Origin of the sequence: Collinsella sp. OM06-18AC, assembly GCF_003438785.1 — a bacterium.
Taxonomy (GTDB): Bacteria; Actinomycetota; Coriobacteriia; order Coriobacteriales; family Coriobacteriaceae; genus Collinsella.
In genome coordinates, this window is record NZ_QSTX01000007.1 from 1 (window position 1) to 57,671 (window position 57,671).

The 57,671-nt window shown below is 60.3% G+C and carries 51 protein-coding genes and 1 riboswitch (1 of these 52 running past the window's edge); of the genes, 24 read left to right on the forward strand and 27 right to left on the reverse strand.

What is annotated here, in order from left to right; genetic code table 11:
* Positions 1-320: 320 nt before the first annotated feature.
* Positions 321-1,229 carry a hypothetical protein gene (locus DXB86_RS05570; RefSeq protein ID WP_117736459.1) on the reverse strand — a complete coding sequence of 303 codons (909 nt, stop codon included), beginning with the start codon at positions 1,227-1,229 and terminating at the stop codon, positions 321-323.
* 152 nt (positions 1,230-1,381) lie between these two features.
* Positions 1,382-2,797: an MFS transporter gene (locus DXB86_RS05575; protein ID WP_117736460.1), complete on the reverse strand. Its 1,416-nt coding sequence runs from the start codon at positions 2,795-2,797 to the stop codon at positions 1,382-1,384.
* Positions 2,798-3,002: 205 nt separating this feature from the next.
* On the opposite strand from DXB86_RS05575, the gene DXB86_RS05580 reads away from it, so the two are divergent.
* Positions 3,003-3,413, forward strand: coding sequence for a peptide deformylase (locus DXB86_RS05580; RefSeq protein ID WP_117736461.1), 411 nt, complete (start codon positions 3,003-3,005; stop codon positions 3,411-3,413).
* A 36-nt stretch (positions 3,414-3,449) separates the two neighbouring features.
* Positions 3,450-4,373 carry a LysR family transcriptional regulator gene (locus DXB86_RS05585; protein ID WP_117736462.1) on the forward strand — a complete coding sequence of 308 codons (924 nt, stop codon included), beginning with the start codon at positions 3,450-3,452 and terminating at the stop codon, positions 4,371-4,373.
* Positions 4,374-4,496: 123 nt separating this feature from the next.
* Here DXB86_RS05585 and DXB86_RS05590 read toward each other — a convergent pair whose 3' ends face one another.
* The 6 genes from DXB86_RS05590 to DXB86_RS05615 all read right to left on the reverse strand — a co-directional run bounded on the left by DXB86_RS05590 (position 4,497) and on the right by DXB86_RS05615 (position 12,346).
* Positions 4,497-5,939, reverse strand: coding sequence for a PTS transporter subunit EIIC (locus DXB86_RS05590; RefSeq protein WP_117736463.1), 1,443 nt, complete (start codon positions 5,937-5,939; stop codon positions 4,497-4,499).
* A 193-nt stretch (positions 5,940-6,132) separates the two neighbouring features.
* Complete coding sequence (locus tag DXB86_RS05595; protein ID WP_117647440.1) at positions 6,133-7,251, reverse strand: neutral/alkaline non-lysosomal ceramidase N-terminal domain-containing protein; 1,119 nt, start codon at positions 7,249-7,251, stop codon at positions 6,133-6,135.
* A gap of 18 nt (positions 7,252-7,269) precedes the next feature.
* The gene (locus tag DXB86_RS05600) at positions 7,270-8,517 is read right to left on the reverse strand and encodes a hypothetical protein (RefSeq protein WP_128620467.1); all 1,248 of its coding nucleotides are present in this window, start codon (positions 8,515-8,517) and stop codon (positions 7,270-7,272) included.
* 25 nt (positions 8,518-8,542) lie between these two features.
* Entirely contained in the window at positions 8,543-9,577 is a 1,035-nt protein-coding gene (locus DXB86_RS05605; protein WP_117736464.1) for an amidohydrolase family protein, read from the reverse strand.
* Between the two features lie 227 nt (positions 9,578-9,804).
* The gene (locus DXB86_RS05610) at positions 9,805-11,286 is read right to left on the reverse strand and encodes an aminotransferase class I/II-fold pyridoxal phosphate-dependent enzyme (RefSeq protein WP_117736526.1); all 1,482 of its coding nucleotides are present in this window, start codon (positions 11,284-11,286) and stop codon (positions 9,805-9,807) included.
* 202 nt (positions 11,287-11,488) lie between these two features.
* Entirely contained in the window at positions 11,489-12,346 is an 858-nt protein-coding gene (locus tag DXB86_RS05615) for a LysR family transcriptional regulator (protein WP_233504161.1), read from the reverse strand.
* A 118-nt stretch (positions 12,347-12,464) separates the two neighbouring features.
* Here DXB86_RS05615 and DXB86_RS05620 point away from each other — a divergent pair, with 118 nt between their 5' ends.
* On the forward strand, positions 12,465-13,376 hold the full coding sequence (locus tag DXB86_RS05620) for a DMT family transporter (RefSeq protein WP_117736466.1): 912 nt from the start codon (positions 12,465-12,467) through the stop codon (positions 13,374-13,376).
* 210 nt (positions 13,377-13,586) lie between these two features.
* Here DXB86_RS05620 and bsh read toward each other — a convergent pair whose 3' ends face one another.
* Together bsh and DXB86_RS05630 are read right to left on the reverse strand one after the other, a co-directional pair.
* Positions 13,587-14,552: a choloylglycine hydrolase gene (gene bsh / locus DXB86_RS05625; protein WP_117736467.1), complete on the reverse strand. Its 966-nt coding sequence runs from the start codon at positions 14,550-14,552 to the stop codon at positions 13,587-13,589.
* 131 nt (positions 14,553-14,683) lie between these two features.
* The gene (locus tag DXB86_RS05630) at positions 14,684-15,103 is read right to left on the reverse strand and encodes a peptide deformylase (RefSeq protein WP_055250721.1); all 420 of its coding nucleotides are present in this window, start codon (positions 15,101-15,103) and stop codon (positions 14,684-14,686) included.
* A gap of 193 nt (positions 15,104-15,296) precedes the next feature.
* On the opposite strand from DXB86_RS05630, the gene DXB86_RS05635 reads away from it, so the two are divergent.
* From DXB86_RS05635 to DXB86_RS05650, 4 genes are all read left to right on the forward strand, one after another.
* Entirely contained in the window at positions 15,297-16,610 is a 1,314-nt protein-coding gene (locus tag DXB86_RS05635; RefSeq protein WP_089573357.1) for an NCS2 family permease, read from the forward strand.
* A 207-nt stretch (positions 16,611-16,817) separates the two neighbouring features.
* On the forward strand, positions 16,818-18,590 hold the full coding sequence (locus DXB86_RS05640) for a carbohydrate-binding domain-containing protein (RefSeq protein ID WP_158555290.1): 1,773 nt from the start codon (positions 16,818-16,820) through the stop codon (positions 18,588-18,590).
* A 271-nt stretch (positions 18,591-18,861) separates the two neighbouring features.
* The gene (locus DXB86_RS05645) at positions 18,862-20,616 is read left to right on the forward strand and encodes a hypothetical protein (RefSeq protein WP_158555291.1); all 1,755 of its coding nucleotides are present in this window, start codon (positions 18,862-18,864) and stop codon (positions 20,614-20,616) included.
* Between the two features lie 207 nt (positions 20,617-20,823).
* Positions 20,824-21,489, forward strand: coding sequence for an alpha/beta hydrolase (locus tag DXB86_RS05650; RefSeq protein WP_117736470.1), 666 nt, complete (start codon positions 20,824-20,826; stop codon positions 21,487-21,489).
* 61 nt (positions 21,490-21,550) lie between these two features.
* On the opposite strand, the gene DXB86_RS05655 is transcribed toward DXB86_RS05650, so the two are convergent.
* The 4 genes from DXB86_RS05655 to DXB86_RS05670 form a co-directional block, all read right to left on the reverse strand.
* On the reverse strand, positions 21,551-22,885 hold the full coding sequence (locus DXB86_RS05655) for a uracil-xanthine permease family protein (protein WP_117736471.1): 1,335 nt from the start codon (positions 22,883-22,885) through the stop codon (positions 21,551-21,553).
* 122 nt (positions 22,886-23,007) lie between these two features.
* The gene (locus DXB86_RS05660; RefSeq protein ID WP_233504162.1) at positions 23,008-24,141 is read right to left on the reverse strand and encodes a 5-methyltetrahydropteroyltriglutamate--homocysteine S-methyltransferase; all 1,134 of its coding nucleotides are present in this window, start codon (positions 24,139-24,141) and stop codon (positions 23,008-23,010) included.
* 155 nt (positions 24,142-24,296) lie between these two features.
* Entirely contained in the window at positions 24,297-25,193 is an 897-nt protein-coding gene (locus tag DXB86_RS05665; RefSeq protein ID WP_117736473.1) for a LysR family transcriptional regulator, read from the reverse strand.
* A gap of 10 nt (positions 25,194-25,203) precedes the next feature.
* Positions 25,204-26,112, reverse strand: coding sequence for an HAD-IIB family hydrolase (locus tag DXB86_RS05670; protein WP_117736474.1), 909 nt, complete (start codon positions 26,110-26,112; stop codon positions 25,204-25,206).
* Between the two features lie 163 nt (positions 26,113-26,275).
* Positions 26,276-26,386, forward strand: a riboswitch (TPP riboswitch).
* A gap of 51 nt (positions 26,387-26,437) precedes the next feature.
* Between DXB86_RS05670 and thiM the strand changes: the two genes are divergently transcribed.
* The 3 genes from thiM to DXB86_RS05685 are packed head-to-tail and all read left to right on the forward strand — an operon-like array spanning position 26,438 to position 28,314.
* Positions 26,438-27,277 (forward strand): hydroxyethylthiazole kinase, encoded by an 840-nt coding sequence (gene thiM, locus DXB86_RS05675; protein ID WP_117736475.1) that lies wholly within the window; start codon positions 26,438-26,440, stop codon positions 27,275-27,277.
* A gap of 3 nt (positions 27,278-27,280) precedes the next feature.
* Entirely contained in the window at positions 27,281-27,622 is a 342-nt protein-coding gene (locus tag DXB86_RS05680) for a thiamine-binding protein (RefSeq protein ID WP_225093307.1), read from the forward strand.
* Positions 27,619-28,314, forward strand: a complete 696-nt coding sequence (locus DXB86_RS05685; RefSeq protein ID WP_117736476.1) for a thiamine phosphate synthase — start codon at positions 27,619-27,621, stop codon at positions 28,312-28,314. The genes DXB86_RS05680 and DXB86_RS05685 overlap by 4 nt, the downstream gene beginning before the upstream one ends.
* Positions 28,315-28,537: 223 nt before the next feature.
* Here DXB86_RS05685 and DXB86_RS05690 read toward each other — a convergent pair whose 3' ends face one another.
* Entirely contained in the window at positions 28,538-29,407 is an 870-nt protein-coding gene (locus DXB86_RS05690; RefSeq protein ID WP_117736477.1) for a patatin family protein, read from the reverse strand.
* A gap of 319 nt (positions 29,408-29,726) precedes the next feature.
* On the opposite strand from DXB86_RS05690, the gene DXB86_RS05695 reads away from it, so the two are divergent.
* From DXB86_RS05695 to DXB86_RS05720, 6 genes are all read left to right on the forward strand, one after another.
* Positions 29,727-32,444: an EAL domain-containing protein gene (locus tag DXB86_RS05695; RefSeq protein ID WP_117736478.1), complete on the forward strand. Its 2,718-nt coding sequence runs from the start codon at positions 29,727-29,729 to the stop codon at positions 32,442-32,444.
* 124 nt (positions 32,445-32,568) lie between these two features.
* On the forward strand, positions 32,569-34,101 hold the full coding sequence (locus DXB86_RS05700; protein ID WP_117736479.1) for a diguanylate cyclase domain-containing protein: 1,533 nt from the start codon (positions 32,569-32,571) through the stop codon (positions 34,099-34,101).
* Between the two features lie 111 nt (positions 34,102-34,212).
* Entirely contained in the window at positions 34,213-34,836 is a 624-nt protein-coding gene (locus DXB86_RS05705; protein ID WP_117736480.1) for a flavodoxin family protein, read from the forward strand.
* A 12-nt stretch (positions 34,837-34,848) separates the two neighbouring features.
* The gene (locus tag DXB86_RS05710) at positions 34,849-35,190 is read left to right on the forward strand and encodes an arsenate reductase family protein (protein WP_117736481.1); all 342 of its coding nucleotides are present in this window, start codon (positions 34,849-34,851) and stop codon (positions 35,188-35,190) included.
* An 86-nt stretch (positions 35,191-35,276) separates the two neighbouring features.
* A complete protein-coding gene (locus DXB86_RS05715) occupies positions 35,277-36,407 on the forward strand; it encodes a GTP-binding protein (RefSeq protein ID WP_055252195.1) in 1,131 nt (376 codons plus the stop codon).
* Positions 36,408-36,502: 95 nt separating this feature from the next.
* Complete coding sequence (locus DXB86_RS05720; protein ID WP_117736482.1) at positions 36,503-37,102, forward strand: tRNA (cytidine(34)-2'-O)-methyltransferase; 600 nt, start codon at positions 36,503-36,505, stop codon at positions 37,100-37,102.
* 29 nt (positions 37,103-37,131) lie between these two features.
* On the opposite strand, the gene DXB86_RS05725 is transcribed toward DXB86_RS05720, so the two are convergent.
* From DXB86_RS05725 to DXB86_RS05740, 4 genes are all read right to left on the reverse strand, one after another.
* Positions 37,132-39,627: an excinuclease ABC subunit UvrA gene (locus DXB86_RS05725; protein WP_233504163.1), complete on the reverse strand. Its 2,496-nt coding sequence runs from the start codon at positions 39,625-39,627 to the stop codon at positions 37,132-37,134.
* 10 nt (positions 39,628-39,637) lie between these two features.
* Entirely contained in the window at positions 39,638-40,756 is a 1,119-nt protein-coding gene (locus DXB86_RS05730) for an AAA family ATPase (RefSeq protein ID WP_117736484.1), read from the reverse strand.
* Positions 40,757-40,811: 55 nt separating this feature from the next.
* Positions 40,812-42,854, reverse strand: a complete 2,043-nt coding sequence (locus tag DXB86_RS05735; RefSeq protein ID WP_233504164.1) for a translation factor GTPase family protein — start codon at positions 42,852-42,854, stop codon at positions 40,812-40,814.
* A gap of 304 nt (positions 42,855-43,158) precedes the next feature.
* Positions 43,159-43,647: a GNAT family N-acetyltransferase gene (locus DXB86_RS05740; RefSeq protein ID WP_117736485.1), complete on the reverse strand. Its 489-nt coding sequence runs from the start codon at positions 43,645-43,647 to the stop codon at positions 43,159-43,161.
* A 76-nt stretch (positions 43,648-43,723) separates the two neighbouring features.
* Here DXB86_RS05740 and DXB86_RS05745 point away from each other — a divergent pair, with 76 nt between their 5' ends.
* Complete coding sequence (locus DXB86_RS05745) at positions 43,724-44,020, forward strand: hypothetical protein (RefSeq protein ID WP_055310006.1); 297 nt, start codon at positions 43,724-43,726, stop codon at positions 44,018-44,020.
* A gap of 67 nt (positions 44,021-44,087) precedes the next feature.
* On the opposite strand, the gene DXB86_RS05750 is transcribed toward DXB86_RS05745, so the two are convergent.
* Positions 44,088-44,792, reverse strand: coding sequence for a class I SAM-dependent methyltransferase (locus tag DXB86_RS05750; RefSeq protein ID WP_117736486.1), 705 nt, complete (start codon positions 44,790-44,792; stop codon positions 44,088-44,090).
* A gap of 63 nt (positions 44,793-44,855) precedes the next feature.
* Positions 44,856-44,999, reverse strand: coding sequence for a hypothetical protein (locus tag DXB86_RS09985; protein ID WP_158555292.1), 144 nt, complete (start codon positions 44,997-44,999; stop codon positions 44,856-44,858).
* Positions 45,000-45,226: 227 nt separating this feature from the next.
* On the opposite strand from DXB86_RS09985, the gene DXB86_RS05755 reads away from it, so the two are divergent.
* Entirely contained in the window at positions 45,227-45,628 is a 402-nt protein-coding gene (locus tag DXB86_RS05755) for a hypothetical protein (protein ID WP_117635536.1), read from the forward strand.
* 125 nt (positions 45,629-45,753) lie between these two features.
* Here DXB86_RS05755 and DXB86_RS05760 read toward each other — a convergent pair whose 3' ends face one another.
* Complete coding sequence (locus DXB86_RS05760) at positions 45,754-46,566, reverse strand: putative RNA methyltransferase (protein ID WP_117736487.1); 813 nt, start codon at positions 46,564-46,566, stop codon at positions 45,754-45,756.
* 191 nt (positions 46,567-46,757) lie between these two features.
* On the opposite strand from DXB86_RS05760, the gene DXB86_RS05765 reads away from it, so the two are divergent.
* Positions 46,758-48,140, forward strand: coding sequence for an MATE family efflux transporter (locus DXB86_RS05765; protein ID WP_117736488.1), 1,383 nt, complete (start codon positions 46,758-46,760; stop codon positions 48,138-48,140).
* Between the two features lie 27 nt (positions 48,141-48,167).
* Here DXB86_RS05765 and DXB86_RS05770 read toward each other — a convergent pair whose 3' ends face one another.
* Positions 48,168-49,034, reverse strand: coding sequence for a LysR family transcriptional regulator (locus DXB86_RS05770; protein ID WP_117736489.1), 867 nt, complete (start codon positions 49,032-49,034; stop codon positions 48,168-48,170).
* Between the two features lie 158 nt (positions 49,035-49,192).
* Here DXB86_RS05770 and DXB86_RS05775 point away from each other — a divergent pair, with 158 nt between their 5' ends.
* Complete coding sequence (locus DXB86_RS05775; RefSeq protein WP_117636901.1) at positions 49,193-50,095, forward strand: DMT family transporter; 903 nt, start codon at positions 49,193-49,195, stop codon at positions 50,093-50,095.
* A gap of 88 nt (positions 50,096-50,183) precedes the next feature.
* Positions 50,184-50,909, forward strand: a complete 726-nt coding sequence (locus tag DXB86_RS05780) for a uracil-DNA glycosylase (RefSeq protein WP_117736490.1) — start codon at positions 50,184-50,186, stop codon at positions 50,907-50,909.
* 50 nt (positions 50,910-50,959) lie between these two features.
* On the opposite strand, the gene DXB86_RS05785 is transcribed toward DXB86_RS05780, so the two are convergent.
* From DXB86_RS05785 to DXB86_RS05795, 3 genes are all read right to left on the reverse strand, one after another.
* Complete coding sequence (locus tag DXB86_RS05785; RefSeq protein ID WP_117736491.1) at positions 50,960-51,640, reverse strand: SDR family NAD(P)-dependent oxidoreductase; 681 nt, start codon at positions 51,638-51,640, stop codon at positions 50,960-50,962.
* A gap of 9 nt (positions 51,641-51,649) precedes the next feature.
* Complete coding sequence (locus DXB86_RS05790) at positions 51,650-52,372, reverse strand: VUT family protein (protein ID WP_233504165.1); 723 nt, start codon at positions 52,370-52,372, stop codon at positions 51,650-51,652.
* Between the two features lie 156 nt (positions 52,373-52,528).
* A complete protein-coding gene (locus DXB86_RS05795; protein WP_117736492.1) occupies positions 52,529-54,142 on the reverse strand; it encodes a peptide chain release factor 3 in 1,614 nt (537 codons plus the stop codon).
* Positions 54,143-54,357: 215 nt separating this feature from the next.
* Here DXB86_RS05795 and DXB86_RS05800 point away from each other — a divergent pair, with 215 nt between their 5' ends.
* From DXB86_RS05800 to DXB86_RS05810, 3 genes are read left to right on the forward strand one after another with little or no spacing between them, the layout of a single operon-like run.
* Positions 54,358-54,738 (forward strand): GntR family transcriptional regulator, encoded by a 381-nt coding sequence (locus DXB86_RS05800; protein ID WP_055252216.1) that lies wholly within the window; start codon positions 54,358-54,360, stop codon positions 54,736-54,738.
* Positions 54,739-54,761: 23 nt separating this feature from the next.
* On the forward strand, positions 54,762-55,643 hold the full coding sequence (locus DXB86_RS05805; RefSeq protein ID WP_117736493.1) for an ABC transporter ATP-binding protein: 882 nt from the start codon (positions 54,762-54,764) through the stop codon (positions 55,641-55,643).
* The gene (locus DXB86_RS05810) at positions 55,640-56,338 is read left to right on the forward strand and encodes an ABC-2 transporter permease (RefSeq protein WP_117736494.1); all 699 of its coding nucleotides are present in this window, start codon (positions 55,640-55,642) and stop codon (positions 56,336-56,338) included. The genes DXB86_RS05805 and DXB86_RS05810 overlap by 4 nt, the downstream gene beginning before the upstream one ends.
* Before the next feature lie 88 nt (positions 56,339-56,426).
* Here DXB86_RS05810 and DXB86_RS05815 read toward each other — a convergent pair whose 3' ends face one another.
* A protein-coding gene (locus DXB86_RS05815) for a chloride channel protein (protein ID WP_117736495.1) crosses the window boundary here: on the reverse strand, positions 56,427-57,671 show its 3' portion. The gene runs 57 nt beyond the window's last position; only the last 1,245 of its 1,302 coding nucleotides appear in the window; the start codon falls outside the window, past its right edge; it ends in the stop codon at positions 56,427-56,429.

Consider the following 57,671-nt stretch of genomic DNA (forward strand, 5'->3'; position numbering starts at 1 on the left):
CCGGGCTGACAATTTCGACTGTAATGGACGTTCTTAAACGACTAGTCAAACAAGAACGTCCCCAACGACCATATTGCGATAGACGACCACGTTTGTCCAGATAAAACCGACCAAATAAACCTGTCCCCTTTTGGTAGGTTTAGATCAAGGCAACGCCGATGCCTTGGTACCGACAGCGAAAACCCGCCAGAGCGAGCAAGGTGCCTTGAAACGAGGCGGCATTGATCTTTTGATCATGCCGCCGAAGTTGAAAGGCAGATTGCCGTTCTGGCGGGTTTGCAGCGTCAACTAGTTACGCGGTTCGTAGAACCGCGTAACCCCTAGAAACGGTTGCCGCGGAAGCCGCCGCCGTTACGGCCGCCACGGTCGCCACCGCGACCGCCGCGGTCGTTACCACGGTTGCCGCCAAAGCCGCCACGGTTGCCACCGCGATCGCCATAGCCACCACGGTTGCCACCAAAGCCGCCGCGACCGCCACGGTCGCCGCCACGGTCACCAAAGCCGCCACGGCCACCGCGATCGCCACCGCGACCGCCGCGGTCACCGCCACGGCCACCGCGATCGCCAAAGCCGCCGCGACCGCCACGGTCGCCGCCACGGCCACCGCGCTCGTCACGGCCGCCGCGAGGACCGCGGTCCTCGTCCAGGCCCATGGCGACGAGCGGAGCGATGACCTTATCGAGAGCGGCCATCAGCTCGGTGGCCTCCTCGTAAGAAAGCTCGGGCAGGAGCTTCTCCTTCTTGTTGGCAAGCTCGACCAGGCCCTCAGCGGCATCCTCGGCAGCAAAGACGACGATCTTGCGCATATCGCCCTCGGCGTCGTCGATGCGGCCGACCAGATCGGCAGCCTCGGCCTCGGCCATCAGGCCATCGAGCTCACGAAGGCGCATGCCCAGCAGGTCGGACATTTCCTTCTGCTCCATCTTGGGCTTGAGGTCAAGAAGCTTGATGGCGCGCTCGATGTTCGCCATGCGCTCGGCCTTGGCCTCCTCCTCCTTGGAAATAGCAAAGCGACGGCTGCGCAGCAGGCGGGCGGCCTTCTGCATCTTGTCCATCAGCTCTTCGTCATCGTAATCAGCGGCGGCCTCGACAACCTCGGCCTCCTCGGCGGAAACCTCGTCAGCAGCCTCAACCTCAGCAGCTTCGGTCTCCACGGTCTCGACTGCCTCGACCTCGGCAGCCATGGTCTCGTTCTCGGTCTCGTTCATGATCTCTTCGTTCTCAGACATGAGACTCCTTCTTGGCCCTCTCGGGCATCATCGCCCCATTCGCGGGGCCCGTCGCGCACTCTTTGCGCTTTATACATTCATGCCTCTCGGCAAAACGTCCATTAGTTTATGGTGTCGCCATCCAATCTAGCTGCAGAATCTATGTGCACACATTAATGCGACATGTGCGACTCGCGGCGAGCGTACACCAGCGACACCGCGAACCCGACAACGGCAATCACGGCCGCCACGCGCACGGCGGCTGCAAATCCTATCGCCTGGGCAACGTCCGACGCAACGCCTGCGGCTCCAGCAGCCACCGCAGAACTCGAAAGCAGGCCGATAAACAGCGACGGACCAAACGACGCGGCAATCATGTTCCACGTGTTAAGCAATGCCGTTCCGTGAGGATGCTCAGCGGCGGGAAGCGTCTCCAAACCGGCGGTCTGCGAGGGGCTCAGTACCAAACCGACGCCGGCATACACCACAACGGTCAGCAGCACGACAACGCCGATGTTCATGCTTGCCGCGGTCATCGAGATTGCCGTCTGCCCCACAGCGATCAGGGCAAAGCCGACCGGCAGCAGCGGCCACGCACCACGGGCATCCATCACGCGTCCGCCCACAATCGAGGTCACGGCGTTGCAGGCGATCGCCGGCAAAATGAGCAAACCCGCGACAAGTGCGGTCATCCCGTATGCGCCCTCAAAATAGAGCGGCAACAAAACGCTCATCGAGAACGTCGTCATCATCGACACCACCACAAGCAGGCATGCAGGCCAAAAACGAACGCTCGCCATGGGACGCACGTTAAGCACCGGATGCTTGAGCTTGAGCTGACGAACCGCAAACAGGCCGAGCACCACAACAGCGGCGAAAAGCGTCGCGATACCGGCCATCACATTGGTCGAGAACTCGCCTACGGAATACACGAACGCCGTAATGCCGGCAGTGAGCAAAACAACCGACAGAATATCAAGCGTGGTGTTCGAGCGCTCTCCGACATTCCGAACGAGCTTTGCTGCCGCCGCGGCGACCACGACACCGCCCACCAGCGGCACTACGAACACCGCTCTCCAGCCAAACAACGTGCACATAAGACCACTAATCACAGGCCCAAACGCCGGCCCTAGCGTAATGCAGGCACCGCCCAGGCTCAGATACAGACCGAGCTTCTCGCGCGGAGCGCAAGATAGCACTACATTCATCATGAGCGGAAACAAGATGCCCGATCCCGCAGCCTGCAAAATACGACTTGGCAGCAAAACAGTAAACGACGGGGCGACCAGGCACAGGACTTCTCCGGCGACCGTGCATCCGCATGCGAAAAACAGCAGCTTGCGCGTCGAGAAACGACCAGAAAGAAAGGCCATGATGGCCGTAAAGATCGACGTCACGATCATGTAGCCCGAAACAAGCCACTGCGCCGTGGTGGCACTCACCGAAAAGGCCGCCATGATGTCGTGCAACGCCACGTTAATGATGTTCTCGTTAAAGGCGGCAACAAAGGCTGCGATATACATTACGGCGAGAAACGCCGAAGTGGCCGATGGCGTTGTCTGAACTTGTTGCTGAGATTTGCTCCCCATGCATTTCCTTCCTCTTGGAACGACAGTCGCATCGCCCCAGAGGAACAGTCCAGGGCGAAAAATGAGCCCTAGACTTACGCCAGACGCCGTACGCGACGAATCTGGCAACATGGTCCAACGTCGAAAGATTGTAACGCAGACGCGCAGCTTTCCTTCCGCGCTATTATTAAAAGTCCACGAAAGCATGAGACATGAGGAGCCCGCCATGATTAAGCCCATCATGAAATCCGAGTTCTTTTTGCGTCTGCCTTCCGAAGACGCAGGACCCGATGATGCCGCAACCGGGCAGGACCTCCTGGATACGCTCCACGAGCATGAGCACGATTGCGTGGGCCTCGCCGCCAACATGATCGGCGTGCGCAAACGCATCATCTGCGTAAAGGACGGAAACAGGGCGCTCCTGATGTACAACCCTCAAATTCTTGAGCAGGTCAATGCCTATCAGACGAGCGAAGGATGCCTCTCGCTTTCCGGCGAGCGCCCCTGTACTCGCTATCGCCGCATTAAGGTTGAGTATTTGGACGAGAATTTCGTCCACCGCATCAAAAACTTCTCGGGCTACACCGCCGAGATCATCCAACACGAAATCGACCACTGCCAAGGAATCGTGATCTAGGTTACTTGCCGACATGAGGGAACCGGAGGCTACCCTATGGATATCAGCCGTTTTGGTGAGTTCGCCATCTTGGCGCAGTCGCGTACGTTTCTCGATGCGGCGGAGCTGCTCTTCATGTCGCAGTCGACTCTCTCCAAGCACATTATGGCAATGGAGCGCGAGCTCGGCTGTAATCTCATCGATCGGAGTCAACACCACGTTACGCTCACCGCGCAAGGCGAAGCGCTCCTCCCCTATGCACAAAAGATAGCGACGCTCCAGCATCGCTATCTCGCTGCCATCCAGATAGCCGCAGATGAACCACTCGAACGCATCACCGTGGGCTCCATCCCCATCATGGCTCCCTATGGAATCACGGACGCCGTCATCGATTTCCAGCAGGCGAACCCCTCGTATTCCGTTGAGCTCATCGAGGGCGAAGGCAGCGCACTCAAGCAGATGCTCTTGCGCGAGGACATCGACCTCGCCTTCATCCGCGACGGCGGCGTCATCGAGCCGGAGTTTAAAAAAATCCCCTTTACAACCGACCGGCTCGTGGCCGTTATCCCGCTCGACCATCCACTCGCCAAGCGCAACGCCATCGAGATCGACGACCTTATCGATGAGAATTTCCTTATGCTTCCCCAAGGCTCGTTCGTGAGCGAACTCACCCTCTCCCTTTGCCGCAAGGCAGGATTCAGCCCACGTGTCACGTTTACCGGCAAACGGGCAGAAAACATCATCTCGCTTGTCGCGCGCGATGCCGGCGTCTCGCTGCTCATGCGCAAGCCTGCCGAATCACTCGCCGGCGGCAAGGTGGCCCTCGTGCCGCTCGAGCCTGCAACGACCTCCGAGGTCAGGCTCTACCTCAAACGGAGCGCTGCGTACTCGCAAGCCGTCGTCTCGTTTATCGGCTTTCTCCCCTATCGCCAGCTTCTACAGGGCGGCCGCATGACCTCCGAAGCGCCGCAGTCGTCGTAATCCCAGCACACACCGCCACTTTTGAGATGCCCCACAAACCAACCGACAACGGTACAAAACGCAAAAGGCCCCGGACAGCACAGCTGCCGTCCGAGGCCTTTTAAATCAAAGCGGGTAGATGGACTAGTCCACCGAGATGTTGAGGGTCTGACCGCCCTCGTCCTTCTTGGTGCCGATCACCATAGCGGCGATAAGCGCCAAAATAAAGGCGACCAGACCGGAGATGACAAGACCGATAAAGCCCGAATCGATGCCAGCGGGGTTGATAAAGCTCGGGAAGCCGAGCGGACCGGAGGCACCGAAGGCATAGAGCTTGGCACCCATAAGGCCGGCAATGGCGCCGCCGACACCGGCGGAAATGAAGGTCGCCCACATGAGACGCTTACGCGGCAGCAGGATGGCGTAAAGCGCGGGCTCGTTGACGCCGAAGATCGACGAGACGAGAGCAGGGATGTTGATGACAGCGTTTTCCTCGGAATCCTTGGTTCGAATGATCATGCCGAGCACGGCACCGGCGATGGCGCACCCACCTGCGTATACGAGAGGGTTGATGAGGTCATAGCCGTAGGTTGCGACATCGATGAACCACAGCGGAATGACGCCCCAGTGCAGACCGAACATGACGAGCAGGCTCCAGAACGTGCCGATGACAAAACCGGCGATGGCGGGCTGGAAGTTGATGAGCGCCAGGATGATTTGGGCAACGATGTTGGAGAGGACCGTCATGACCGGACCGACCACAAGCAGGCCCAGGATGCCGCAAATGAGAAGCGTCAAAATGTTGGAGAAGAACGAGCTCACAAGCGCGGGCAGTGCGCCAGAAAGGAATTTGTGCACCTTCGAGGCGATCCAGACGATGAAAATCGCAGGCAGAATCGTCGATGAATAGTTCTGCATAATCAACGGGATGCCAAAGATATCACCGTAGACATTGGACTCAAGGACCGTACCGGTGCCGAGCGTGTAAAGCGGGTCTCCACCCATAAGGGCAACGAGCGTCGGGTAGACGAGGATGCCGCCGAGGGCCATACCCATAACGGGCTTAAGTCCGAACTTCTTGGCAGCCGTCCAGCCGATGATAAGCGGGAAGTAATAGAAGACCGAATCTCCGATTGCCGAGAGCGTCACATAGGTATTGCTGTCCTTGGCGAGCCAACCGGCAACCGTGCAGAGGGCGAGCATCGACTTGATGAAGCCACCGGCCATAAGCACGCCAAGAACCGGTTGCAGGATCTCGGAAATGATGGCGAGTAGGCGCGAGAACGGATCGCCCTTCTTGACATTGTCGCCCTCATCGATATCAAGCGCGGGCTTGGCGTCGAACCCGCCGATCTGAACGAGTTCATTGTAGACGGACTCGACGGTGGCACCGATTACGACCTGATACTGTCCACCGGCCTGGATGACGTCAACGACACCCTTCATGGCCTTGAGCTCATCGGTCTGGGCGAGCGATTCGTCCTTGAGGTGAAAGCGGAGACGCGTAATGCAGTGACTCACGTCCAGCACATTGTCTCGGCCACCGACCTTTGCGATGATTCCATCGCAAAGCTGCTGGTATTTCATGGTATTCCTCCTTTTTCTGAGCGGGGTATGGCATTGATTCCAGACCCCCGTAGTCGACGTGGGGAGCCACAGAACCCGCCTCCCCTTTAAAATCCGCGGGCGCATATACGTCCGGGATGGGAGATAACAAGGGAAATAAGAACGCCGATCACACGGCCGCGACCCTCATGGGTCCCATGCCGTGGCGGCAAAACTACAGGCGCGAATCTGGCGCGCCGAGAAGGCGCGCGGTTTGACAGAACTTATCGCATAGGCGCTCCGGTTCGCCTTGGGGAATCTGGGTACGTTCGGTCTCAAAGGAGAGGCCGTATTCACGCGCCGGAAGGAAGTACTCGTAATAGCCGTTGGTATAACCGCAGACAATCCCCTCAACCGGACATTCGCGCTTCATGCGAACGCCAAGGTCGCTGCCGAGCTCGCTCGGAAACACAAAGAGGTGCATACCACCCAAGCTGATAACGGCGCACTTGAGCGTGAGCGAAAAATCGTCATGGGCGACGGTGTGATAGAACGTCTGGGGCTCGATACGGTCGAGTTTAACCTCGCGATCGAGCTTGATTTGGGAAATCGCCTCGGCAAGACCGGTCGACACGCGCTCGACCTCGGGGATGCCACGACCTTGGCGAAAATTGCGATCGCTGCAGTCGCCAGCAGCGCCCACGACCATGGCAGGATAGTACCCGAGGCTCGGGGCGAGCTTTTTACCGGTAAGGCCGGCAAGCTCACTCGTGAGCTCCGTACAATCGGGCCCGACGCAAGCGGAATGCACCGCCCAGTTCACAAAGCCCGCAAATGGCTTGCCTTCGGTATCGAAGAACGAAACGACAATGACCTCATTGTCGGCGAGTTCGCCTGGGATGATGCGGTTGTCATAGAAACCGGTGACGACCTGCTTGCCCAGGCGGCAAATCGCGGGCTGCGCATTGGCGCGGCACTCCTCAAAGCATTGGCAAATGGTATCGAGGAGCCAGCGATAGTAGTTCTCGTCGAATTTTCCCGTCCACCAGCTGCGGTGGTAAGCGACGATTGAAGTATGGTCGTGCGTCGCCGAGAGCAGGACGCAATCACGGTCAATGCCGTAGCGCTCGGCGAGCATTGTCTTGACTTCCTCGGCCATGCTTTCCTCGAACTCGAGGACATCGGCATTAAAGAGAAACACCTCGCGTTCGCCTTGCTGGAAGAGAATGGCGTTGGCGTAGACGTCGTCATGGATGCCCGTCGCAGGCTCCAGGCGGTTGGGAAGATTGCGATAGCCAATCAGGTAGATGTCGCCCTGTGGGGTGATTTTGCGGCGCGCGTGTCCAATGTTCATGCACGTTCTCCTTCTGTGTTACGCCGCATTCAAGGCGGCAATGATGATATCGACGAGGCGCTCATGGGAGCCGGCGGCAAAACCGGAGTTCATGGCCTCATAGGTGATCTTTTCGTACGCGTCGGGGGCCGGTAGGTATTTCTGTCCGCCGTTGACGAGCGTGGCAAAGAGCACAGAGCCGGACCGGGCGACGCGCACGGTGGCGCCGAATGTACTCGAGACCTCGGGCTGCACGCCGACAAGCTCGACGTTTCCCAGCCGAAGCAGATAGACCCTCGTGTGCTGCTCACCGGCAGCATGAAACTCATACGTTCGATGCGGAGCCAAAGAGTAAAAATCGGCGCGTGTCTGAGCGGGCAGGAGGACGTCGACCGTGCGAGCATCGATGCCGGCAGCGCTATCCTCACGTGCCATGCGAGCGGCCTCAATCAAAGCATCGCCCAAGACCTGCCCCTGCTGGTGCAGCATGCGGTATCCGTCCTCATGGGCATCGACCGTCCGCTTCACGCCGGCGGCATCGAACGTGACGTTCATGGCGCGCTCCGCCGGACCTTGGTCGCCCGCGGCGCCCGGCAGCAACAGGGCAACGCCGCCCAGCTCACGCTCGAGTGACATGGCGGCAAAACCAAAGAGATCTCCGCTCGCCACGCGTCTCCCCTCGGAGTCGCGCGACCCGTCGAGCACGGAGGACTGGACGTCCGCCGCCGCAAGTACGGCAACGTACTCGCCCCCGGCATCCCTCATGGCGAGCACGGGCATCGCGTGGTCGGCAAACCCCTCGGGATTCGAGCCCAACCACCAGCCGGCCGGCGTCTCGATGTCGCGATTAACGTTCACGGGGCAGTCGCCCTCCGCCGTGGCGAGTGTGACGGAGCGAATGCCCGCAACAGCCCGCTCGACAGCCGTGCGGGCGGCGGCGATGAGCGCTGCGCGATAGCGCTCGTTGCGATCGCGGGCAGCAGCATCGGCAAGATGCCCGGGAGTGCGAACGTGAGGCATGGAAAACGTGTGGGTAGGAACCACCCAAGAGTAAGCGCCACTGCAGCCGGCGGCATCCTCGACGACCTCACGCAGATCGGCGAGCAGAGCCGGAGCAATCGATGTGACCTCAAGCGAAAGAATGCAGGAGCGTCGCCCCGCCCCCTCGATGACAAGAGCACGGGCAAAGACCTCATGGCGGAGTTCGTCGAAACCGTCAAACGGCAATACGCCCCCAAGATCGATGGCCGCACGGGCGGCCCCAGCCCTCATCTCTCCTTTGTCCATGGCAGACACCCCCTCTGATTGCCGCTCACTCGACACCGTACAGTCGCTGCGCCGTGCCGCCAAGCACAAGATCTGTGTCTGCATTGCTCAGACTCGCGGCACGAACGCAGGCGACACCCTCGGTGAGCCACTCGCGTTTAACCGGATAGCTCGTGCCAAAAACAATATGGTCTGCACCCAACACGTTAACCGCGCAGGCGAGGAGTGTCTTGCCCCAAGGCTGGGCATGGGACATGTCGAAATAGATGTTGTTCTCGAGGCGCTTGGAAACGGTCTCGGTATCGACCTGAAAACGTCCAGAGGCATCAGGGCGCTTGGGGCCGTGAGGCAGCAGCATCTCCTTGAACGCAAAGTATGCGCCACCGAGCATGGAGTGGACCATCTTGATATTAGGATAGCGCTCGAAGAAATCACCAAAGATCTCGCGGCCGATCGCCGTAGTTTGGTCGACGCAGCGACCATAAGAGCGGCGAAGGTTGTCGTACGCGAGAAGCGACTCGTTCTCGACCGGTACGGGAACATGGTGGACGTAAACGGTGACGTTGCGCTCGTTCAGGTGCTCGAAGAAGCTCGAGAAAACCCGGTCGTCGAGATAGCGCTTGCCGTAGTGAGCGCAGAGCTGCACACCCGCAAAACCATCGTCGAGCCTGCGGCCGAGCTCCTCTAAATTTGCCTTGGTGCCAAAGGGTGGCACAGCGACAAGCGGAATCAGGCGGCCATTTGACGCCTTCGCGTCAGCGGCCATACCGTCGTTGAAGCGCCGACACATCTCGAGCGACATCCACTCGTGGCAGCCGGGGAGCTTGAGGATCGCCTTGTCGACCCCCGCCTCATCCATATCGGCCAAGCGCTTCTCGAGGGTGTAGTCGCCCTCGATGTAATTAAGGCCCGGAGAACCGGCGGGCATCTCGATCACGATCTGTCGCTTGCCGACGGAATTCACGGTCAGATAGCCTTCGGTGTCGTAGGCGCGGGGCACCTCGGCCAAAAACTGTTCGCAGAGCGTCTCGTCATGAAAGATGCGCTCGTCGAACCAGTAGGAATTTGCATCGATAATCATTGGTTGGAACCGCCTTTCATCTTGTTGAGAACATTCTAGAAAAGCGGGTACCCGGGCATCAATTCCAGCTTAAGCCTACTGTATTCCATTTTGGAATAGAACTTACCGCTCACACGCGAACCTTGCTCGCTCAAAGAGACAAAGCGTTAGCAGCACGGGCTTAGACAGAAAACGGCCGGCCCGCATCCGTTGCGGGCCGGCCGTTTTAGTACAGGCTACCTTTGTCGTTACGACTGGCGGTAATGATCGAAGAAGTCGGCGAGATCTTCGAGGGACTCTTTGAGCACTTCCATGCGCGGCAGGTACACGATGCGGAAGTGATCAGGCTCATCCCAGTTAAAGCCGCCGCCGCGGGTGATCAGGATCTTCTTCTCGTGTAGCAGGTCAAGGGCAAACTGCTCGTCATCGGTGATGTTGAACTTCTTAACATCCATCTTGGGGAAGATGTAGAACGCCGCACGCGGCTTGACCACCGAGATGCCGTCAATCTTGTTGAGCGCCTCATACACAAAGTTGCGCTGCTCGTAGACACGGCCGCCGGGACGGATGTAGTCGTTGACGGACTGGTGTCCACCGAGTGCCGTCTGAACGATCGATTGAGCCGGCACGTTGGAGCACAGGCGCATGTTGGAGAGCATGTTGATGCCCATAATAAAGTCGCTCATGCAGCGCTGGTTGCCCGAAAGCACCATCCAGCCAATACGATAGCCCGCAATCATGTGCGACTTGGAAAGGCCGCTAAAGGTGACGCAGGGCAGGTCGGGAGCGAGCGAGGCAATCGAGACGTGCTCGTAGCCGTCCATGCACAGGCGGTCGTAGATCTCATCCGCAAAGATCATCAGCTGATGCCTGCGTGCAACCTCGACGATGCCCTCGAGCACCTCGCGCGGATAGACGGAACCCGTGGGGTTGTTGGGGTTGATGATGACGAGGGCTTTGGTCGCGCTCGTGATCTTAGACTCCATATCCTCCAGATCGGGATACCAATCCGCCTGCTCATCACACAAATAATGTACGGGATGACCACCGGCAAGGGTTGCGCACGCCGTCCAGAGCGGATAGTCGGGGCTGGGGATCAGAATCTCGTCACCGTTATCGAGCAGCGCGTTCATCGAAAGCTGGATGAGCTCGGACACGCCGTTGCCCGTGTAGATGTGCTCCATCTGAACATTGGGCAGGCCCTTGATCTGCGAGTACTGCATGATCGCCTTGCGCGCGGAGAACAGGCCGCGCGAGTTGGAATAGCCTTCGCAGCCGGGCAGCTGCTGGCGCATGTCCTTAATGACCTCATCGGGCGTGCGGAAACCAAAGGGCGCCGGATTACCGATGTTGAGCTTGAGGATGCGCTCGCCCTCGTCCTCCATACGGGCAGCCTCGTCGACGACGGGACCGCGCACGTCATACAGGACGTTATCGAGCTTGGTGGATTTAGAAAAAGTACGCATGGTGGTGCTCCTTGGAATTTGAGCTGAAGGACTAGGTTCGAATTTGGCAACGTTATGGGACGAGGACGTCTCGCCTTGATCGGCGTCACCGGCGAGCAGCCAGGTAACATCGACCTCCAAAATACGGGCGAGCAGCTCTGCCACATCACGCCGCGGAATCGTCTTGCCGCTCACATATTGGCTCATCTGACTCTTGCCGAGTTTTTTGCCGAGCATCTCCGATGCGCGGATCACGTCCGACTGGCGAACGTCGCGATCGGACATAGTCTGTCGCAGGCGATCGCTAAACGTCTCTTGGGCCACAGGAACCTCCTTGCTGGCAAAGTTCAATTTATAGGACACGAATTGAACCGTAGTTCAATTTAGCAAGCAGTATAGCGCGGTGCTATTCCGAAAAGTTCAATTCCAAAAATAAAGTGAGCCAAACCCCGAGATTTATCCCAAGTCGACAACGACGTACGCCCATTTAGAGGTATTCAAGGAATCGAGCAGCAGCAAGCGAAACGTCGGCCGTTCGATATATGGCGTTAATCTGCCGATGGGGACGTCCCTCGAGCGGACGAATGGCGACATTGAACTGGCAGCGCCGCAAGATGAGCGCCGGAAGGATGCTCACGCCCAAGCCGTCCTCGACCATGGCCATAATCGCATAGTCATCCCAGGTCGACAGTTTTGAGCGCACCGTCAGCCCCGCCCGACGGAACAGCGGCGTAATCTCGTCATCGGTGCCGCGTTCCAGCAGAATAAACTGCTCGTTGGCCAAGTCGGCAAGCGAGACGGCCCCCTCACTAGCAAGCAAGGAGTCTACCGGCACTACCGCCATCAACTCGTCGCGCACCAAAGATCGCGATGTCATCCCATTTCCTCGGGGCTCATGCGGGATAAAGCCCAGATCACAACGGCCCTCCGCCACCCATTGTTCAATCTCTGAATAGTCGCCCATCAGTAACTCGTAATCAACGTCCGGATAATCGGCGCGAAAGCGCGCAATCACCGGCGGCAGCACGTGGGTCGCCACACTCGAAAACGTACCGATGCAGATTTTGCCGCGCATGAGCCCACGCATCTCATCCACCCGTCGCTGCAAACGAACAAATTCCTCGCATAACGCCTCGACCGCCGGCATAACTTGCCGCCCATCGGCAGAAAGCGTCACGCCCTCGCGGCTGCGATCGAGCACCTTAAAGCCCCAGTCGGCCTCGAGATCGGCCACCATACGGCTCACGCCCGACTGCGAATAGTTCAGCCGCTCGGCGGCGCGCGTAAAACTGCCGGCGCGCACGGTCTCGAGCAGCACCTGCATCTTTTGAATATTCGTTTCCACGGCACGCCTCCATCTTTGCATGAGTTTTTATCATGTTAACCATGCATTATATTCGCTTTTCTTCTAAAGCCAGTTCACCCATAGTGAACATGCTCGGATATAGAGGGGATGTCAGCGCATGAACAACGGACTGTTTACATACTTAGCAGCATTGCTATTGTTTGGCTCCAACGGCATCATTGCCGCGGCCATCGCGCTGCCGAGCTCCGATATCGTGCTGCTGCGCACCTTTCTGGGAGCCTTCTCGCTTGTCACCATCCTCGCCATCACCCAACGCCATAAACTGCAGGCGCCATCCCGCCCTCGCGAAGCTGCGGCCCTGATCCTCTCGGGAGCTGCGTTGGGCGCCAGCTGGATTTTTCTGTTTCGAGCCTATCAGACGATCGGCGTCGGCGTATCCTCGCTGCTGTACTACTGCGGCCCCATCATCGTCATGGCCCTCTCGCCGTTTATCTTTGGCGAAAAACTGACCGGCGGCAAAATCGCCGGCTTTATCGCCGTCGCCTGCGGCGCTTTTCTCATTGCAGCGCAAGGTCTCGGCGGCAACATGCCCATTGCGGGCATCGTCTGCGGCATCGCCTCGGCATTTTGCTATGCGCTGATGGTCATCGCTAGCAAGGGTGCGCCACGCATCGAGGGTCTCGAGAACTCTGCGCTCCAGTTAAGCGCCGCCTTTGTGACCGCGCTGGTCCTCACACTCGTCACCCAAGGCACCCCCTCGTTTTTCTCCCCCGGCATCGCCACAAGCATCGATTGGCGTGCCGTCGCTATGCTCGGCGTCGTCAACACCGGCATCGGTTGCCTGCTTTACTTTAGCGCCGTCGCCAAGCTGCCTGTGCAGACCGTCGCGGTTGTCGGCTACCTCGAGCCGCTTTCGGCGGTCGTGTTCTCGACCGTCCTTTTGGGTGAAGTCATAACGCCGGTCCGCCTGATGGGCGCCGCGCTTATCATCGGCGGCGCGCTCTTTTGCGAACTCGCCGGCAAGCGCGCAAGTACAAAGGCTGGCACTGCCCAGGCAGCGCGCGCCTAAAAGCCCCTCTTCAGTTTCCACCGACGAGCCCTATCGATCCCACCGAGCTGCTCGAGAGCGTCGCCGATACGCCCGAACAGCAACAGCTCGACGGCCTCGAGAGTGCCCAGCTCAACGACGTCAACTTCTAGCGACGTCACACATCGATGACAGTGGCCCTGCACCTCACGGGAGATGCAGGGCCATTTTGCATTGCAGTAAAGCTATGAGCTACGAACGGCGCGGCTCGGGAACCACGAGCCTATCGGGGCTCGCGCCCTCGGCATCCATCAGGCTCACGTAGCGAATCGACGGATCCCCATACATCGCGTAGTAATAATTGCCCGTGCGCGCGCTAAAGCATCCGGTGTAGATAGTCTTCTCGAACTTGCCATCGCCCATCCTGGACGCTCCCTCGATCATCACCACGCCCTCGAGCGAGCGGAACATGCGAACGACGTTTTCGGTCTCGCTCTCCTTTTGCGGGTAATTGGCATTGAGGTACGCCGCCTTTACGAAACGGCTCGGCGAATAGCAATCGCCCGGAATGCCGCGCATGCCGGCACCGGCTCCATAGGGCTTAAGCTCGGCGCCACGCCATGTCGCCGTCTGCGGAAAATCGCTTGTGGCGGTGATATAGGTGCGCAGGTTTTCCATGTGCCACGGGAAGGTCGGCTGGTTGGCAAGGGTGTCGACCGGATCGTCGTATACATGCAGGCCGTCAGCCATCATCTCGACCACGATGCTGCGCCGGCTGTCGCCGATAATCCAATGGAGCAGCGACACGCCCAGCCCCTCTCCGGCAGATTTGGCGACAATCACCGTGTCGCGCAGCGCGGCCTCGACCTCGTCGACCGTCGAGAACGTCGCTGCCACCCACAGGGGAAACTCATAGGCCGCGATATTGTTCTTGCCGTCGACAGGGCCCTCGGCATACTCGGCATAGCCGGGAAAGTTGAGCCCCGCCACAGCCAGACCCGCATCGTTACCACAGTCGAAAAACATGGGATAGTTCTTGTAATCGATGCACATGCCGATTACCGCGTGTGCCGCCGACGCATCGTCGATAAACGAATACGGAATGTGGAACCCGCGCGGCATCACGCGAACCTGTTGGCCGTAGTCAAAGCTCCAGTCGAGGTTGCGGCCCAGATACATGTGGCCAGAATTATCGGTAAATCGAATGCTCGTGCACATAGCGCCTCCTAGCTTTACGGTCCTGCTAAGGTTATTGTCACCAAACAAAAAGGCGCTAAACACAAAAGCCCGGACATGACAACAATGTCACGCCCGGACCAAAAACGACGAAGTGCGGTGCTGTGGTCGCCCTAGACAAGCTTGCCAAGACAGTGATCGATCATATGCTGAATCATCTGCGCCTCGAAGCCGACAAAGTCCTGCTTGCGCTCGCGCATCTTGCCATCGACGATCTGGTCAAAGGCAACCTTGCACTTGATATAGCGCGTGGACTTGGTGACCTCCTCGTGCGTCAGGCAGCTCTCCTCCATCTTGCTGGCGCCCAGGCCAAACACCAGACGGGGGTTGTAGAGCACGTGGGGCTCGCCGGCGTCGTCCAGGTAGACGCAGACCTTCTTGGTAACGCCAATCTGGTTAGCGGCAAGGCAGCCGGCATCGTCGAGCGACTTGATGGTATCGATCAGGTCCTGAGCAACCGACTCGTCCTCGACGGTCGCAACCTCGCAACGCTGGGACAGGATAGCCTCGTCGTGGCAAAGCTCTTTAATCATACGTTCCTCCATAGGGGTCGTTGTAACCGCTTAAGTATACGGTACCCACACATTTTCATGCGATAAATACCGTCCGTCTGTTACAAAGCGCCGAACATCAACATGCGAGGAACAGCAAGGTTGTAAAGACGATATAGTAAGTGAGTTCGTGTCAATCGGCCTAAACTCGGGGCCGAACAAGGAAAGGGTATGCATGGACGAACTTTTTCACGTCAGTGAGCGCAAGTCCACAATCGGGACCGAACTTCGCGCTGGACTGACAACATTCCTGGCGATGGCCTACATCATCGCCGTCAACCCCGCAGTGCTCTCGGGCGCTGGCATCGATGCGGGAGCGCTCGCCTGCGCCACCTGCCTGGGCGCCGGCATCATGACCATCTGCATGGGCATCTTCGCCAACCGCCCGCTCGCCTGTGCGTCGGGTCTGGGCATCAACGCCATGATTGCGGGCATCGCCACCACCATGTGCGGCGGCGACTGGCACGTGGCCATGAGCGTTATCTTCCTCGAGGGCGTCGTCATCTTGCTGCTCGTCCTTTGCGGCCTGCGCGAGGCCATCATGGACGCCATCCCCGTGGTCCTGCGCCACGCCATCTCGGTGGGTCTGGGCCTGTTTATCGCCATGATCGGCCTGTGCGACGCCGGCATCATCACCGCTGGCGCCGGTACGCTCGTCGGCCTGGGCGACATCGCCTCCCCCACCTTTATCGTCGGCATCATCTCCATCGTCGTGACGGTTGCCCTAGCTTCCCGCAACGTGCCGGGCTCGCTGCTCATCGGCATCATCGTCGCCGTTATCGCCGGAATCCCGCTGGGCGTCACCCATGCGCCCGAGGGCCTCATCGCACCGCTCGACTTCTCGACCTTCGGCGCCCCGTTTGCCAGCACTGCCGACGGCAACCTTGCCATCGTGAAGGTCCTGACCGACCCGATGCTGCTCGTCGTTGCCTTCTCGCTGCTCATGAGCGACTTCTTCGACACCATGGGCACCGCGATGGCCGTCGCCAAGCAGGGCGAGTTCTTGACCGAGGACGGCAATGTCGAGGACATCCGTCCCATCCTGGTCGTCGACTCCGTGGCCGCTGCTGCCGGTGGCTTTATGGGCGTCTCCTCCATCACTACCTTCGTCGAGTCCACCTCTGGCGCTGCCGACGGTGGTCGCACGGGCCTCACCTCCGTCACCACCGGCGTGCTGTTCATTCTCGCCGCGTTCTTCTCCCCCATCGTCACCATCGTTTCCAGTGCCGCCACCTGCGGTGCTCTGGTCTACGTCGGCTACCTCATGATGAGCGAGGCCTCCGAGATCGACTGGTCCGACGTGTCGCAGGGCTTCCCGGCGTTCATGATTGTCGCCGGCGTGCCCTTCACCTACTCCATCTCCGCCGGCATTGGCCTGGGCTTTATCGCCTACGTGATCGTCGCGCTCTTTAAGGGCGAGGCCTCCAAGATCAAGCCGCTCATGTGGATCGCAGCCCTTGCCTTCCTCGTCTACTTCTTCGTAGCGTAACGGCAAAGCTGCCAAAGCAGAACACCAAAGCGCGGAGTCGCATCGAGCGGCTCCGCGCTTTTCTTTTAAGCCCAGGCAACGCACGGATGCGCGATGTATTGCTTCCCAAGTTTTGGACATTTTGCCCTCCAAACGGCACTACCGCCGGCTACATCCTGCAGATATGCTGGGCGTAATCGCATAGGCCCTATGAGGATGGGAGTAACCATGGCCGCCTTGTTCACGACCCCCAAGCGCAATGACAAAACCTCTGGAGCCCATTTTATCGAGCCCGACGTGCGCCGTCGCACGTTGCTCGCACACGGCAGCTGGCGCCGCGTGACGCGCCGCATCGTTGTAGGCGCCGTATGCGCGCTTACGGTAAGCTCGCTGCTCATGCCGAGCGTCTCGCTCGCGGCGGAGTGGGTCAACGTCGGCGGCGCCCAGTACAACGCCGGCACTGCGGCGGGCGACGCCGCCGGCACCTGGTCATGGGACGGTGCCGACGACATGAAGCTCAACGGCTATAACGGCGGCGCGATCGAGGCAGCGGGCAAGCTCAACGTGAGCTACGAGGGCAACAACACCGTCACTAACGACAACGGCCGCGGCATCAAGGTTAAGGATGGCGCGAACGAGAACGCCGAGCTTAATATTCAGGGCGACGCGTCCAGCACGCTCAACGTGACCTCTTCTCGTGACGCCATCACTTCCGTCGGCAACATCAACATCGACGGCGCTGGCACTGTCAACGCCACGAGCACCGAGCACGATGCCATCGATGCCGGGGGCGATGTCACCATCAAGGGCTCGGGAAACGTTAACGCCACGGGCGATTCTGATGGCGTCAGGGCCGACGGCAACATCACGATCGACAACAGCGGAACCGTCACCGCCAAGGCCACCGACGATCAGAGTATCGATGCTAACGAGAACCTCATCATAAAGGGCGGCGGCAAGGTAGAGGCAAGCTCTATCAAAGACAATGCGATTTGGGCCGACGGCAACATCGAGATCTCGGGTGGCAGCCAGGTCAAGGCAAGCTCCGAGGAAGACGCCGCCATCGACGGTAAAAACAGCCTCACGGTCACGAACGCTTCCCTCAACGCAAGTGGCGTTGGGTATGGCATCTATGTCTACAAGGGCATCACGCTCGATGGCGCGACCGTGACGGTCCGCGCAAGCTCAGATGGCGGGGAAGCCAGCGCACTCTTCACCGATGAGGACGACATCGTCATCAAGAACGGCTCGACTGTGGATGCGCTCGCAGAAGGCAGGTTCTCGGTTGCAATCTCCACCAGTAATTTCTACTCCGACGAAGCGGGTGGCCATATCTACATCAGCGACTCCGTTGTCAAGGCCATAGCCCGCTATGCCGAGACCGGCGGCGACGGCCCCGACCACTACAGTGGAGACCAAAACGACGAAATCATCCCTGAGTCCGAGGGCCTGAACATCGGCATCTTCGCGCAGACCGAGAAGGGCATCACGCCCGCGACCATCTCGATCGTCCGCAGCAAGGTCACGGCCGAGGGAGACACGGCGGCTATCTTCGCCCTTGCCATGAGCGCGGACGGCAAGGCGATCGGCACCATCGAAATCAAGGACGCCATCATCCAGACGCCTGCAGGCGGCAAAGTCATTGACTATCGCAACAAGGAAGAGCTCAGCGACGGCATCGTCTACGAGGCGGGGCAGACCATCGGCACGGGCGATGCCACGATTGACTCCCCCTACGATGCAGCTGTCGCCAAGAGCACGGTCATCGTGCCTCCCGAGGAGATCAAACCCGAGGAGAAGCCAGGCGAGACCAAGCCCGAGGGTTCCAAGTCCGAGGGCACGAAGACGACCAAGACCGTTGCGGCTGCAACCGCGGGAGCCAAAACCACCGGCATCCTCGCCGCAACCGGCGACACCTCGAGCGCGGCCATCATAGCGACCGCCCTTGTAGGAACGGCCGCTATCGTCACAGGCGCCCTGGCGAGTCGCAAACGCTCGTAAACACTTTTTCGCACAGGACGGGTGGATCACGGCCCTTGCCTTCCTCGTCTACTTCTTCGTAGCGTGAGGGCAAGGCTGCAAAAGCTGAACAATAAAGCGCGGAGTCGCCATGCGGCCCCGCGCTTTTCTTTTAGCGCCGATCCCTGCGCCGGCGTGCGGCCTATTTCTCCCCCATTTTGGCCATTTTGCCCTCCAAACGGCACTACCGCCGGCAACATCCAGCAGATACGCTGAATCTAGTCGTATAGGCCCTATGAGAACGGGAGCAACCATGGCAGCCTTGTTCACGACCCCCAAACGCAATGACACTACCGCCGGAACCCATGTTGCCGAACCCGACGTTCGCCGTCGCATAAGACTCGCGCACGGCAGCTGGCGCCGCGTGACGCGCCGCATCGTCGTGGGAGCCGTATGCGCGCTCACGGTGAGCTCGCTGCTCATGCCGAGCGTCTCGCTCGCAGCGGAATGGGTCAAGGTCGGCGGCAACAAGTACAACACCGCGGCGAGCGACGAAGCCGGTACCTGGTCGTGGGACGGCGCCGACGACTTGAAGCTCAACAACTATAACGGCGGCGAGATCCAGGCCGCAGGCAAGCTCAACGTGAATTACTCAGGAACCAACATCGTCACTGCCGAATGGATCGAAAGCATCAACGTTTCTCATGGCACTAACGAGAATGCCGAGCTCAATATCCAAGGCGACGCGGGCAGCACGCTCAGCGTGACATCTACTGAGGACGCTATCCTCTCCACGGGTAATATCAACATCGACGGAGCCGGATCCGTCAACGCCACGAGCACTGGGTTTGATGCCATCAATGCCGGGGGTGATCTCGCTATCAAAGGTTCGGGCAACGTCAACGCCACGGGTGCATCGGATGGCATCAGGGCAAACGGCAATATCACGATTGACGACAGCGGAGCCGTCACCGCCAGGGCTACCGAGGACAAGGGTATTGGAACCGACAAGAACCTCACCATCAAGGGTGGCGGGACGGTCGAGGCAAGCTCAGCTGATGGTGAGGCCCTTTGGAGCGGCGGCAATATCAACATCTCGGACGGCAGCCAGGTCAAGGCAAGCTCCGAGAAAGACGCTGCCGTCGAGGCCAAGGGCAGCCTCGCGGCCACAAACGCCTCCCTCAACGTAAACGGTGTTGAATATGGCGTCTATGCCCACAAGGGCATCACCCTCGATCATGCAAACGTGACGGTCCGTGCAGGTAAAGGCAGATACGGTGGCGCCATCGCCCTCTTCACCTACCAGGACGACATCGTCGTCAAGAACGGCTCCACCGTGGACGCGTCTGCGGAAGGCGAGGTTTCGGCTGCATTCTCCACCAGAAACGATCGACCCAACGAGAAGGGTGGCCACATCTACATCAGCGACTCCGTTGTCAAGGCCATAGCCCGCTATGTCGAGAACGGCGACGGCCCCATCCCCTACAGCGAAAACCAAGATGGCGAGACGAGGCGCGAACCCCAAGGCGAGAACATCGGCATCATCGCCCAGACCAGCGAGGGCGTCACACCCGCAGTCATCTCGATCACCCGCAGCAAGGTAACGGCCGAAGGATATACAGCGGCAATCTTTGCCCGTGCCATGAGCGCTGACGGCAAGACAATCGGCACCATCAAGATTGAGAACGCCGCCATCCAGACGCCCGAAGGCGGCAAGGTCATTGACTATCACAAGCTCCGTGACGGCATCTACGAGGCAGGCCAAGCCATCGGCACGGGCGACGCCACGGTCGACTCCCTCTATATCAAAGCAGTCGCCAAAAGCACGACCATCGCACCTCCCGAGGTAGCCAAGCCGGAAGACCCCAAGCCCGACGAGACCAAGCAAAACCCCAAGCCTGAGGGCTCAAAGCCGACCAAGGCCGTTGCGGCTTCAACCACGAAAGCCAAGACTACCGGCGTGCTCGCGGCAACCGGCGACACCTCGGGTGCGGCCATCGTGGCAACCGTCCTTGCGGGAACAGCCGCTATCGCCGCAGGCACCATGGCGAGCCGTAAGCGCTCTTAGACGCCTCTGCGCACATGGCAGCTCCCGCGAAGGCCCCGAGCCCCAGCACCGTTTAACAACGCCACCGCCGAGCTCCCCTCCGGCGGTGGCGTTTTCCATATGTGTCCGCAGGGTATGCACGAGATTGTCTTTGGTCTAGCCCAACCTGCATGAGCCGGCGTGCGACAATGGGGGCCGTCGATATCACAACGCCGAGAGAAGCCCGTCATGGAAGCGCATCAAAAGCAGATAACCGTTCATGCACAGCATGCCGAAAGCGCACCAGTCATCTATCTTCCCGTGGTCATGGGCGACGGCACGGAGGTTTATGAACGCTGCCGAGAGCTCGACTGTCCGCCATTCGCCCTCGTCACCATTGGCGGGCTCGATTGGAATCGCGAGCTGAGCCCCTGGGCATGCGACGGGACCGTACGCGATGCCGAGCCTTTCGGCGGCCAAGCTGCCGATTTTCTTGATGAGCTGCTGAATCAGATAATCCCCCAGGTCGAGTCGTCGCTTCCTCAGCCGCCCACCTGGCGCGGCATTGCCGGTTACTCGCTCGCGGGCCTCTTCGCACTCTGGTCCCTCTGGCAAACCGACGCCTTTGACCGCGCCGCGAGCGCATCGGGGTCGCTATGGTTTCCCGACTTTGTCGACCGTGCCAGCACGGCCCCTTTTGCCGGCAGCCCGCAAGCCGTCTATCTGTCGCTCGGCAAAAAAGAGACCAAGACGCCCAACCGCATGATGCGGCATGTGCTCGACGACACGCGCGCAATGGAAAAGCTGCTCGGCGAACGTGGTATTCCCACGACGCTGGAGCTCAACCCCGGCAATCACTTTTCCCAGACCGACTTGCGCATGGCCCGCGGCATCCACTGGATACTGACGCATTAAAAATGGTGCCCACGCGCATATACGCATGGGCACCATATCTTGTTTTAGCTGAACACAGCTGCTACTCAGCAGCCTCCTCAAGCTCGGAGACATCAAACTCAAAGTCGTTACCCGGCAGGATGGCGTTGAGCACAATGCCCACCAGCGAGCCCACGGCAAGACCGGAAAGCGAAATCGTCACGCCGCCCAATTCCAGCACGATGGCGCCGGCGGTGCTGTACGCAATGCCGAGCGAAAGCACGAGCACCAGGGCGGCCACCAGCACGTTGCGGTTATTTTGGAAATCGACCTGGTTCTCGATGAGGTTGCGAACGCCCACGGCGCTGATCATGCCATAGAGCACGAGCGACACACCGCCGATTACACACGCCGGCATGGCCGCAATGACAGCCGCGAACTTGGGGCAGAACGAGAGCACAATGGCACAACATGCGGCAATGCGAATCACGCGCGGGTCAAACACACGCGTTAGGGCAAGCACACCGGTGTTCTCGCCATAGGTGGTGTTAGCCGGAGCGCCAAAGAGCGATGCGAGAATGGTCGCCAGGCCGTCGCCAAGCAGCGTGCGATGCAGGCCAGGATCGGCGATGTAGTTACGCTCGCAGGTGGAGCCGATAGCCGAGATATCACCGACATGCTCGATCATGGTCGCAAATGCCAGCGGCATAATGGTGATGATGGCCGTCATGGCAAGACCGCTATCGAACTGCGGCCCAAAGAGTGCAAACACGGTGTTGTCCCACACGATGGGCAGACCGACCCACGGAGCGGCGGCAACGCCCGAGAAATCAACCTCGCCGAGCGCAGTCGCAACGGCATAGCTCACCACAACGCCCAGCAGAATCGGCACGATCTTGACCATGCCACGGCCCCAGATGTTGCAGATGACGATCACCGCCACAGCGACAACGGCAACAAGCCAATTGGTCTGGCAGTTGGCGATGGCAGAGCTTGCCAAGATCAGGCCGATGGAAATGACGATGGGGCCAGTCACTACCGGCGGGAAGAAGCGCATAACGCGCTTGGCACCAAACGCGCGAAACAGGGCCGCCAGCACCGGATAGAGCAGGCCGGCACAGGCTACACCTAGGCAGGCGTAGGGCAAAAGCTCGGCCTCGCCGTTGGGCGCGATGGCGGCATAGCCCGCGATAAAGGCAAACGAAGATCCCAAAAACGCTGGCACCTTGCCGCGCGATAGGAAGTGGAAGAGCAGCGTGCCCAGGCCGGCAAACAAAAGGGTCGCCGACACCGAGAGACCGGTGAGCACGGGTACGAGCACCGTGGCACCGAACATCGCGAATAGATGCTGCAGACCGAGTAGGAACATGCGCGGGCGACCGAGCGACGACGCATCGTAGATGGCATCGGCGACGGCGGGCGTCGAGGATTGGGACATGGATGTCCTTTCATAATGGAAGGGCGCCCGGGCATATCGGATTACCTGCCCGAACGATACGATCCGAACCATTGTACGCGATGCATGCCGCTCCGACCACGACGCCCCTGCGAACGGCAGCACTACTTCCAGATGCGCTCGGCGATGCGTTTGACCAGGGCGATCTTTGCCCACTGCTCGTCCTCGGTCAGCTTGTTGCCAATCTCGCAGCTGGCAAAGCCGCACTGGGGAGACAGATACAGGTTCTCGAGCGGCACGTACTTTGCGGCTTCGCGGATGCGCTCAACGATAACGTCCTCGTCCTCGAGCTCTGCGGCCTTGGTGGTCACCAAGCCCAGCACGACCTTCTTGCCCGGGGCAACGTAGCTGAGCGGCTCAAAACCGCCGGCGCGCGGCGTATCGAACTCCAGGTAGAATGCGTCGACATCCTCATGTGCAAACAGGTACGGCGCGATGGGGTCATAGCCGCCCTCGAAAGCATAGGTAGAGTGGTAGTTGCCGCGGCACACGTGCGTGTTAATGACGAGGTCGTCGGGCTTGCCCTCGATGGCGGCGTTGTTGAGCGCCACGCCCAGCTCGCTCACCTTTTGCAGGTCAACCGGGCTCATGCCAGTCTTGGACACAAAGTCGGTATCGCAATAGATGCCCCAGGTGCAGTCATCAAACTGGATGTTGCGGCAACCCGCTGCGTACAGGTCGGCGATCACCGTGCGATAAGCGGCTGCAATTGCGTCGGCAAGTTCCTCATCGGTCTTATAGACAGCGCGCAGGCTCTCCTGCTGGCCATCGCAGCGGTCGAGCGTAACCTCCGAGAACGTCTGGATCGGCGCCGGAATGGTCTGGCGTGCAACGTGGCCATCCCCCTCGAGCGCCTTGACAAACTTAAAGTGCTCGACGAAGGGGTGGTTCTCGCCGCTGATGGGGCCGGTCACCACGGCGGTGTCAGCCGTGGTCTCCTCGTCGTGGAACATATAGCCCGTACGCGAGGTGCGGCGTTCAATGCCGTTGAGCCCCCACATAAAGTCGAGGTGCCAGTAACTGCGACGAAACTCGCCATCGGTAATCACCTGCAGGCCAGCGGCCTTTTGCTTGTCCACCAGGTCGCGAATAGCCTCATCCTCGACGGCCTTAAGCCCCTCGGCATCAAGCGCGCCTGCCGCATAGGCAGCGCGGGCATCCTTTACGGCCTGCGGACGAAGAAAGCTGCCGACGATATCAGCGCGAAACGGCGCGTTCGGTTGAATTGAAGTGCTCATAGATATCTCCCTTTGCATTGGTTGCTTTACTGGGACAGAGTATGAGCGCTCATATAGCCATCGTAAAATATACGTTTATAACAGTTTGATATAGATGCTTCCTATATCAGTTGGGACTGCCATGAAGAGATTTGACCTGTGCAGGACGCAGCAGTCTAGATATGCTGACGGATCGCGTCGATATAGGCTTGACCGTAGCGCGTAAGCGTCGTGTTCTTGCGCGTGATGATGCCGATCTCCATGTACTCATCCACATCGAGCGGAATCGAGATAATGCCGGGGCCGTTGAGCTCGTGGCTGATCACGCCCGAGCATACCGTGTAGCCGTTGAGGCCCATGGCCAAATTGAACAGCGTCGCACGGTCGCGCACGCGGATATTCTTGCGACGCTCAAACGTCGAGGTCAGCTCCTCGGAATAGTAAAACGAGTTGTAACTGCCCTGCTCGTAGGACAGGAACGGGTAGTCTTCCAAGTCCTCGAGCGTCACGCTGGAGCGGGCCGCCAGCGGATGGTCGGCACAGACGAAGACATGCGGCGTGGCGCAGAAAAGCCCCTCGAATACGAGCTCGTTGGCCGCCAGCATGCGCTCGATAACCTCGCGGTTATGCTCGGATAAGTACAGGATGCCCAGTTCGCTTTTCATATGCGCGACGTCCTCGATAATCTCGTGAGTCTGCTCCTCGCGCAGGGTGAAGTCGTAACGTGCGGCATCGAACTCGCGGATCACGTCAACAAACGCGTTAACGGCAAAGGAATAATGCTGGCAGCTCACACTAAAGTGCGGCACCTGCTCGGACTCGCCCTTGTACTTGCCTTCGAGCAGATCCGCCTGGTCGAGCACCTGGCGCGCGTAGCCTAAGAAGGTCTCGCCTTCCTCGGACACAATGACGCCCTTGTTGGTGCGCTCAAAGATGTGCACACCCATCTCGTTTTCGAGATCGCGAATCGACGCGGTAATCGAAGGCTGCGACACAAAGAGCCGGCGCGAGGCCTCGGTGATGCTGCCGCATTCGGCAACTTTGACGACATACCTGAGCTGCTGAAGCTTCATGGCTTTCTCCCTAGACGTTCGTGACGTCGAAACCCGTCGTGCTCATCTGACGCATAAACGACGGCATCTCCCCCGTCGCGGCGCAGGCGGCAATCTGATGCAGAGCCCCGGCAACCGCATCGTCTGCCGCAGCGCCGATATGCCAGCGCGCGGCAGCCGTGACGGCCTCGTTGGCATTGGCGACTGCAACGGAGTTGGGGACGGCACCGATCATGGGCAGGTCGTTATCGGAATCGCCAAATACGGCCACCTCGTCGGACGTCAGGTCCAAAGCGCGCGCCAGCTCCAGCGCAGCGCAACCCTTGTCCCAACCTGCTGGAAGAATGTCGAACAGGCGCACACGATTGTTGGGAAACACAAGCGAGAGTTCCGGCACCTCAGCGGCAACGCGCTCGCGTAGCTCCGCGAGCTCCTCACGCGAACGAGCACTCCAGATATTCGCCTTGAACACCGACGCGTCATCGACGACAGGACGGCACGGGGCCTCTTCGCCCTTGAGCCATGCGTTGCCGCCCGACTCCATGGCGCGGCGCACGCGCTCGGGGTCGCTCGTCACACAATAGGCATCGTTGCCCCAAAAGTCATCACCCAGGCCGTAGACCTTCAGATACGTATCGTCGGTCTCTTGCTCCAAGTAGTCAGCCAAGCGCATCAGGGCGGCGTTGTCGGTCGCATGCGAGGCTACCACCTCGCCGTCCACAAACATGACCTGGCCGTTGCAGAACGCGCCGGTCGAGAAGCACTCGGCGCGATTGCGGAACATCCAGCCCATCGCGGAGGGCTGGCGACCCGAAACCGGGCCAAAGTGCAGACCCGCCGCCTGCATGGCATGAATGCCCTCGATGGCGTAGTCGCTGGCGCCGTCATGCCCGGCTGGAATCAGCGTATCGTCCATATCGGTCAGCACAAGTTTAATCATAAGGCCCCCTCGGTCATTCTTAATCCCGTCTATTGTACCGACCTGCCAAAAAGAGACAGGTTTATATTGGCAGGTTTTATCTGGGAAAACGCAAAGCCCCAGTTGTTACCTGCCAAAATAAACCTGTCCCTTATTGGCAGGTGCGCTAGTATAGGGAACAACAGATTCGATGCGGGAGTGCCGGCGGTGCAAACCACAAGGCTGAGAGGGCATAGGGCCCAATCCTTTGAACCTGTCAGTTAATGCTGGCGTAGGGAGCATGCCGCCTTTTTAGGGGCGCTGTCTATGCACAGCGCCCCTTTTCTATGCCAAGGAGGCATGTGCAGTGATCGATTCGGAACAGCTTAAGCAAAATGTGGTCAAGGCCGTGGAGAAGATTCGCGCCACCAATCCCATGGCCGGCTCCATCACCAACACGGTGACGATTGACTTTGTCGCCAACGCGCAGCTCGCCGTGGGCGGTTCGGCCGCCATGGTCTATCTGCCCGACGAGGGCGAGGCGCTCGTTGCCGGCGGCGGCGCCATCTATCTGAACATGGGAACGCTCTTCCCCATCTACGAGCAGACGATTCCCCGCGCGGCCAAGGCGGCACACGACGCCGGCAAGCCCTGGGTGCTCGATCCGGTGGGCCTGGGCATCGGCAGCCTGCGCACCCAGCTGGTAGGCGAACTCAAGCAGTACAAGCCCGCCATCGTGCGCGGCAACGCCTCCGAGATCATTGCGCTCGCCGGCCTATGGGGACTTGAGGGCGAAGCGGCCGATCTGAGCCGCGTGCGCGGCGTCGACACCACCGATACGGTTGACGCCGCCCGCGATGCCGCCGCGGCGCTCGCCCGCTACACCGGCGGCGCCGTAGTGGTCTCGGGCGAAGTCGACCTGATTACCGACGGCACGACCGTGGCCAAGTCCCACGGCGGCAGCCCGCTCATGTCCAAGATCACCGGCTGCGGTTGCTCGCAGGGCGGCGTGTTGGCCGTGTACGCCTGCGCCACCGACCCGTTTACGGCGGCCATCTGCGGCACCGCCGTATACAACGTTGCCGGTACGCGTGCCGCCGCCGTTGCCGATGCCCCGGCAAGCTTTAAGGTCGCCTTTATCGACGAGCTCTACCGCGCAACCGCCCGGGACATTGCCGACAACCAACTCGAGCTCGAGGAGGCATAAGGCATGTCCGAGCCCGCAACCAATGCCGGCATGAACACCCTGGTCGCCGTGGCCATCGCCCCGTGCGGCACCGGTGACGAGCTATCCGCCGAGGTCGCCGAGGTCGTGCGCGTCATTCGCGAGAGTGGCCTTCCTAACCGCACCACCTCGATGTTCACCGAGATCGAGGGCGACTGGGACGAGGTCATGCAGGTCGTGCGCGACGCAACCTTTGTGTTGGCGAGCAAAGGTATCCGTACCGAAGTCGTGCTCAAAGCCGATATTCGCCCCGGTTTTACCGATACCATGACCGGCAAACTCGAGCGCATGGAAGCTCAGATCAAAAAGCAGGAGGAAGCACGATGAGCATCCGCGACAACCTTGATATCTCTGCCTATCTGGTACTCGGCCCCGAAAACACCCTCGGGCGACCCGTGGGCGATGTGGTGGCTCAGGCGCTCGACGCCGGCTTTACCTGCATCCAAGTGCGTTCCAAGGTGGCAAGCGCCCGCGAGATCATCGCACTGACGGGCGATGCCGCGCAGGCCATCGCCCAGGCCGGCAAAACCGGGCAGGTCGCGCTGCTGATCGACGACCGCCTTGACTGCGTACTTGCCGCACGCGAGCAGGGCATCGCCGTCGACGGCGTGCACGTGGGCCAGAGCGATATCCCCGTCGAGGTCTGCCGCAAGCTGCTGGGTCCCGATGCCATCGTGGGCCTTTCCGCCCGCTGCGAGGAGATGCTCGAGTACGTCAAGACCGCCGACATGAGCCTGGTCGATTACCTGGGCGTAGGCCCGCTCCACGAGACCGAAACCAAGCGCGACTGCGGACGTGCGGCCGACGGCTCCATCATCACCAAGAGCTTTGAGGACCTGGCTGCCCTCCATGCAGCAAGCCCCGTGCCCATCGTGGTGGGCGGCGGCGTCAAAACGGCCGATCTGCCGCAGCTCAAGACTACCGGCGTCGACGGCTTCTTTGTGGTGAGCGCCGTCTGCAGTGCCGACGACCCCTACGCCGCAGCCAAGGAGCTCGTCGATACCTGGCAGCAGGCATAGACTCATGCCGAGCAGCTGCTCCGCAGCCCTATATCTTCAACAGCGGAAAGCGCATCCCAGTTTGGACGTCCATTCTGGGATGCGCTTTCCATATAGAGGGCCAGCGGAAAACGCATCCCATTCCAAGCGCAAATTTTGGGATGCGGTTTCCGCGACCGCCCCCTCGCGGAAACCGCATCCCAGTCTGAGCGCATATTCCGGGATGCGCTTTCCGTAGCAGCCCTTACCCCGCCAGATACGCTTCCAGCGCTGGCAGCGTCGCCTCCGCATCGCGACGGCCGATCTGATAGATGCGTTCGAGTTCCTCGGGCTCGCGGCACAGCGACGGCACCTTCACCGATTCGCTCGGCCGCACCACAAAGATCTCGCCAGCGGCCTCGCGACGCGCCAGGTCGTCGAGCGTGGCGTTATATACCTCGTGCCGGTGCTCAAGCGCCGCAACAAACTCCGGATAGTGACGATACACGCGACGCAGCATAGGCATCACGCTATTGGGCTGCTTTACAAAGCCCGCCGGCTGCGTCAGCACCACCACGTTGCGGTCATAGCCCTGCGCAAACAGCCATGCGCTGGGAATGGAATCGGCAACGCCGCCATCCAGGTACTTGTGCCCCTCAATGGCAACGGGTCGTGTTGCCACGGGAATCGCCGACGACGCCCGGATCCACTCGATATCATGCTCATCACCGTAAGGCAGGTCATGGTAGACGGCCCGCCCCGTCTTAAGATCGGTGCACACGCAGGTAAACCGCATGGGGCAGGCACGATAAGCCTCCAGGTCGATGGGATCGCGCTCGATGGGAACCTCGTGATAGGCAAACTCGGCATTGAACATGTCGCCGGTTCGCAGCCAGCTCGTCACGCTCGCATAGCGCTTGTCGGCGCAATAGGCCTTGTTGTAGCGAATGGCACGGCCGATCTGGCGCGATTTAAAGTTGTAGCCAAACGCCGCGCCCGCCGAGACGCCCACCATATGGTCGCAGGTCAAGCCGTGCTCCATCCATACGTCGAGCACGCCCGCCGTATACATACCGCGGTAGCCGCCTCCCTCGAGCGCGAGCCCCACCGTGCGCGTCGTATCTGGCTGTGCCATGCGACCATCTCCGTTCCTGCGTTTTAAAACGAAACAAGTATACCCGTCAACATATATCGCCTCAGTCGCATTTTCATCGAACATCGTCGCGTTACCGTTTGGCGAATAATGGCCGCCCGCAACATGGGCACCCCTACATAATTCCATACACTTGTTTATACTACTCAGTAGTTATCAGCAACGAACGTCAGCCGACAAATAAACCCAACGACGCAGCAAGGCGGGGGCTTGGAAACACGCGAGGCGTTGAGCAACAACGCGTGTGCACAACGAGCTCGCCCGACGCAATCCGCCCCGACCCCAGAAAGCCGCCTACAGCATGGATACCCCCAGCAATTACACTGAAACGCTCGAAAAGACCGTCCGCGACCTTCTCAAGCGTCAGGAGGATCTGGTCAGGACCGCCTTTACCGACCAGCTTACCGGGCTTGGCAACCGCGGCGGCTTTGCCCGTTCCCTCGAGGAGCTCTGGGAGCAGGACACCCCCGTTACCATGGCGTACATCGATATCGACAATCTCAAGCACTGCAACGACGTCTTTGGCCATGACGAGGGCAACCGCTATATTTTGCAGGTAAGCCTCTATCTCAAGCTGTATATGGAGGTGGACGAAGCGGCGTTTCGTCTGGGAGGCGACGAGTTTGCCATCCTGTCTACGATTGCAACCGAGGACGACCTCGCCGAACGTCTGGAACGCTGCCGAACGGTCCTGCTCAAAAACAACGATGCCGAGATGCCTCACTCGTTTAGCTACGGAGTGGCACACGCCGACCCCGCCCTGGGCGAAGCCCCCAATCGCTTGACGAACGATGCCGACCATCGCATGTACGACTACAAGCTACGTCATGCCGTGCACCTTGATCGACGCAATATCGCACAAGCCCACACCGACGACTTCGAAATAAGCGATCGAGTTTTCGACGCCCTTTCGATGCTCAACGAAGGCCGCTATTTCTTTATCGAGAACTTAGACAAACATCGAACCCTTTGGTCACAAGGCGCCTTGCGCGATCTTGGTCTTCCTTCGGAGCATATAGACAACTGTCACGATTATTGGAAAACGCGTGTCCATCCCGATGACCTTGAGGCCTATACCAACGACATCGACCAAATCTATGACGGCTCCAAACATCGTCACGTCATGCAGTACCGCGTGCGCAATGCCGCCGGCGATTACATCCTCGGCCGTGCTCGCGGGTTTCGTATCGACGGCGACGGAAATGTCCCCTCGCTCTATGTCGGCGAGCTCGTCAACCACTCGCTTGCCGAGACCGTCGACGCCGCCACGGGTCTCGGAACGCAGCGCACGCTGATCAACGCTATCGATGCCTGCCGTCGCGACCGTTGCGAGACGGGGCTTATAGCAGTGCGCGTTCGCGGCACGGCAAAGCTCAACGAGCTCTACGGGGCCGAGGCCGTCGACAACATGCTCGCCGAATACGCAGGCCGCATGCTGTCGATTACTCGCGGCAGGAGTCGCGTCTTCCGTTCACGCAACGCCCAGTTCGTCGTGCTTAGCAACAATTTGGATCACGAAGCATTCGAGCAACTGATCCAACATCTCAAAGAGGCCGTTTTCGCTCCCGTTCGAATCGCGGGCGACACTATTACCCCCGTCTGTCTTGTCGTTCCGGCCTTTTACGAGCACCTGACCAATCAAACGGCCGCCGTTTTAGGCGAACTCGACCGTCGCATTCGCACGGCCGGCGGGCTTGTTCCCAACGACAGCCTCCCCATACCCGAGGTGGAGCGCAAAAGCGCCATCGCCGAACGCATCGATCCGCTCACGGGTCTCTATCGACCCAGCGAGTTTATGCGCCGCGCCAACGAATTTCTCGAGACAAGGCGCAACGGCGCCTGGTGTATCGCCACCGTCGATATGGGGCACATGCGACTGTTCAACGAATGGCACGGACAGGCCGAGGGCGACCGCGTACTCGCCGATGTGGGCACGGTTCTCAAGGACATCGAGAATGCCGCCATGGGCGTCGCAGGGTACTGGGGCCAAGACGACTTTTGCATACTCATCCCCTTTGAGCACGACACCGTCCATCAAATCTATAACAGCGTTCGCGAGGCCGTGGCCAAGCATGATGACGGCGTGGGTTTCTGGCCGTCCATGGGCGTCTACCTCATCGACTCCAACGAGGAAATCACTATCGATGCGCAGGCCAAGGCCATGTTTACCAATCGGCGTGCAAAAAACGACTTTAAGGAGCGCATTGCCATTTTCCGCCCCGAGGAGTACGAGCGCGAAATCTCGTTCCACCGCACGCTGACCGAATTCCAGTATGCGCTCTCAAACGGCCGCATTACCTACTACCTGCAGCCCCAGGTCGACATGGAAACCGGCGAGATCACTGGCGCCGAAGCGCTCACGCGCTGGATTGACAAGGATGGCTCCCTCATTTCACCCGTCACCTTTATCCCCGCTCTCGAGGAAAGCGGTTTTGTGGTGACGCTCGACAAATACGTTTGGCAGGGCGTTGCCTCGTGGCTGCGCGGGCGCATCGATCGAGGGCTTCGCGTGGTTCCGATCTCGCTCAACGTGTCGCGCGTGGATATCCTTGCCTGCGACGTTGCCGAGCATATGGGGGCACTCGCCGACCAATACAATCTGCCGCCCGAGCTCATGCGCATCGAGATCACCGAGACGGCTTATACGGGAGAGTCCGAAGCTGTGGATAAGCTGACGGCCGACCTGCACAACCGCGGCTTCTCGACCTACATGGACGATTTTGGCACCGGCCAGTCCACGCTCGCGATGCTCAAGAACGTCAACGTCGACGTCATCAAGCTCGACCGCACGTTTGTGCCCGTCGACGGCGATCAAGGCCGCAGCGTGCAAATCATTTCATCAATGCTCGAGATGGCGCAGTCGCTCCATCTGCCCGTTGTGGTCGAAGGCATCGAGACAAATGAGCAGGCAAACATGCTACGCCAAATGGGCGCCCGCTACGCTCAGGGCTTCCTCTACTACCGTCCCATGCAGGCGGAGGATTTTGAGGCACTGCTCGATGGTGGCGACAGCAACTAATGCGCTCGTGCGCAAACGCCACCGTCGAGGGAGCGTTTGTTCCCATGAGCTAACTAATACCCCAATCTAAACCGAATTGGGAGTAAGATACAAACCATTGTTCCATCCAAGGAGGTCATCCATCATGAACGAGTCGTATCGCCTGGGCGAGCAATCAATCATCGCTCATCTTCAGCGACTTGCGAACGGGGCCTCAACCACCGAGCTCGATGTTGCCGCGCTGCCCCCGGAGTTGCGTGCCATTGGTGAGCAACTGCAGAAAACGCTCGCCATCCTGCAACAAGAACGCGAGCTGCTTGAGCACGGCGCCTATATCGACTCGCTCACCAATCTTGGCAACCGTGGCGGACTCGACCGCCATGTCGATCAGCTCTGGCGCAAAGGCACCCCCTTCACCTGCGCCTATATCGATATCGACCGTCTTAAGCATTGCAACGATAAGTTTGGCCACGCCGAGGGCAATCGCTACATTCTGAGCATCTGCCGCGCACTCACCGAGACAATGGAGCACGATGAGCTGCTGTTCCGTATCGGTGGAGACGAATTTGTACTTATATCCCCCACGACAGACGAAGCCGAGCTCGAGCAGCGCCTGGAGCGGACGCGTGCCAATCTTATCGAGGCAACATCGGACGGCAAGGCGCCCATGATCGCCAGCTTTAGCTTTGGCTGCTCGCGTGTCGACCCACTTGCAGGCGATACGCGTCGCCAGATGACAAAGGACGCCGACCGCAAAATGTATCGCTACAAGCTCATGTACCGTGTGCAACAACCGGAAGAAGGCGATGCGCTGCAACGCCCGATCACCGAACAACCCCCCCCCTGCAACGACCGAGTGTTCCAAGCGATCTCCATGAGCTCCGAGACACGCTATCCGTTCATCATTAACCTCGACACCGGCGAATCGCAATGGTCGGTTAATGCCGTGCGCGATTTTGACCTACCCTCCCAGCATCCCTACAACTCGCTCGATATATGGCTTGCCCGTGTTCACCCCGAGGACCGCGACAACGTACGTGCCGAGCTCGATATGGTGGTAAACGGCACGTGGCACTTCCACTGCATGCAGTATCGCGTCATGAATACCGCCGGAAAATACGCGCTTTGCGACTGCACAGGTTACCGCCTGGACGGCACCGATACCGAGCCCAACATGTATGTGGGCATTGTCACCAACCGAAGCTTGGCAGATACGACCGATTCCGTGACCGGCCTGGGCGATATCCACGCCCTGGTCAACGCCATTGGCGAGATGCGTCGCGTGGCACGAAACGCGGGCTTGATCGCCATTAAAATCGACGAAATCGCACAGGTCAATGCCCGCTTTGGCTTTGATGCAGGCGACCGCGTTTTGGCAGAAAGCGCCGCCTGCCTCATGGATTGCTCGCGCGGCAAGGGTCGTCTGTTCCGCTCGACCGGACCGATGTTCGTGGCGCTCTTTGACGAGCTTGATCCCGAAGAGACCGACGCGGTTGCAGACGAAATCGAACGGTTCTTGGGATCGCCCGTGCTCTTGGGCTCATTTGAATATCAGCCGCCCCTTCGCGTGGCCACGCTTCATCTGGACACCGTCGACCGACAGCCCGTTTCCATTCTGAACGAGCTCAATGCGTTGCTTAAAGAAGCGCCGCAGATACCGGGCACCAAGCTGGACTAGCGACGTAGGGCGCGATGTGAAACACAAGCCGTTTCGCATCGCGCCCCGCGCCATCTGCCCTCTCGTGCGATAATCCTCCGCAGAAGTCACCGACAGCAGAGGGAGTTTGTGATGAAGGTTCTTTTGGTCAATGGCAGCCCCAAGGCAAACGGCAACACCGCCCGCGCACTCGCCGAGGTCGCCGAGCAACTTAGGGCCGAGGGCATCGATACCGAGACGTTTCAACTGGGCGCCAAGCCCATCCGCGATTGCATCGGTTGCGGCCAGTGCGGAAAGCTCGATTGCCGCTGCACCTTTGACGACGATGTGGTCAACGAGCTGATTGCCGCCGCCGAGCAGGCAGACGGCTTTGTCTTTGGCTCCCCCGTCTACTACGCGCACCCCAGCGGACGCATCCTCTCGGCACTCGACCGCGCATTCTATGCAGGCAGCAAGGCCTTTGCGCACAAGCCGGGTGCCGCTGTGGCCGTTGCCCGCCGCGGCGGCACGTCGACCACCTTCGACGTGCTCAACAAGTACTTCACCATCAACCAGATGCCCGTGGTGGCCTCCACATACTGGAACAACGTCTTTGGCGCCATGCCGGGCGAGGCCACCCAGGACGCCGAAGGCCTTGCCACCATGCGAAACATCGGCAAAAACATGGCCTGGCTTCTGCATTGTATCGAAGCAGGCCAGGCCGCCGGCATCGAAGCCCCCGAAGCCGATCGCGAGCGCACCAACTTCATTCGTTAGAACGGCGGGGCCATGAATACTCAAATCTTCGGGACTAAGAAGTCCTTCGACACCAAGAAAGCACAGCGCTATTTTAAGGAGCGCCGCATTAAGGTGCAATTTATCGACCTGAAGGAAAAGGAGATGAGCAAAGGCGAGCTCACGAGCGTGATGCAGGCGGTCGGCGGCATCGACAAGCTGCTCAACCCCAAGGCCAAGGACGAGGAGACGCTCGCGCTCATCCAGCACCTCACCCCTAGCCAGCGCTTCGACAAGTTGCTCGAGAACCAGCAGGTTCTAGCCGAGCCCATCGTGCGCAACGGCAAAAAGGCCACCGTCGGTTATTGCCCCGATGTATGGGGAGCCTGGGAGTAGCCTGTGTTATTTGCCGGCGCGTGGGTATAAGAGCAGGCGTTTGGCATAAGATTCAACTGTAAGCCATGTCTAACAAAGGAGGGCACATGCCCAACAAACCCGTGAAGATCATCATGCTTACCGGATACCTCGGTGCCGGCAAGACCACACTGCTCAACCACATCCTCGCTAACGACGGCGGCATCCGCGCCGCCGTGATCGTCAACGATATCGGCGAGATCAACGTCGACGCCAGCCTCATCGCCGACGGCGGCCTTTCCGAGACCGACGACCTCATCCCGCTCACCAACGGCTGCATCTGCTGCACGCTTTCGGACGACCTTGCCAACCAGCTGCAGGGCATCGCCGATTCGGGCAAGTTCGACTACATCATCATCGAGGCCTCGGGTATCTGCGAGCCTATCCCCATCGCCTACACCATCTCAAGCTTCTGCGACGAGGCCAAGGTGGGCGGCCAGCCCAAGCTTGCACTCGACAACATCGTGGCCGTGGTCGATTGCGCCCGCATGTACGACGAGTTCAACGGCGGTCGCGACCTGCTGGCCGAGGATATCGACGAGGACGACATCGAGAGCCTGCTCATCCAGCAGATCGAGTTCTGCTCCACGCTGATCCTCAACAAGACCGATACCGTGAGCCCTGAGCAGATCGCCGAGCTCAAGGCTATCGTGCGCAGCCTGCAGAAGGACGCCGTGATTGTCGAGGCCCAAAACGGCGAGGTCCCCATGGAGGAGCTGCTCGACACCGACCGCTTCGACTTTATGCGCGCCTACAACTCCGCCGCCTGGATCGAGGCCATGGAGCATCCCGAGGAGCACGACGACCCCGAGGTGCTCGAGTACGACATCGAGACCTTTGTGTACTCGCGCCGCAAGCCGTTTGACCTGCAGAAGTTCACCGATTTTGTTGAGCAGGAGTGGCCCGACGAGGTCATCCGCGTCAAGGGTCCGCTGTGGCAGACCGGCGATCCGGACATGTGCTACATGTTCGAGCAGGCCGGCCACCAAATGCGCCTGATGGAGAACGGTCTGTTCGTTGACTCCGCGCCCGAGGGCGAGAAGCAGAAGATCATCGACGAGAACCCCGAGATCATGCAGATTTGGGACGACGAGACGGGCGACCGCATGACGAGCCTGTGCATCATCGGCCGTCACATGGACAAGGATGCGCTCATCGCCTCCCTCGATGCCTGCCTGACCGACTGGCACCGCGCCTAGATTTATCCAAGCGGGCATTTTTCCGCCTACGTAACCGCCAAACCACCACGAAGGTGCCCTTCGTGGTGGTTTTTCGTTCTGAGCCAAGGAGATTCATGTTCAACATTGTGCTGTATGCGCCCGAGATTCCGGCCAATACGGGCAATATCGGCCGCACCTGCGTGGTTACCGGCGCCCGCCTGCATCTGGTGGAGCCGCTGGGGTTTTCGCTCGACGACAAGACGGTGCGTCGCGCCGGCCTGGGCTACTGGCAAAATTTGGACGTGACGACCTATGCCGGCTGGGAGGATTTCCTTGCGCGCAACGGCCTCTCCCCCGCCGACGAACGCCTGCATCTGCTGACCAAAAAGGCGCGCCGCACCTATGCGCAAAGTACCTACCGCGACGGTGACTTTTTGGTCTTTGGCAGCGAGAGCTCGGGGATTCCCGAGCCACTGCTTGCCGCGGCGCCCGAGCGCTGCGAGCGCATCCCCATGTTGCGCGATTGCGACTCGCTCGAAAACGCCGACGCCTGGGAGGCCCACGAGGAGTCGCTCGGGCATACCGAGGACAGCCACGAAGCCATCCTTCGACAGGATATCTGCGGCAACTTCGTCAATCCGGACGACTACCGCATCAGCGCACTCAACCTCTCCAACAGCGCCGCCATCGTCCTCTACGAGGCTCTGCGCCAAACAGGCTTTCTGGGAATGTGACAAAGGGACGGTCCCTTTGTCACATTCGGTTATAGGTAGCGGCCGGTGATGCTTGCGGGGCATGCCACGATGTCGCCCGGCGTGCCGACGCAGACGATTTGCCCGCCTGCGTCGCCACCACCTGGGCCCATATCGATTGCGTAATCGGCGTTACGGATAAGGTCGAGGTCGTGCTCGATTACGACGACTGTGGCGCCCTTGGCAACGAGGCCGTCGAACACACTCAGCAGCACCTGAACATCGAGCGGGTGCAGGCCAATTGTGGGTTCGTCGAACACGAATACGGCATCATCCTGCACGCGGCCCATCTCGCTCGCGAGCTTAAGGCGCTGCGCCTCGCCGCCCGAAAGCGCCGGCGTGGGCTCGCCGAGCGTGAGATAACCCAAGCCCAGGTCGTGCAGGGTCTGTAAGCGCGCCTGAACTTTCTTGAGCCCCACCGTAGCGTCGAGGGCCTCGTCCACACTTATGTCCATGAGCTGCGGCAACGTAAGCAGGCTCCCGTCCTTGCCCTCGCGATGGATATGCGAGGCCGCGTCTGCATAGCGTGAGCCGCGACATGACGGGCAGACGATCTCGACATCGGGCAAAAATTGCACGTCGAGCGATATCGAACCCGTGCCATCGCACGTAGGGCAGCGCAAGGCGCCGGTGTTGTAGCTAAATGCGCCCGCCTTGTAGCCAGCTGCCTTGGCCTCGGGCGTACGGGCGAAGGCGCGACGCAGCTCGTCATGGATGTCGGCATAAGTCGCCACCGTCGAGCGCACGTTGGCGCCGATGGGCGTAGCGTCAATCAGGTTGGCGCGTGCGATGCCCTCGGCATCGATCCAGCGCACATGGCTTGGCAGGCGCTCGCCAGTTGCCTGAGCCTTGAGCGCCGGGATGAGCGTCTCGAGCACCAACGTCGTCTTACCCGAACCCGAAACGCCCGTCACCGCGACGAGACGACCGCGCGGTATATCGACTTCGAGCGGTTTGACGGTATGGATGGCATCGGTCGCCATGCGGATATGGCCCTGGTCGAACATTTCGTCGTCAGCCACCTGCGGCCGCAAGCGCTTGGGCTCCGAGCGCAAAAACGGGGCGATGCGGCTGTCCTGCGATTGCTCGACCTCATCCACCGTACCGGCGGCGATCACATTACCGCCGCCCGCTCCGGCAACGGGGCCCATCTCGACCAGATAATCGGCTTCCGCCAATACGCGCGTGTCGTGGTCGACAACGACCACGGTGTTGCCGTCATCCACCAGATCGCGCATTACGCCTACCAAGCCGTCAACATTGGCAGGATGCAAGCCGATCGAGGGCTCGTCGAGCACATACAGCACGCCCGTCGAGCGGTTGCGCACCACGCGGGCAAGCTGCACGCGCTGGCGCTCACCCGTGGAGAGCGTAGCACCGGCGCGGTCGAGCGAGAGGTAATCGAGCCCCAGGTCGACCAGGCGACGAGCCGCGCTCAAAAACGAATCGCAGATATCCGTCGCCATGGGCTGCATCTCGGCCGGCAAGGATGCGGGCACCCCGCGCGCCCACTCAATCGCCTCACCCAGCGTCATGGCCGCGGCCTGCGCCAGATTGATACCACGCACCTGGGGCTGGCGCGCAGCCTCGGAGAGACGCGTGCCGCCGCAGTCACGGCACGGGCCCTCGCGCAAAAAGCGAGCCACGCGCTTAAGTCCCTTATCGTCCTTAACCTTGGCGAGCGCATTCTCGACCGTATAGACGGCATTGTAATAGGTGAAGTCGAGCGGCGTGGCGCCCTCGCCTTTTTTGGGAACGTAGAGAATGTGCTTCTTAACCGCCGGACCGTGGAACACAATGTCGCGCTCGGCGGGCGTGAGCTGGTTAAACGGCACGTCGGTGCGCACGCCCATCTCGCCGGCTACCTGCTTCATCAGATCCCACATGAGCGTACCCCAGGGAAGCACCGCGCCTTCGTTGATGGTCTTTGACTCGTCGGGCACCAGGCTCGCTTCGTCCACCTCGCGCATGACACCGGTGCCGCCGCAGGTAGGGCACGCACCGCCGCTGTTAAAGGCAAGGTCCTCGGCACTCGGCGCGTAGAACTCGCGGCCGCATGCGGGGCACGTGAGCGACAGGCCCGCAGCCACGTTAAGGCTCGGCTCCACACGCGCCCCGCAATGTGGGCACACGTGATGGGCACAGCGGCTAAAGAGCAAACGCAGACTGTTGTTGAGCTCGGTCATGGTACCAAAGGTCGAGCGCACGCCTGGCACACTGGGACGCTGATGCAACGCGAGTGCCGCCGGTACGTGCAATACCTCGTCCACCTGGGCGTGCTCGGCCTGCGTCAGGCGACGTCGAGTATAGGTGCTGAGCGCCTCCAGGTAACGGCGCGAGCCCTCGGCATAAAGAACTCCCAGCGCCAGCGAGCTCTTGCCCGAGCCCGACACGCCGGCAATGCCCACGAGCCTCCCCAGCGGAATATCGATATCGATGTCCTTGAGATTGTGGACACGTGCACCGCGCACCTCGATAGCCTGCGGGCTCATCTTCTGTTCCGTCACCTTTATCACCCTACTCATGCCATAAAACGCGGTCGCGGATATACTCGCCCAGCATGGGCACGGTAAACCGCACAAGGCCGTATCCGGCGGCCTCGATGACGCGCTCGCGAATCAGGCTTGCGCGATATTTACTCGCCCAGCTCTGGGTACGGTCGCAGCGCTCAATGATATCCGCCGTGCGCGTCGGCTTGTCCTCGTCAACCGCCATAGCCTCGATAAAGAGGCGCTGAGGGCTGCGCAGACCGTAATACAGAGGTGCGTCAACCGCTTCGTAGAACTCGGAGACGGCATCCGCATGGCCATTCTCGACATCGCGCCTTTCGATGACCTGCGAGCCACGCCGGACAGCAGACCGCCACATGTAATAGCCCACCAGCTGAACCATATAGGGATGCCCCATGCTCTTGCGCGCCGCAAGGTCCGCCGTCTCCGCGTCAACGTAAAGACCAGCGTCTTTGACCGTCTGGATATACGAATCGCGCACTTTGGGCAAAGATATTGCCCCCAACGTACGCTGCTGGGCACGCCGCAAAAACGTCACGCTCGGCTCTTCGAGCAGATCGTCAACCATACTGGGCAAGCCGGCGAACGCCAGCGCAAGACCGCGCTGGTCGCTATCGGGCAAGCCCGTGGCATCCTGGTCTCCGAGCACCTGCTGATAGAGGACGGCAAGAGCCGCCAGTTCCTCGATAGACACCGATTGTGCCTCGTCAATCGCAAACAAGACGCCCTTGCCCGGACCGAGCTTCTTGAGACGCTCGTTGACCAGCCCTCGCAATGTCTCGCCTTTTGCCCGCGCCGCCTCGACCGACATCCGGCCAAACGACGGCCCAAACTCCATTGACGTCACAACGGGTTTATTCGAGCGAAGCGCGTCGGCCAAGCGGTCGCACAAACCAAGCGAAGCGGAATCGGAGACAACCGCCCATCCGCGCTCGCTGGCTAGACGTTGCAGCTCCCGCAGGAGAACCGTTTTGCCATAGCCGCGGTTTCCCGTAATGAGCATGAGCCTGCCCGGCGCTCCGGCGCCGTTGTCGAGCCCTTCCTCAAAATCTTCGATGACCGACTCGCGACCGATGAGTATCGGAGGCCGCTTACCAGCTGTGGGCTTAAAGGGATTTGGATTCATATCGGCCTCCTCGGATTGGCAAACCCTGGTAACAGTTATACCAACTTATACCGAGTTATACCAATAGCATGTGACAAAGGAACTGCCCCTTTGTCACATGTGGCCGAAAAACTCGGCGTCTGCTGCTCGCCAGGGGCGGAAGGTGGCGGGATCGACCTTTACGTGCGCCGCAAGCGGGTGCGTCGTACCATTTGACCGTGTAGCCGGCGCCGTGGGCGCAAAAGACCGAGTCGGGCGTGTTGGGCAGATCGGCCTCGGGCTCGTAGGCGGCAGCCTCGATTACGCGCTCGCCATCATGGCAAGCCGCATAACCGGCGAACTCCAGGTACAGATGCCCGCGACCGCTCGTGTAGGCAGCCACCTCCAGCGCATAATCTTGCACCTCGGATGCCGGAACGCGACCCACAAGCTTCGCCCGGTCTCCCGCCATCGTCGGCGGCTCGTACTCGGCACTCATGCGCGTGGCATCCGAGAGCGCCCGGCCCACGCACTCCCCCGGCACCTCGAGCTCAAAGCGATACCACGGCTCCAACAACACCGCCGCGCCGGCCTCGCGCGCCTGCATCAAACCCTGGCGAATCGCGCGGTACGTGGCCTGGCGAAAATCGCCGCCCTCGGTGTGTTTGGCATGCGCGCGGCCGCCCGCGAGCGTAATGCGCACATCGGTGATGGGCGAGCCCGTCAGCACGCCCAGGTGGTCGCGCTCCATAGCGTTGGTGAGTGCCAAACGCTGCCAGTTAAGATCGAGCTCGTCGGCCGAGGTCACGGTGCCAAACTGCACACCCGAACCCGCCGGCAACGGCTCCAGGCGCAGATGCACCTCGGCATAGTGGCGCAGCGGCTCAAAGTGGCCCACGCCCTCGACCGGCCGCGAAATAGTCTCCTTATAGAGAATGCCGCCGGGCTCAAACTCAATCGAAAGGTCAAAGCGATCGGCCAACACCCGCTGCACGACCTCGAGTTGCACGGCGCCCATCAACTGCAAGTGAATCTGCTCAAGATGCGTATTCCAGCTTACGCCGAGCATGGGGTCTTCGTCCGTCAGCTCAGCCAGCGCTTTAAACACCGCATGGACATCATGTTCGCCCGGGAGCACCGTATAGGTGAGGACCGGCGCAATGACGGGCGCATCGCACCCGGGCTCCGCACCCAAGGCATCCCCCGGGCGAACGTGCGCAAGACCCGTCACGGCACAAATACCGCCAGCGGCAACTTCCTGGGCAAGCTCGTACTTCTCTCCGTTATAGATGCGCACCTGATCGACCTTTTGCTCCCATGCCTCGGCGCCGGAACGCCCGTCAATCATCTGTTTGGCATGCAGTGTGCCGCCGGTCACTTTAACCCAAGCCAAGCGCTCGCCACGAACACCGCGGCTGACACGATAGACACGCGCGGCGAACTCCGGCGGCCACGCCTGCTCACGCATCAGCGTGCACATACCATCCAGCAGCTCGCCCACGCCCTGATCCTTGAGCGCCGAGCCGGCAAAGCAGGGAAAGAGCCTGCGCTCGGCAACCATGCGCGAAAGCGTTGCGACGGAAAGCTCACCCGTCTCAAGAAACTCCTCGAGGGCTGCCTCGTCCAACGCGGCAGCGTCCTCCCAAGCGGCGCCGCCCGCCAGCAGTTCGTTCGCATCGAGGCAGCCCTCGGAAAGACGCTGCCCAAGTTGTGCCAGCAAAACATCGCGGCCGGGATTCTCCAAATCGATTTTGTTGATATAGATGAACGTCGGAATGTCATAGCGCGCAAGCAGGCGCCACAGGGTTTCGGTGTGCCCCTGCACGCCGTCGTTGGCACCTACCACCAAAATCGCGTAGTCGAGCGCACGCAACGTGCGCTCTGCCTCGGCCGAAAAATCCACGTGTCCGGGAGCGTCCACGAGCATGACGCGGGTATCACCGTGGTCGAACACGGCCTGCGACGAGAAAATCGTGATGCCGCGCTCGCGCTCGATGGCGTTGGTATCCAGGTGCGAGTCGCCATCGTCCACGCGGCCGCGCTTGCGAATGCGACCCGCGCAGAACAGCATGGCCTCGGCCAGTGTGGTCTTGCCGGCATCGACATGCGCCAAGATTCCAACGACCGCTTGCTTCGACATGGCTCTCCTCTTATTGCAAGCCCGTCGCACTCGGCAACGGGCATCCTCGTTCCACACTGGATGATACAATTTACGGGCCGGCGGGCGAAGCGGGCCCTATCCCCCGACCAAGCTCATCGCCCTGCGTTGCCGCGCGGCGATTTTCGTAGGTTCGCGCCTTACGAAAGCCGGCACCTCCCCTTTTGTCTGCCCGGTCTCATCTGAGGCGGTAACAATGCGAGTCCCACAACGACGCGTTTTACCAAAAATGGCCCCACGCGGGGCCATTTTCATTTCGATGAAACGCTGGTATGTGACTCGGCCCTTATGCCTCGCGCAGCCAGTCGAACGCAACGCGCGGCGTGCCGTCGGACACATACACGACGCCGGCGCGCTCGAACCCTGCCTTGAGGCTCGCACCCTGCATGGGCAGGTTGTCCGCGTGCGTATCGATACGCAGATGGTCGGCACGCTCCTTGGCAAAGGCAAACATCGCGGCCGCGATACCGTGCACGGTGCCGTCGGACGCCACGCGGTGCAGCACGGCGTACGGAGTGTCGCTGCGCCACTGACCGTCCTCGATGACGTCATAGCACTCGTCCGGGCCCGGCAAAAAGGCAAACGTCGCCACCACGCGACCGTCGACTTCGCACACATAGCTGCCACCGGCGGCGATATCGGCAGCCAGCTGCTCGGCCGAAGGCGTGCCCTCGGGCCACTGCGTGGCGTTGCCATGCGCGCGCATAAAGGCGCGGGCGGCATCATAGATAGCCATGACGGCGGGAATGTCGGTCTCGAGGGTTTTTCTGATCATCACGCGGCGACCTCACGTTTATTGGTATCACTTTGATTGAGCAATGATACCAGCGTTTGGAAAGGGCAAGGAGCGGATGGGAAGCAAAAAGCGAGCCGCCTGGTCAAAGGCCAAAAGCGAGTTTTTGGGCGCTGCCACCGGCGGCGATATGAGCGACCTGTTTGCGCGCGAGGACGAGCGCCGCGATGCCCTGGACGCCGAGCGCGATGAGGCTTGGCGCTACAAATCGTGCGAGCGCAAAAACCGCTACGACACACGCGCCGAGGCCGAGGCCGTTATGGCCGACTGCGAAAACCGTGGACGGCGTGGTTTGGCCTGCTACAAATGCGAATACTGCGGCGGGTGGCATCTGACGTCGCATCCTTGGAAATAGGCTCCGCAACGGAGCGGCGCTCACGCAGCGGCACGGCACCGACACATCGCCGGCCATCACGCGCAGGCTACGGGCGCGGCGGCACCAAAACATCGTAGCGGACGGCCTTGCCCGCAAGCTGATAGCTCGGCTTAACGCCGGCAAGCAATGGGCCCTTCACCGGCCGTTTGATAACGACCTTGCGCGGCCGCACTGCAAGCGCAGTTTTAACCAGCGTCTCCTCATCGGCACACGGCTGTTCCAGATGGTGCAAGAGCTGGAACTTCTTTTTGACCGCCGCGCTCTTGGTGCGCTCAGGAAACATGGGGTCCAGATACACCACGTCGGGAGCCGCGAGCTCATCGCGCTCGACCAGCTCAGCCGTATGGCGAAGGCCGGCAATGCTGTCCTCGCCCGCATGTAAGTGCATGCGCGCCACGGCGGCCGCAAGCGCCGAATCATCTGACGCGCGATCCAGGGCATCCTGGAGCAGCGCCGCGATCACGCAATCCTGCTCATACAGATCGACGGTAAAGCCCGCTGCCGCCAGCAGCAGCGAATCCTCGCCAAAGCCTGCCGTGGCGTCAATCGCCCATGGTTGTTCGATGCCTTTTGTGCGCACAGCCTTTACCAACAGCTCTTGCTGCAGACGACCCTGCTTGAGCCGTGGAAGCATGCGGCCAAAATCGGCACGCAACTCCATCGTGCCGTCGGTGAGCGTAAGGCCCTCGGACGTCCGCACGAGCTCGAGCCCAGCAGCCCGAGCAACAGAAAAGGGATCGACGACGCCCATGGACACTCCTTAGCAAACAAAACGAATACATGGGCGCCATTCATGTCGGCACCCAACCGTCCGTTATTGTCCCACATGCGACATGGTCCACAGCATCCCAATACAAAGCACCGCCATCAATACCGTGCACACGGCAGCGATCACAGAATCACTCATGCGCCTTCCCAGCGACCGCGGCTCATCCACTTGCTTGACTCCGTACATCATGGCTCCTCCTTCGGTCCAGCTCTTACCATGGCCTCATCATCGCAGCGCCGCGCATGCGCTGCCATCGATTTGACTTACGTCCAGCTTTCCTTTTTGAAAGGTTGAACCGTGCAGGCAAGAGACGCTTTCAGGCGCATGCATCGCCGCGTTGAACTACAATGTGCTTCACCATATGTGCAGCACATAGGGTGCGCCAGGTTGGCGTACTCGTATCGAAAGGACCAGCCATGAGCTTCACTCGCAAGACACTCAAAATCCTTGCCCTGATTTATTTTGTTCTGGGCATCGCCAGTCTCGTCATAGGAATCGCCGGCATCGCGACCGGCAAGTTCGAGTCCACCTACGGATCGAACGCCATGCTCGCCGCGGCCGTGATTATCGCCAAGGGCCTCATCGATCTTGCCGCGGGCGTTGCGGGCATCAAGGGTGCCAACAAGCCTTCGCAGGTTGACGGCGCGTTTAAGCTCGGTATCGTTGCTGCAGTCGCCACGCTTGCCCAGGCGGTGCTCACGCTTCCCGCGTTTGGCGGCGACGCCATCAACTTTGGCGCCTTTGTCATCGTGGTGTACGACCTGTTCTTTGTTCAGCAGGCGCACGCCGTCAAGGCCGAGAACAAGGACCGCCTGTAAGCGCTCGCTTCTCATAGCCTCTGCAGCCAAGCAACTAAAAAGGGCCGATCGCACATCTCCGCGGTCGGCCCTTTGCATTTGCCCAGATAAAACCTGCCAAAATAAACCTGTCCCTTTTTGGTAGATTAGTGGCGGTACTCGGCGATGATGAAGTCGATATCGGTTTGAAGGGTGTCCAGGTTTGCCAGGCGCTCTTTGTCGGCGGGGCGCGTACGGTAGTAGTACGGCGTCATCTGGAACACCGCCTCGATGTCAGCCTGGGTCTGGAGCGTAATGTTCGCAGACACCCGCTGCGTTCCCACCAACTCGAGCTCGGTCGTCTTCGGCAGCTTCTCGTCGTTAAGGTACGGCGTGTCGTAGAGCACCTCCTTGAGCCCAAACAGATGACGGGCACCCGGCACCACGGTGTAGAGCGAGCCCTCGGGCGCCAGCACGCGGGCAAACACGCGCTCGTTAAAGGGAGCGAAGAGCTCGGTCACCATATCGAAGGCGCCATCGGCCACGGGGATGTCCTTCATATTGGCCACAAAGTAGGTCGCATCGCCGCGCTTGGCGGCCAGGCGCACCATCTCCTTGCCCAGGTCGAAACCGTAAGCATCCACGTCCGGCACCGCACCCATGGCGCTAGTGTAGTAGCCCTCGCCGCAGCAAATATCGAGCAAGGTCATGGGGACGCCTGCAGACGCCGCGCGCCCAGACACCTGCTTGCGCACCAGCTCGACCATCGCATCGCGCAACGGCGCATAGTAACCGCGGTTCAGAAAGTCGCGACGACTACGCGCCTGCGACTTGGGATCGCCCATGGAGTCGCCGCTCTTGGACGAGCGCAGTAGATACAGATAGCCCTCGCGCGCACGATCAAACCGGTGTCCGCCCGCGCACACAGCACCGCGCTCATCGTCCACCAACGGCTCATGGCAAACGGGACACAACAACATGGCAACTCCTTAGCGCGAACAACACAACGCCCACCATTGTCGCACGCCTTCCCCATCTAGTCATAGAAGAGACAAGGAGTGTCCCCCAGCTGCCGGCAGAAAAGGAATGTCCCTAAGTGCCGACTAGTCGATTAGGAGTATCATCGTCTGCGCAAATAAGCACGAAAGAGCATATTAGAGATTGAGAGCGTATGGCAGACACCGCATCTAAGCACATTGACATGACCACCGGCTCGCTATGGCGCAATATTCCCCTGTTCGCCTTCCCCGTGGCCGCCACGAGCATCTTGGAGCAGCTGTCGAACCTCATCGCCACGGTCATCATCGGTAACTTCTCGGGCGACCAGGGAACCCTCGCCATGGCGGCGGTCGGCTCCAATGTTCCGCTTACCAGTCTTATGCTCAACCTTTTTATTGGCATGTCGCTTGGCTCCAACGTGGTCATCGCCAACGCTATCGGCCGCAACGATCAGAACATGGTCAAACGCGCCGTCCATACCTCGATTTTAATGGCACTCGTGGGCTTTGCCGTCATCGCACTGGGCGAGATCTTTGCCGAGCCCATGCTCGCTGCGCTCAACGTGCCTGCCGAGACCATGCCGCTCGCTTCGCTCTACCTGCGCGTCTTTTTGCTCAGCATGCCCTCGATCTTGCTCTACAACTTTGAGGCCGCGATCTTCCGCTCCGTCGGCATCACCCGCATGCCGCTGCAGGCGCTTGCCGTGTCCACCGTCCTCAACATTGGCCTGGACCTCATCTTTGTCCCCGTACTCCACTGGGGCGTCGCGGGCGTCGCCATCGCCACCGCCATCGCCTACACCGTCAGCGCCGCAACCCTCTTTGTCCGTCTGCTCAAGACCGACTCCGTCGTCCGCGTCACCCCACGCGACCTTGCCATCGACCTCGTCGCCCTCAGGCGCATCGTCAAGATCGGCCTGCCCGCCGGCATCCAGAGCGCCGTCTTTGCCGTCGCCAACATCATCATCCAGTCCGCCATCAACAGCTTGGGCACCGAGGTCATGGCGGCATCCAGCGCTGCCATGAGCCTGGAGTACGTGTGCTACAACCTGCTCAACAGCTTTAGCCAGGCCTGCACCACCTTTGTGGGACAAAACCACGGTGCCCGCCAAATCGACCGCTGCACCAAGACGCTCAAGGTCTGCCTGGTCGAAGGCGGTATCGTCGCGCTCACCACCATCGTCATCATCGTAGGCTTGGGGCGCGAGATCCTATCGCTCTTTAACAGCGACCCCAACATCGTCTCGATCGGCTACATCCGCGTGTGTTCGATCTTCCCTGCCTACGCCTTTAGCATGTTCTACGAAAACATGTCCGGCTACCTGCGCGGCTTTGGCATCTCGCTCATGCCCGCCCTCATCACCATGATCTGCGTCTGCGGTATTCGCTTCTATTGGGTATTCTGCGTGTTCCCGCACTTCCGCACCTTTGCGAACATCATGATGGTCTACCCCATCAGCCTGGGCACCACGGCGTTCTTTATGGTCGTGGCGGTACTACTCTGCCACCCGGCACGCACCTATCGCGCCGCCCAAGCCAAAGCGACAGCCCGCTAAACACCGCACTCAACGCCATGCCAGTCATTAATTGACAATATGCGAGCTCATATAGTCGATAAAGTGCCTCGTGGCGATAGGCATGGTGTCCCAGCTGCGCCAGGCTGCCACTACGTCACGCGAGGGAGCATGCACGATGGGACGCACGCGAATATCGGCCCTCATGCCCTCGACGGTACGGCGATACAGCATACTCACGCCTAGGCCCTCCTCCACCATCGCCATGATGGTGTAGTCGTCGGTCACCTCGCTCGTCACGCGCGGCGACAGCCCATGCGCGGCAAAGGCATCGAGCACCAGACTCTGTTCGCCCTCATCCAGCAGCACAAACGGTTCGGACGCCAGGTCGGCGAGCGTCACCTTTTCCTTTGCCGTCAGCGGATGCGCGGCCGGCAACAGCGCCACCAGCTCGTCGTGATAGACCACGCGCTTCTGAAGCCCCGTGGTAAATCCGCGTGCCGTAAAGCAAAAGTCAACCACGCCATCGTGCACCCACTGGGCGTTGCGCGTGTAATCGCCCTGCTTGAGGGTAAAGCGTACGCCCGGATGCAGGGCCCCAAAGTCGCGGATCACGCGCGGCAACACGGTACGGCTCACATTGGTAAACGTCGCAATGCGAATGTCGGCCGATGAAAGCCCCAGCAACTCCTGACGCTTGCCCTCGAGCTCGGCCTCGGCAGTTACAATCTGGCGCAGATACGGCAGGGACTGTTTGCCGTCGCGCGTAAGCGACACGCCCTGCTTGCCGCGCTCGATAATCGTGGTGCCCAGCTCGCGCTCGAGCGCTTTGACGGCCTGGCTTACCGCACTTTGCGTATAGCCCAGCTCGTCGGCCGCGCCCTTCAGGCTGCCGCAATCGACCACCATACATACAATCTGATACCGCGATGCCATCGTGCCTCCACATCGATGTAGCCGTAAAACGTTTTGCCAGCGCTTTTTCCGCCTACATTAGTATTACTTAATCATACTGAAGATACATTCGCTTTACTACATCTAAATCTGGGAGCAGAATCCTTTTTGCGAAACCGTTCTGTAACAAAAGGAGTCCCATGGATCGCAAAAAAGCAATCGCGCTCTCGTTTTCCGTTCCCGTCGCATGGGGCTTTTCGTACCCCCTCATGAAGATCGGCATGGACAGCATGAACGCCACGAGCATCGTTGCGCTGCGCTGCATCATCGCCTTTGTGGCCTGCCTGCTGCTCTTCCACAAGCACGCGCTGCGCATTAACCGCGACCTGATGGTTCGCGCCGCCATCATCGGCGCCATCATGGCAACCGAGCTCACCTGCATGTGCTTGGGCTCCAGCCTCACCTCCGCCTCAACCGCCGGCTTTTTGCAGAGCCTGACGGTCGTAATCGTGCCGTTTGCCAACGCAGCTCTGCTGCGTCGCGCCCCCGAGCGCAAGGTGCTCATTGGAACTGCCATCGTCACCTGCGGTATGCTGCTGCTCTCGGGCGCCGACTTTACCAGCCTGAATCCCGGCGCGATCATCATGCTGCTCTCGGCCTTTATCTATGCCGGCCACATTATCGTAGCCAAGCGCTTTGTCGAAGAAGTCGATCCGCTGGCCCTGGGTGTTTGGCAGCTGGGCTTCGGCGGCCTGTTCTCGGGCATCGCCGCATTTACCTTTGGCGGCTTTACGCTTCCCAGCACGCCGAGCGAGATCGTCGTTGTCGTCGCACTCGCACTCATCTGCTCTGCCTACGGCTTTATCACCCAGACGCTCGTACAGCCCCACGTGCCCGCCGAGACCACGGGCTTTGCCTTCTCGCTCGAGCCGGTCTGCTCCGCCGTCTTTTCGTTCTTCCTGGTCGGCGAGGTCCTGAGCCCCATCGCCTTCTTTGGCGCCGCCCTCATCCTCACCGGCGTCATGGCGGCAACCGTCGAGCTCCCGCGCCTTCGCTCGCAAGGACACGCTCACATGGCAGGAGCACCCGAGCACGTCTCGTAGGCCCCACTCTTCATACAGCCGCGGCATAAAGGCAACCGGTGCGCCTTTACAATAGATGCCAACAGAGCATCTGCCATAAAGGAGCCCCATGGACACCGCAACTCGCGACCGCAACATAGCAACTTGGTTGGGCGATGCGCCGCAGCCGGTACGTGACACGACGGACCAGCTGCTCGAGCGCATCGCCCTTTTACGTGCCGAGCAAACCATTTACCCGGCACAAGACGACATCCTCAATGCCCTCGCCTATACGCCGGCCGACCATGTCAAAGTTGTCATTTTGGGTCAAGATCCCTATCACGGACCCAACCAGGCCATGGGGTTATCGTTCTCGGTTCCCGCGACGCAAACCAAGTTGCCGCCGAGCCTGCGCAACATCTATAAGGAACTCAAAGCCGATCTGGACTGCCCCTTTCCTGCCACGGGAGACCTAACCCCATGGGCACAACAGGGCGTCCTGCTCCTTAACACCACGCTCACCGTGCGCAAGCATGCCGCCAATTCGCACGCCAAGCTGGGCTGGAGCACGCTCACCGACTATATTATCGAACGCTGCTGTCAGCTGCCCCAGCCGGTAGTCTTTTTGGCATGGGGTCGCTTTGCCCAGCAGATGGTCGAAGGCAAGCTCGCCGCGACCGGCGCAGGCAAGGCAGCCGGTAAGTTCTGCCTGGCCTCCACACACCCCTCGCCGCTTTCGGCCAACCGTGCCACGGCAGAACTCCCCGCTTTTATGGGGTCGCGCCCCTTCTCGGCATCCAATCGTCTACTCGAACAGCACGGCTCGATCCCCGTCAACTGGACTTGCCTCGGCTAAAAATCGATACATCAAAAACGCGTCCGACGGCTTTCCATCGGACGCGTTTCCTATTCGGGCCAAATAAACTGGGTACGGTCTGCCTCGCCACCGTCAATGAGCAGGCTCTGCCCGGTCATAAACCGGTTGGTCACGCCCACAAAGTAGATCCACTCGGCGATCTCTTGGGCGGTGGCCCAGCGTTTAAGCGGCGTGAGCTCCATAATCTGGTTCCACAGGTGTTCGTCTTCCATCACGCAACGGTTGAGCGGCGTGATAACGCCGCCCGGGTCCACACTGTTGGCGATGGCCTGCGGCGCCAAGCGGTTTGCAAGGTTCTTGGTGTAGGCGATAACGCCGCCCTTGCTGGCAGCATAGGCGGGAAACTCCGATCCCGTATGCCCGCTCGCCGACCCCACATTGACCACGGATGTAATAGCCGGCGCCGGCTTGGCGGCAAGCCCCTCCCCCACAAAGGCGTAGCGCTCGGTCACGTTGATGGTGCCGCACAGGTTGGCGGCAATATCGTCGGCCGAGTCCTGCGTACCAGCAACATTCACGATCACCTGGGGTTCAAGCTCGCCTGGAAACGAGTCCGGCTCGCGGACATCGACGATCAGATGGCGATAGCGCTCGTGCTCGATCGCTGCCGGCAGCAAATCAAAGCCCACGACCTCGTGGCCCTCGTCCAAAAAGCATTGCACGCACGCGGCTCCGATACCGCCCGAAGCGCCCGTGATCAAAACCCGCATACTTGCTCCTTAGGCGGTTGCGTGGCGCTCGAGATACTCGGCGCCCACATTCTCGCGCTCCCAGCCGCGCACGACCTTGTAGCCCACAGGGCTCAGGAAGACCTCGCACAGCAGCTCGGCAACAGCGCCGGTCAGCGAGCACATAAGGACCTGCACCCAGGTCCAACCAAAGAACGTGTGGCTCACCACAATGGCAAAGACCAGGTTGTCGATAAACTGGCCAACACCCGTGGACACATAGGAACGGAAGGCAAAGCTCGCAAAGTTATTCTTTTTGAGCATACGGCCGAGCGACTGGTTGAGCGTGGAATTAACCACGGCAGAAACGAGCATTGCCAGCGAAGAGCCCAGCACCACGTACCAGGTGCCGCCAATGGTGGCGTTAAGGGCGCTGTTGACCTCGATCATGCCCGTGTCGTAGTAGGCGCCCCACATGCCGGGCGTGAGCGAGCATGCCCAAAAGCACAGGCTCACGGCCAGGTTGACCAGCAGCGCGAGGACAGAGATTTTGATGGATGCCTTGGCGCCAAAGCGCTTGCAGATCATGTCCTGGCACAAAAACGAAACCCAGCTCACCACAAAGCCGCAATCGAGTGCCAGATACGGCAGGCTGATGAGCTCTTTGTTGGCCAGCAGGTTCATCATGATGACGCTCACGAAAAACAGCGAAACCGTTGCCGCGGGAATGCTCCGCAACAGGACCTTGTAGTCCTCCATGACCTTCTTGATCATTATGTACTCCTTTGGTTTTAGGTTTAACGAGCAGGATATCGGACCCGAACTGCTCGGACGCCCCGGTCTTGAGACGACGGTGGGTATGATAGCCGCTCATACGGCATCAGGCAAGTAAACGGCGCGGCAGCCCCGCAGGGCCACCGCGCCGATGCGCTAAAAGGCCACGTTGCCAAACTCCGACAGGATAAGGTCGGGGTTGTGGTCAGTTGCCCAATCCACGTTCCACGGGCTCGTGAACAGCAGCAGCTTACCGCCGCGCATGTCCTCGACGCGCAGGGTGTCGCGCGTGAGCGAAAGGCCCGGGATATCGATGGTATCGGGGTCGTTCTGAATCCAGCGGATGTCCGTATAGGGCAGCGGCTGGCGGCGAACCTCAACACGATATTCGGCCTTGAGGCGGCGCTCGAGCACCTCAAACTGCAGTACGCCGACCACGCCCACGATGACGCTCTCCATGCCGGCACCAAGCTCGCGGAAGATCTGGATGGCGCCCTCCTGGGCAAGCTCCTCCATACCCTTGACGAACTGCTTGCGCTTGAGCGTGTCGACCTGCGTAATGCGAGCGAACATCTCGGGGGCAAACGTCGGGATCTGCGGATACTGCACGTGGCGCTTGCCGGAGCACACGGTGTCACCGATGCTAAAGATACCCGGATCGAACAGGCCCACGATATCGCCCGCGTACGCCTCGTCCACGATGGCGCGGTCATCGGCCATCATCGAGGTGCCCGTAGCCAGCTTGAGCTTGCGGTTGCCCTGCACGTGGAAGGCGTCCATGCCACGCTCGAACTTGCCCGAGCAAATGCGCACAAAGGCGATGCGGTCGCGGTGGTTCTTGTCCATATTGGCCTGGATCTTAAACACAAAGCCGCTAAAGTCGTTCTCGGCGGGCGCGACCGGCTCGCTGGTGAGCGTATCGGTATAGGCACGCGGCGTCGGGGCCAGACGCAGGAACTCTTTAAGGAAGGGCTCCACGCCAAAGTTGGTGAGCGCCGAGCCGAAGAACGCCGGGCTCAGCTTGCCGCAGGCCACGGCATCCAGGTCGAGCTCGTCGCCGGCGCCATCGAGCAGCTCGATGTCGTCCATCAGGTTCTTGTGGTTCTCCTCGCCAATAAGCTCGTCCATGGCCGGATCGCCCAGCTCGGCCTCGACCTCGGCGACCTTCTTGGTGGCGTTGGCGTGGCCGTCGCCCTCAAAGGCAATGACGCGACGGGTCTGACGATCGAACACGCCGCGGAAGTTGCGCCCGCTGCCGATCGGCCAGTTCATGGGATACGTATTGATCCCCAGAACATTCTCGATCTCTTCCATGAGCTCAAAGGGATCGCGAGCCTCGTGGTCGAGCTTGTTCACAAAGGTAAAGATGGGAATATGGCGCAGCGTACAGACCTTAAAGAGCTTTTTGGTCTGGGCCTCGACGCCCTTGGCGCCGTCGATGACCATGACCGCGGCGTCGGCAGCCATAAGGGTACGGTAGGTATCCTCCGAGAAGTCCTGGTGGCCGGGGGTATCGAGGATGTTGACGCAGGCGCCGTTGTAGGTGAACTGCAGCACCGAGGAGGTAACGGAAATACCGCGCTCCTTCTCGATGTCCATCCAGTCCGAGACGGCATGCTTGGCCGAGCTCTTGCCCTTGACCGAACCGGCGGTCTGGATGCTGCCGGTATAGAGCAGCAGCTTCTCGGTAAGCGTGGTCTTACCGGCGTCCGGGTGGCTGATGATCGCGAATGTGCGGCGCGACGAGATTTCATCCGACAGGCTTGCCATGCGGATCCTTTCTTGCATTGAGTGCATTACGTCGATGTAACCGCACTATTGTAGCCGCGAAATCCCGCTCTAGGGCGCCTATCAGGACAAATTCATCAGTTGGGGCCTGGGTAGCCGGCCCAATCCGAATTTGTCTCTTGCGTAACTGTGCATAGTGTATATATACTGTGCTTACCGGTTATATACACGTGTAGCCCATCAGCTAAGGAGCCGCTGTGGACATCATCCTATCCAATTCGAGCGACAAGCCCATCTACGAGCAAATAGCCTCGCAAGTCAAAGCTCAGATCCTTTCGGGCACGCTCGCGGCGGGAGCCAAACTCCCCAGTATCCGTGCACTCGCGAGCGATCTTGGCGTGAGTGTCATCACCACCAAGCGCGCCTACGCCGACCTGGAGCAACTCGGCTTCATCTGCACCGTGCAGGGCAAGGGCTGTTTTGTCGCCGAGGGCAACCAGGAGCTCTTGCGCGAAAACCAGCTCTGCCATATCGAAGAACTGCTTGCGAAAGCGGCGAGCCAAGCCGAAGCCCTGGGCGTTACGCGCGACAAGCTGCACGAGATGCTCGACCTGGTAGCCCCCGAAACCATGCAGTAGCCATCTGCAAGAAAGGCTATACCATGCAAAACCTTTTAGAACTCAAAGGCATCTCACGCCGTGTGAGCGACCGTTTTTCGTTGCGAGTGGTCACACTCGCCGTGGAGCCCGGCCAGATCGTTGGCTTTGTGGGCGCAAATGGCGCCGGCAAGACGACGACCATTCGCGCCGCGCTTGGGCTTATAAAGCTCGATGCCGGCGAGGTGCATCTGCTTGGACAGCGCTGCGACGCCAACGCGCCCGACGAGACGCAGCGCCACCTGCGCTCCCGCATCGGGCTTGTCCTGGACACGTGTCCCTTCCCCTCCACGCTCAAGGTGGGCCAGGTCGAGAGGCTCGTAGGCCCGGCATACCCCACGTGGAGCTGCGAAACGTTCGCCGGATTCATCGACCGATTTGGCCTCGATCCCAAGACGAAGGTCAAGGACCTCTCCCGCGGCATGGGCATGAAGCTGCAGCTCGCCTGTGCGCTCAGTCACAATGCTAAGCTGCTCGTTTTGGACGAAGCCACCGCGGGCCTCGATCCCATGGCGCGCGAGGAACTGCTCGACGAGTTGCTCGCCTTTGTCGCCGACGGCCAGCACAGCGTGCTGCTCTCAAGCCACATTACATCCGACCTCGATCGCACTGCCGACCGCGTCATCTGCATCGATAACGGCTCGATTGTGTTTGACCTGCCGCGCGAGGACATTACTGACCGTGCTGGCATCGCTCACTGCACTCAGGCACAGGCCGCCGAGCTTATGGCTTGCGTCGAAGACGCCCGCGCCGCCCACCACGCCTACAGCGTGGACGTGCTCGTGCCCGACCGTCGCGAAACGCTCGAGGCCTTTCCAGAGATTCCCTGCGATCGGGCAACCATTGATGACTATCTTCGCCTCATGCTGAAAGGGGCTTCGAAATGAAACGCGCCTTTATGTCCGAGCTCGCCATCGTTCGCACGCTCGCCCCGAGCATCGCGGGCGTCGGCCTGTTCATCTTCGTCGTACTGACCCTCGCCAACGCATCGGATGGCGATTCCGGTATGAGCGCCGGCGCCTGCGCGGTCAGTGCCATGTCGCCCATCATGGTCATGAGTTCGCTGGCCGGCTTCGACAATCAAAACGGATGGGAGCGTTATCGGGCGACGCTGCCCATCTCGCGCAAAGACATCATCTGTGCACGCTACCTGAGCATCATTGCCTTCTCGGCCGTTATGACCTGCGCCGCCGCGCTTTTGAGCATCATCACCTTTCCGTTCTTCGATCACATGGGCATGCCCTCGACGGGACAGATCGTCTTTGAGACCACGATAGCCTCCGCCGCATCGATGCTCATCTCCCTCATGATGGTGTTTTTGGCACAGCCGCTGTTCTTCCGATTTGGACACATGGAGGCGCTGCGCTTTTCCGTCGGCCTGTTTGCCCTGCTCGGATGCCTTGCCATGGCCACGCTGAGCTCCTCCAACCCCATCAGCAACTGGCTCATGTCGATTGCCGGGGCAAATCCCGATCCCGCCGTCCTCGGCTGCCTGTGCGCAGGAATTGCCGTCCTGGCCCTCGTGCTATTTACACTGAGCTGCGCTATCAGCACCAAGGTCTACCGAACACGCGACCTGTAGCCACGCGAGCCTCGATCCACGAAGGACGCGGTCGTCCCCTCCCCGCAAATCCGTGGCAAACGGCATGTCCCCGGGTTGCGCTCCCGTGCTACTTGCGCAGCGGCTTGGGCAGCGGAATGCCCGCCGCAATGACGGCGGCGATGATCATGCAGACGATACCCTTGAGTGGGAAGCACATGAGCAGCAGGCCCACGACCATGACCGGCTGACGCATGACGGCGCCCATCGTCGAGGCGGTACAGACGGCGACGCAAAAGACCGGATCGGCGCCCGTAAGGATGGCAAGACCGTAACCCAGGCTCACGCCCGAGAAGATAACCGGGAAGAAGTGGCCGCCGCGCCAGCCCATGTTGATGAGGGCAGGCGTCAACATGGCCTTGACAAGACCGGTTGCAATAAGCACGCCGGCGGGAATGGTCATATAGGTCTCCATGAGCACATCGGCTTGTGTCTCGCCGGCAAACATGGTGTAGGGCAGAACCGTGCCGCAGATGGCGAGCGCCAAACCGGCCAGCATGGCCTTGACGACAGGGCGCTCCCCCACGGCATGAGCCAATGCCTCACTCGCGTGCTCCGAGACAAAGTACAGCCAGCCACAGGCCGTGCCGACGAGCGCCAGGGGAATAAGCCAGGCAAGCTCGAGGTTGCCCACCTCGGCGGCCTCGAACCTGGGCATGCCCATGCCGCCGCCCATGAGCTGGCCGAGCAACAGATAGGTGCCCAAGCCACCGGCAATCGCGATGCCGTAGACCACGGTCTTTTGCGCCTTGGGCAGCTTGATCGTGATCTCGTCAGACGCGGACTCATCGTCATTGGCACCCTGACCGTCAGCACTTCCGGCGAGCGGCGCCACAAAGCCAAACACGGGCGCGGTAAAGAGTGCCGTCAGAGCAGCCTGGGTGCCCAGCAGCGTGAGCTCCCTAAACTCAGCTCCAAAGCGACGCATGCGATCGCCGACCCAGCTGCACAGTCCCGCGATAACGCCGGTCAGGCCGGCCTCCGGTCCAATACTTCCGCCAAACAGCAACGGCAGCAGCGCCGCGAGCGAAAGCTTGCCCAGATTGTCGTACGGGTAGCGACCGTCTTGCTTGACCTTGGTCATGACCTGGTTGAGGTCGTCGGTCTTGGCGCCCGTAATCTTTTCGTACAGACCGATCAGCAGGCCGCCCAGCAAGCAGACAAAAAACGGGTACGGCAAAAAGCCAAACGGACCGCTGGCGAGTTCGGGCGAAGAGACACCCAGCATATGCGGGACCTCGGTCCACAAATAATCAATGCCGTGCTCCATCGCAAAGAAGAATAGCCAGACTGCAGCACCCGCGAGTGCACCGGT

Excerpts from the sequence above, each read along its gene's own strand:
- DXB86_RS05570 (WP_117736459.1), bottom strand. The coding sequence starts at position 1,229 with ATGTCTGAGAACGAAGAGATCATGAACGAGACCGAGAACGAGACCATG.
- DXB86_RS05575 (WP_117736460.1), bottom strand. The coding sequence starts at position 2,797 with ATGGGGAGCAAATCTCAGCAACAAGTTCAGACAACGCCATCGGCCACT.
- DXB86_RS05580 (WP_117736461.1), top strand. The coding sequence starts at position 3,003 with ATGATTAAGCCCATCATGAAATCCGAGTTCTTTTTGCGTCTGCCTTCC.
- DXB86_RS05585 (WP_117736462.1), top strand. The coding sequence starts at position 3,450 with ATGGATATCAGCCGTTTTGGTGAGTTCGCCATCTTGGCGCAGTCGCGT.
- DXB86_RS05590 (WP_117736463.1), bottom strand. The coding sequence starts at position 5,939 with ATGAAATACCAGCAGCTTTGCGATGGAATCATCGCAAAGGTCGGTGGC.
- DXB86_RS05595 (WP_117647440.1), bottom strand. The coding sequence starts at position 7,251 with ATGAACATTGGACACGCGCGCCGCAAAATCACCCCACAGGGCGACATC.
- DXB86_RS05600 (WP_128620467.1), bottom strand. The coding sequence starts at position 8,517 with ATGGACAAAGGAGAGATGAGGGCTGGGGCCGCCCGTGCGGCCATCGAT.
- DXB86_RS05605 (WP_117736464.1), bottom strand. The coding sequence starts at position 9,577 with ATGATTATCGATGCAAATTCCTACTGGTTCGACGAGCGCATCTTTCAT.
- DXB86_RS05610 (WP_117736526.1), bottom strand. The coding sequence starts at position 11,286 with ATGTCCGATCGCGACGTTCGCCAGTCGGACGTGATCCGCGCATCGGAG.
- DXB86_RS05620 (WP_117736466.1), top strand. The coding sequence starts at position 12,465 with ATGAACAACGGACTGTTTACATACTTAGCAGCATTGCTATTGTTTGGC.
- bsh (WP_117736467.1), bottom strand. The coding sequence starts at position 14,552 with ATGTGCACGAGCATTCGATTTACCGATAATTCTGGCCACATGTATCTG.
- DXB86_RS05630 (WP_055250721.1), bottom strand. The coding sequence starts at position 15,103 with ATGATTAAAGAGCTTTGCCACGACGAGGCTATCCTGTCCCAGCGTTGC.
- DXB86_RS05635 (WP_089573357.1), top strand. The coding sequence starts at position 15,297 with ATGGACGAACTTTTTCACGTCAGTGAGCGCAAGTCCACAATCGGGACC.
- DXB86_RS05640 (WP_158555290.1), top strand. The coding sequence starts at position 16,818 with ATGGCCGCCTTGTTCACGACCCCCAAGCGCAATGACAAAACCTCTGGA.
- DXB86_RS05645 (WP_158555291.1), top strand. The coding sequence starts at position 18,862 with ATGGCAGCCTTGTTCACGACCCCCAAACGCAATGACACTACCGCCGGA.
- DXB86_RS05650 (WP_117736470.1), top strand. The coding sequence starts at position 20,824 with ATGGAAGCGCATCAAAAGCAGATAACCGTTCATGCACAGCATGCCGAA.
- DXB86_RS05655 (WP_117736471.1), bottom strand. The coding sequence starts at position 22,885 with ATGTCCCAATCCTCGACGCCCGCCGTCGCCGATGCCATCTACGATGCG.
- DXB86_RS05660 (WP_233504162.1), bottom strand. The coding sequence starts at position 24,141 with ATGAGCACTTCAATTCAACCGAACGCGCCGTTTCGCGCTGATATCGTC.
- DXB86_RS05665 (WP_117736473.1), bottom strand. The coding sequence starts at position 25,193 with ATGAAGCTTCAGCAGCTCAGGTATGTCGTCAAAGTTGCCGAATGCGGC.
- DXB86_RS05670 (WP_117736474.1), bottom strand. The coding sequence starts at position 26,112 with ATGATTAAACTTGTGCTGACCGATATGGACGATACGCTGATTCCAGCC.
- DXB86_RS05680 (WP_225093307.1), top strand. The coding sequence starts at position 27,281 with ATGTCCGAGCCCGCAACCAATGCCGGCATGAACACCCTGGTCGCCGTG.
- DXB86_RS05685 (WP_117736476.1), top strand. The coding sequence starts at position 27,619 with ATGAGCATCCGCGACAACCTTGATATCTCTGCCTATCTGGTACTCGGC.
- DXB86_RS05690 (WP_117736477.1), bottom strand. The coding sequence starts at position 29,407 with ATGGCACAGCCAGATACGACGCGCACGGTGGGGCTCGCGCTCGAGGGA.
- DXB86_RS05695 (WP_117736478.1), top strand. The coding sequence starts at position 29,727 with ATGGATACCCCCAGCAATTACACTGAAACGCTCGAAAAGACCGTCCGC.
- DXB86_RS05700 (WP_117736479.1), top strand. The coding sequence starts at position 32,569 with ATGAACGAGTCGTATCGCCTGGGCGAGCAATCAATCATCGCTCATCTT.
- DXB86_RS05705 (WP_117736480.1), top strand. The coding sequence starts at position 34,213 with ATGAAGGTTCTTTTGGTCAATGGCAGCCCCAAGGCAAACGGCAACACC.
- DXB86_RS05710 (WP_117736481.1), top strand. The coding sequence starts at position 34,849 with ATGAATACTCAAATCTTCGGGACTAAGAAGTCCTTCGACACCAAGAAA.
- DXB86_RS05715 (WP_055252195.1), top strand. The coding sequence starts at position 35,277 with ATGCCCAACAAACCCGTGAAGATCATCATGCTTACCGGATACCTCGGT.
- DXB86_RS05720 (WP_117736482.1), top strand. The coding sequence starts at position 36,503 with ATGTTCAACATTGTGCTGTATGCGCCCGAGATTCCGGCCAATACGGGC.
- DXB86_RS05730 (WP_117736484.1), bottom strand. The coding sequence starts at position 40,756 with ATGAATCCAAATCCCTTTAAGCCCACAGCTGGTAAGCGGCCTCCGATA.
- DXB86_RS05735 (WP_233504164.1), bottom strand. The coding sequence starts at position 42,854 with ATGTCGAAGCAAGCGGTCGTTGGAATCTTGGCGCATGTCGATGCCGGC.
- DXB86_RS05740 (WP_117736485.1), bottom strand. The coding sequence starts at position 43,647 with ATGATCAGAAAAACCCTCGAGACCGACATTCCCGCCGTCATGGCTATC.
- DXB86_RS05745 (WP_055310006.1), top strand. The coding sequence starts at position 43,724 with ATGGGAAGCAAAAAGCGAGCCGCCTGGTCAAAGGCCAAAAGCGAGTTT.
- DXB86_RS05750 (WP_117736486.1), bottom strand. The coding sequence starts at position 44,792 with ATGGGCGTCGTCGATCCCTTTTCTGTTGCTCGGGCTGCTGGGCTCGAG.
- DXB86_RS09985 (WP_158555292.1), bottom strand. The coding sequence starts at position 44,999 with ATGATGTACGGAGTCAAGCAAGTGGATGAGCCGCGGTCGCTGGGAAGG.
- DXB86_RS05755 (WP_117635536.1), top strand. The coding sequence starts at position 45,227 with ATGAGCTTCACTCGCAAGACACTCAAAATCCTTGCCCTGATTTATTTT.
- DXB86_RS05760 (WP_117736487.1), bottom strand. The coding sequence starts at position 46,566 with ATGTTGTTGTGTCCCGTTTGCCATGAGCCGTTGGTGGACGATGAGCGC.
- DXB86_RS05765 (WP_117736488.1), top strand. The coding sequence starts at position 46,758 with ATGGCAGACACCGCATCTAAGCACATTGACATGACCACCGGCTCGCTA.
- DXB86_RS05770 (WP_117736489.1), bottom strand. The coding sequence starts at position 49,034 with ATGGCATCGCGGTATCAGATTGTATGTATGGTGGTCGATTGCGGCAGC.
- DXB86_RS05775 (WP_117636901.1), top strand. The coding sequence starts at position 49,193 with ATGGATCGCAAAAAAGCAATCGCGCTCTCGTTTTCCGTTCCCGTCGCA.
- DXB86_RS05780 (WP_117736490.1), top strand. The coding sequence starts at position 50,184 with ATGGACACCGCAACTCGCGACCGCAACATAGCAACTTGGTTGGGCGAT.
- DXB86_RS05785 (WP_117736491.1), bottom strand. The coding sequence starts at position 51,640 with ATGCGGGTTTTGATCACGGGCGCTTCGGGCGGTATCGGAGCCGCGTGC.
- DXB86_RS05790 (WP_233504165.1), bottom strand. The coding sequence starts at position 52,372 with ATGATCAAGAAGGTCATGGAGGACTACAAGGTCCTGTTGCGGAGCATT.
- DXB86_RS05795 (WP_117736492.1), bottom strand. The coding sequence starts at position 54,142 with ATGGCAAGCCTGTCGGATGAAATCTCGTCGCGCCGCACATTCGCGATC.
- DXB86_RS05805 (WP_117736493.1), top strand. The coding sequence starts at position 54,762 with ATGCAAAACCTTTTAGAACTCAAAGGCATCTCACGCCGTGTGAGCGAC.
- DXB86_RS05810 (WP_117736494.1), top strand. The coding sequence starts at position 55,640 with ATGAAACGCGCCTTTATGTCCGAGCTCGCCATCGTTCGCACGCTCGCC.